54 protein-coding genes, 1 tRNA gene and 1 pseudogene (1 of these 56 cut by a window edge) are annotated in these 55,993 nt (G+C 63.1%); 28 read left to right on the forward strand and 28 right to left on the reverse strand.

What is annotated here, in order from left to right; all coding sequences use genetic code 11:
- The first annotated feature begins 563 nt into the window (after positions 1 to 563).
- Entirely contained in the window at positions 564 to 2,534 is a 1,971-nt protein-coding gene (locus tag FJ492_RS08965; protein ID WP_181166616.1) for a M23 family metallopeptidase, read from the forward strand.
- 1 nt (position 2,535) lies between these two features.
- Here the strand turns inward: FJ492_RS08965 and FJ492_RS08970 are convergent, their stop codons facing one another.
- On the reverse strand, positions 2,536 to 4,089 hold the full coding sequence (locus FJ492_RS08970; RefSeq protein WP_140769583.1) for an MFS transporter: 1,554 nt from the start codon (positions 4,087 to 4,089) through the stop codon (positions 2,536 to 2,538).
- Between the two features lie 151 nt (positions 4,090 to 4,240).
- Between FJ492_RS08970 and FJ492_RS08975 the strand changes: the two genes are divergently transcribed.
- Positions 4,241 to 4,873, forward strand: a complete 633-nt coding sequence (locus tag FJ492_RS08975; protein ID WP_140769585.1) for a TMEM175 family protein — start codon at positions 4,241 to 4,243, stop codon at positions 4,871 to 4,873.
- Positions 4,874 to 5,017: 144 nt separating this feature from the next.
- Here the strand turns inward: FJ492_RS08975 and FJ492_RS08980 are convergent, their stop codons facing one another.
- From FJ492_RS08980 to FJ492_RS09015, 8 genes are all read right to left on the reverse strand, one after another.
- On the reverse strand, positions 5,018 to 6,508 hold the full coding sequence (locus tag FJ492_RS08980; protein WP_140769587.1) for a L,D-transpeptidase family protein: 1,491 nt from the start codon (positions 6,506 to 6,508) through the stop codon (positions 5,018 to 5,020).
- A 150-nt stretch (positions 6,509 to 6,658) separates the two neighbouring features.
- Positions 6,659 to 7,024 (reverse strand): MmcQ/YjbR family DNA-binding protein, encoded by a 366-nt coding sequence (locus tag FJ492_RS08985; protein ID WP_027143419.1) that lies wholly within the window; start codon positions 7,022 to 7,024, stop codon positions 6,659 to 6,661.
- Between the two features lie 140 nt (positions 7,025 to 7,164).
- Positions 7,165 to 9,771 (reverse strand): ATP-dependent chaperone ClpB, encoded by a 2,607-nt coding sequence (gene clpB / locus FJ492_RS08990; RefSeq protein ID WP_140712194.1) that lies wholly within the window; start codon positions 9,769 to 9,771, stop codon positions 7,165 to 7,167.
- 219 nt (positions 9,772 to 9,990) lie between these two features.
- Positions 9,991 to 10,983 (reverse strand): DUF4167 domain-containing protein, encoded by a 993-nt coding sequence (locus FJ492_RS08995; protein ID WP_140747787.1) that lies wholly within the window; start codon positions 10,981 to 10,983, stop codon positions 9,991 to 9,993.
- Between the two features lie 302 nt (positions 10,984 to 11,285).
- Entirely contained in the window at positions 11,286 to 12,164 is an 879-nt protein-coding gene (gene prmC / locus FJ492_RS09000; RefSeq protein WP_140769589.1) for a peptide chain release factor N(5)-glutamine methyltransferase, read from the reverse strand.
- Entirely contained in the window at positions 12,157 to 13,236 is a 1,080-nt protein-coding gene (gene prfA / locus FJ492_RS09005) for a peptide chain release factor 1 (protein ID WP_140747793.1), read from the reverse strand. Before prfA ends, prmC begins: the two co-directional genes overlap by 8 nt.
- A 10-nt stretch (positions 13,237 to 13,246) precedes the next feature.
- Positions 13,247 to 15,517 carry a phosphoenolpyruvate--protein phosphotransferase gene (ptsP, locus tag FJ492_RS09010; protein ID WP_140769591.1) on the reverse strand — a complete coding sequence of 757 codons (2,271 nt, stop codon included), beginning with the start codon at positions 15,515 to 15,517 and terminating at the stop codon, positions 13,247 to 13,249.
- A gap of 81 nt (positions 15,518 to 15,598) precedes the next feature.
- Positions 15,599 to 16,852: an aspartate kinase gene (locus FJ492_RS09015; RefSeq protein ID WP_015315600.1), complete on the reverse strand. Its 1,254-nt coding sequence runs from the start codon at positions 16,850 to 16,852 to the stop codon at positions 15,599 to 15,601.
- A 242-nt stretch (positions 16,853 to 17,094) separates the two neighbouring features.
- On the opposite strand from FJ492_RS09015, the gene FJ492_RS09020 reads away from it, so the two are divergent.
- A complete protein-coding gene (locus FJ492_RS09020) occupies positions 17,095 to 18,933 on the forward strand; it encodes a CHASE3 domain-containing protein (RefSeq protein ID WP_140769593.1) in 1,839 nt (612 codons plus the stop codon).
- A gap of 18 nt (positions 18,934 to 18,951) precedes the next feature.
- Here FJ492_RS09020 and FJ492_RS09025 read toward each other — a convergent pair whose 3' ends face one another.
- Positions 18,952 to 19,521: a putative glycolipid-binding domain-containing protein gene (locus FJ492_RS09025; protein WP_140503187.1), complete on the reverse strand. Its 570-nt coding sequence runs from the start codon at positions 19,519 to 19,521 to the stop codon at positions 18,952 to 18,954.
- Between the two features lie 180 nt (positions 19,522 to 19,701).
- Between FJ492_RS09025 and ubiG the strand changes: the two genes are divergently transcribed.
- Entirely contained in the window at positions 19,702 to 20,454 is a 753-nt protein-coding gene (ubiG, locus tag FJ492_RS09030) for a bifunctional 2-polyprenyl-6-hydroxyphenol methylase/3-demethylubiquinol 3-O-methyltransferase UbiG (RefSeq protein WP_140503189.1), read from the forward strand.
- Between the two features lie 82 nt (positions 20,455 to 20,536).
- On the opposite strand, the gene FJ492_RS09035 is transcribed toward ubiG, so the two are convergent.
- Complete coding sequence (locus FJ492_RS09035; protein WP_140712204.1) at positions 20,537 to 21,427, reverse strand: DMT family transporter; 891 nt, start codon at positions 21,425 to 21,427, stop codon at positions 20,537 to 20,539.
- A 97-nt stretch (positions 21,428 to 21,524) separates the two neighbouring features.
- Between FJ492_RS09035 and FJ492_RS09040 the strand changes: the two genes are divergently transcribed.
- Complete coding sequence (locus FJ492_RS09040; protein WP_140503193.1) at positions 21,525 to 22,010, forward strand: MarR family transcriptional regulator; 486 nt, start codon at positions 21,525 to 21,527, stop codon at positions 22,008 to 22,010.
- Between the two features lie 7 nt (positions 22,011 to 22,017).
- Here FJ492_RS09040 and FJ492_RS09045 read toward each other — a convergent pair whose 3' ends face one another.
- Genes FJ492_RS09045 through FJ492_RS09060 form a run of 4 tightly spaced genes read right to left on the reverse strand, consistent with a single transcriptional unit; the run spans position 22,018 to position 24,418 of the window.
- Positions 22,018 to 22,443, reverse strand: coding sequence for a DUF1178 family protein (locus FJ492_RS09045; protein ID WP_140503195.1), 426 nt, complete (start codon positions 22,441 to 22,443; stop codon positions 22,018 to 22,020).
- Positions 22,440 to 23,300, reverse strand: a complete 861-nt coding sequence (locus FJ492_RS09050) for a carbon-nitrogen hydrolase family protein (RefSeq protein WP_140769595.1) — start codon at positions 23,298 to 23,300, stop codon at positions 22,440 to 22,442. The genes FJ492_RS09045 and FJ492_RS09050 overlap by 4 nt, the downstream gene beginning before the upstream one ends.
- Before the next feature lie 10 nt (positions 23,301 to 23,310).
- Complete coding sequence (grxC, locus tag FJ492_RS09055; protein ID WP_027143431.1) at positions 23,311 to 23,580, reverse strand: glutaredoxin 3; 270 nt, start codon at positions 23,578 to 23,580, stop codon at positions 23,311 to 23,313.
- A 25-nt stretch (positions 23,581 to 23,605) separates the two neighbouring features.
- Positions 23,606 to 24,418 carry a ComF family protein gene (locus FJ492_RS09060; RefSeq protein ID WP_140769597.1) on the reverse strand — a complete coding sequence of 271 codons (813 nt, stop codon included), beginning with the start codon at positions 24,416 to 24,418 and terminating at the stop codon, positions 23,606 to 23,608.
- 65 nt (positions 24,419 to 24,483) lie between these two features.
- Here FJ492_RS09060 and FJ492_RS09065 point away from each other — a divergent pair, with 65 nt between their 5' ends.
- Positions 24,484 to 25,356: a methyltransferase domain-containing protein gene (locus FJ492_RS09065; protein WP_140769599.1), complete on the forward strand. Its 873-nt coding sequence runs from the start codon at positions 24,484 to 24,486 to the stop codon at positions 25,354 to 25,356.
- 126 nt (positions 25,357 to 25,482) lie between these two features.
- Here FJ492_RS09065 and FJ492_RS09070 read toward each other — a convergent pair whose 3' ends face one another.
- The 5 genes from FJ492_RS09070 to argJ form a co-directional block, all read right to left on the reverse strand.
- Complete coding sequence (locus FJ492_RS09070) at positions 25,483 to 25,662, reverse strand: Flp family type IVb pilin (protein ID WP_140503203.1); 180 nt, start codon at positions 25,660 to 25,662, stop codon at positions 25,483 to 25,485.
- Positions 25,663 to 25,771: 109 nt separating this feature from the next.
- Positions 25,772 to 26,086, reverse strand: a complete 315-nt coding sequence (locus tag FJ492_RS09075; RefSeq protein WP_027143435.1) for a hypothetical protein — start codon at positions 26,084 to 26,086, stop codon at positions 25,772 to 25,774.
- A 117-nt stretch (positions 26,087 to 26,203) separates the two neighbouring features.
- Positions 26,204 to 26,626 carry a (deoxy)nucleoside triphosphate pyrophosphohydrolase gene (locus FJ492_RS09080; RefSeq protein WP_140503205.1) on the reverse strand — a complete coding sequence of 141 codons (423 nt, stop codon included), beginning with the start codon at positions 26,624 to 26,626 and terminating at the stop codon, positions 26,204 to 26,206.
- Positions 26,619 to 27,371, reverse strand: coding sequence for a GNAT family N-acetyltransferase (locus FJ492_RS09085; protein WP_140712349.1), 753 nt, complete (start codon positions 27,369 to 27,371; stop codon positions 26,619 to 26,621). The genes FJ492_RS09080 and FJ492_RS09085 overlap by 8 nt, the downstream gene beginning before the upstream one ends.
- Before the next feature lie 29 nt (positions 27,372 to 27,400).
- Positions 27,401 to 28,642, reverse strand: a complete 1,242-nt coding sequence (gene argJ, locus FJ492_RS09090; RefSeq protein ID WP_140503207.1) for a bifunctional glutamate N-acetyltransferase/amino-acid acetyltransferase ArgJ — start codon at positions 28,640 to 28,642, stop codon at positions 27,401 to 27,403.
- A 112-nt stretch (positions 28,643 to 28,754) separates the two neighbouring features.
- Here argJ and FJ492_RS09095 point away from each other — a divergent pair, with 112 nt between their 5' ends.
- Together FJ492_RS09095 and FJ492_RS09100 are read left to right on the forward strand one after the other, a co-directional pair.
- Positions 28,755 to 29,108, forward strand: coding sequence for a caspase family protein (locus FJ492_RS09095; protein ID WP_246675952.1), 354 nt, complete (start codon positions 28,755 to 28,757; stop codon positions 29,106 to 29,108).
- A 105-nt stretch (positions 29,109 to 29,213) separates the two neighbouring features.
- A complete protein-coding gene (locus FJ492_RS09100) occupies positions 29,214 to 29,813 on the forward strand; it encodes a TetR/AcrR family transcriptional regulator (protein WP_140769602.1) in 600 nt (199 codons plus the stop codon).
- Between the two features lie 75 nt (positions 29,814 to 29,888).
- On the opposite strand, the gene FJ492_RS09105 is transcribed toward FJ492_RS09100, so the two are convergent.
- Positions 29,889 to 30,815: a peptidylprolyl isomerase gene (locus tag FJ492_RS09105; RefSeq protein WP_140769604.1), complete on the reverse strand. Its 927-nt coding sequence runs from the start codon at positions 30,813 to 30,815 to the stop codon at positions 29,889 to 29,891.
- Between the two features lie 261 nt (positions 30,816 to 31,076).
- Between FJ492_RS09105 and secA the strand changes: the two genes are divergently transcribed.
- The 8 genes and pseudogenes from secA to FJ492_RS09145 all read left to right on the forward strand — a co-directional run bounded on the left by secA (position 31,077) and on the right by FJ492_RS09145 (position 39,849).
- Positions 31,077 to 33,809 carry a preprotein translocase subunit SecA gene (secA, locus tag FJ492_RS09110; protein WP_140769606.1) on the forward strand — a complete coding sequence of 911 codons (2,733 nt, stop codon included), beginning with the start codon at positions 31,077 to 31,079 and terminating at the stop codon, positions 33,807 to 33,809.
- Positions 33,810 to 34,237: 428 nt separating this feature from the next.
- Positions 34,238 to 34,500 (forward strand): annotated as a pseudogene (locus FJ492_RS09115) (polysaccharide biosynthesis C-terminal domain-containing protein); the annotation flags it as partial.
- On the forward strand, positions 34,500 to 35,780 hold the full coding sequence (locus FJ492_RS09120; RefSeq protein WP_140769608.1) for a GNAT family N-acetyltransferase: 1,281 nt from the start codon (positions 34,500 to 34,502) through the stop codon (positions 35,778 to 35,780). The pseudogene FJ492_RS09115 and the gene FJ492_RS09120, both read left to right, overlap by 1 nt.
- Positions 35,781 to 35,973: 193 nt before the next feature.
- Positions 35,974 to 37,080, forward strand: a complete 1,107-nt coding sequence (locus FJ492_RS09125; RefSeq protein WP_181166617.1) for a DegT/DnrJ/EryC1/StrS family aminotransferase — start codon at positions 35,974 to 35,976, stop codon at positions 37,078 to 37,080.
- A complete protein-coding gene (locus FJ492_RS09130; protein WP_210241529.1) occupies positions 37,077 to 38,015 on the forward strand; it encodes a glycosyltransferase family 2 protein in 939 nt (312 codons plus the stop codon). Before FJ492_RS09125 ends, FJ492_RS09130 begins: the two co-directional genes overlap by 4 nt.
- Entirely contained in the window at positions 38,012 to 38,962 is a 951-nt protein-coding gene (locus tag FJ492_RS09135; protein WP_140503221.1) for a WxcM-like domain-containing protein, read from the forward strand. The genes FJ492_RS09130 and FJ492_RS09135 overlap by 4 nt, the downstream gene beginning before the upstream one ends.
- A gap of 4 nt (positions 38,963 to 38,966) precedes the next feature.
- Positions 38,967 to 39,335 (forward strand): hypothetical protein, encoded by a 369-nt coding sequence (locus FJ492_RS09140; RefSeq protein ID WP_140503223.1) that lies wholly within the window; start codon positions 38,967 to 38,969, stop codon positions 39,333 to 39,335.
- A 310-nt stretch (positions 39,336 to 39,645) separates the two neighbouring features.
- A complete protein-coding gene (locus tag FJ492_RS09145) occupies positions 39,646 to 39,849 on the forward strand; it encodes a CsbD family protein (protein ID WP_027143449.1) in 204 nt (67 codons plus the stop codon).
- 1,300 nt (positions 39,850 to 41,149) lie between these two features.
- Here the strand turns inward: FJ492_RS09145 and FJ492_RS09155 are convergent.
- A complete protein-coding gene (locus FJ492_RS09155; RefSeq protein ID WP_140712226.1) occupies positions 41,150 to 41,692 on the reverse strand; it encodes a phosphatase PAP2 family protein in 543 nt (180 codons plus the stop codon).
- A 40-nt stretch (positions 41,693 to 41,732) separates the two neighbouring features.
- Between FJ492_RS09155 and FJ492_RS09160 the strand changes: the two genes are divergently transcribed.
- On the forward strand, positions 41,733 to 42,227 hold the full coding sequence (locus FJ492_RS09160) for a DUF2127 domain-containing protein (RefSeq protein WP_140503227.1): 495 nt from the start codon (positions 41,733 to 41,735) through the stop codon (positions 42,225 to 42,227).
- On the opposite strand, the gene FJ492_RS09165 is transcribed toward FJ492_RS09160, so the two are convergent.
- Positions 42,224 to 42,931 carry a phosphatase PAP2 family protein gene (locus FJ492_RS09165; protein ID WP_181166618.1) on the reverse strand — a complete coding sequence of 236 codons (708 nt, stop codon included), beginning with the start codon at positions 42,929 to 42,931 and terminating at the stop codon, positions 42,224 to 42,226. The two genes, FJ492_RS09160 and FJ492_RS09165, sit on opposite strands and share 4 nt — an antisense overlap.
- 191 nt (positions 42,932 to 43,122) lie before the next feature.
- A tRNA-Leu gene (locus FJ492_RS09170) sits at positions 43,123 to 43,207 on the reverse strand.
- A 278-nt stretch (positions 43,208 to 43,485) separates the two neighbouring features.
- Here FJ492_RS09170 and FJ492_RS09175 point away from each other — a divergent pair.
- Both FJ492_RS09175 and FJ492_RS09180 read left to right on the forward strand, forming a co-directional pair.
- Complete coding sequence (locus tag FJ492_RS09175) at positions 43,486 to 44,079, forward strand: YqaA family protein (RefSeq protein ID WP_027143451.1); 594 nt, start codon at positions 43,486 to 43,488, stop codon at positions 44,077 to 44,079.
- A gap of 83 nt (positions 44,080 to 44,162) precedes the next feature.
- A complete protein-coding gene (locus tag FJ492_RS09180) occupies positions 44,163 to 44,681 on the forward strand; it encodes a disulfide bond formation protein B (RefSeq protein ID WP_027143452.1) in 519 nt (172 codons plus the stop codon).
- A gap of 310 nt (positions 44,682 to 44,991) precedes the next feature.
- Here FJ492_RS09180 and FJ492_RS09185 read toward each other — a convergent pair whose 3' ends face one another.
- Complete coding sequence (locus FJ492_RS09185) at positions 44,992 to 45,549, reverse strand: HNH endonuclease (RefSeq protein WP_027143453.1); 558 nt, start codon at positions 45,547 to 45,549, stop codon at positions 44,992 to 44,994.
- A 189-nt stretch (positions 45,550 to 45,738) separates the two neighbouring features.
- Positions 45,739 to 46,380 carry a DNA-3-methyladenine glycosylase gene (locus tag FJ492_RS09190; protein WP_140503231.1) on the reverse strand — a complete coding sequence of 214 codons (642 nt, stop codon included), beginning with the start codon at positions 46,378 to 46,380 and terminating at the stop codon, positions 45,739 to 45,741.
- A gap of 75 nt (positions 46,381 to 46,455) precedes the next feature.
- Between FJ492_RS09190 and gluQRS the strand changes: the two genes are divergently transcribed.
- Positions 46,456 to 47,331 (forward strand): tRNA glutamyl-Q(34) synthetase GluQRS, encoded by an 876-nt coding sequence (gene gluQRS, locus FJ492_RS09195; protein WP_140769614.1) that lies wholly within the window; start codon positions 46,456 to 46,458, stop codon positions 47,329 to 47,331.
- A gap of 151 nt (positions 47,332 to 47,482) precedes the next feature.
- The gene (locus FJ492_RS09200) at positions 47,483 to 48,385 is read left to right on the forward strand and encodes an EamA family transporter (RefSeq protein ID WP_140769616.1); all 903 of its coding nucleotides are present in this window, start codon (positions 47,483 to 47,485) and stop codon (positions 48,383 to 48,385) included.
- Here the strand turns inward: FJ492_RS09200 and FJ492_RS09205 are convergent.
- A complete protein-coding gene (locus tag FJ492_RS09205; protein ID WP_140503237.1) occupies positions 48,355 to 49,206 on the reverse strand; it encodes a YihY/virulence factor BrkB family protein in 852 nt (283 codons plus the stop codon). The two genes, FJ492_RS09200 and FJ492_RS09205, sit on opposite strands and share 31 nt — an antisense overlap.
- Before the next feature lie 58 nt (positions 49,207 to 49,264).
- On the opposite strand from FJ492_RS09205, the gene FJ492_RS09210 reads away from it, so the two are divergent.
- The 7 genes from FJ492_RS09210 to FJ492_RS09240 all read left to right on the forward strand — a co-directional run bounded on the left by FJ492_RS09210 (position 49,265) and on the right by FJ492_RS09240 (position 54,804).
- Positions 49,265 to 50,131, forward strand: coding sequence for an SDR family oxidoreductase (locus tag FJ492_RS09210; RefSeq protein WP_140747852.1), 867 nt, complete (start codon positions 49,265 to 49,267; stop codon positions 50,129 to 50,131).
- A 25-nt stretch (positions 50,132 to 50,156) separates the two neighbouring features.
- Positions 50,157 to 50,348 carry a twin transmembrane helix small protein gene (locus tag FJ492_RS09215; RefSeq protein ID WP_015315567.1) on the forward strand — a complete coding sequence of 64 codons (192 nt, stop codon included), beginning with the start codon at positions 50,157 to 50,159 and terminating at the stop codon, positions 50,346 to 50,348.
- An 18-nt stretch (positions 50,349 to 50,366) separates the two neighbouring features.
- Positions 50,367 to 50,948 carry a cob(I)yrinic acid a,c-diamide adenosyltransferase gene (locus tag FJ492_RS09220; protein ID WP_140503241.1) on the forward strand — a complete coding sequence of 194 codons (582 nt, stop codon included), beginning with the start codon at positions 50,367 to 50,369 and terminating at the stop codon, positions 50,946 to 50,948.
- A 32-nt stretch (positions 50,949 to 50,980) separates the two neighbouring features.
- Positions 50,981 to 51,781, forward strand: coding sequence for a rhomboid family intramembrane serine protease (locus tag FJ492_RS09225; protein WP_140769618.1), 801 nt, complete (start codon positions 50,981 to 50,983; stop codon positions 51,779 to 51,781).
- Positions 51,782 to 52,016: 235 nt separating this feature from the next.
- The gene (locus tag FJ492_RS09230) at positions 52,017 to 52,766 is read left to right on the forward strand and encodes an electron transfer flavoprotein subunit beta/FixA family protein (protein ID WP_027143462.1); all 750 of its coding nucleotides are present in this window, start codon (positions 52,017 to 52,019) and stop codon (positions 52,764 to 52,766) included.
- Positions 52,767 to 52,786: 20 nt separating this feature from the next.
- Positions 52,787 to 53,716: an electron transfer flavoprotein subunit alpha/FixB family protein gene (locus tag FJ492_RS09235; RefSeq protein ID WP_140769620.1), complete on the forward strand. Its 930-nt coding sequence runs from the start codon at positions 52,787 to 52,789 to the stop codon at positions 53,714 to 53,716.
- Between the two features lie 209 nt (positions 53,717 to 53,925).
- Positions 53,926 to 54,804, forward strand: a complete 879-nt coding sequence (locus FJ492_RS09240) for a 3-hydroxybutyryl-CoA dehydrogenase (protein ID WP_140503248.1) — start codon at positions 53,926 to 53,928, stop codon at positions 54,802 to 54,804.
- Between the two features lie 9 nt (positions 54,805 to 54,813).
- On the opposite strand, the gene FJ492_RS09245 is transcribed toward FJ492_RS09240, so the two are convergent.
- A protein-coding gene (locus FJ492_RS09245) for a PAS domain S-box protein (protein ID WP_140769622.1) crosses the window boundary here: on the reverse strand, positions 54,814 to 55,993 show its 3' portion. Its footprint extends 800 nt past the window's final position; only the last 1,180 of its 1,980 coding nucleotides appear in the window; the start codon falls outside the window, past its right edge — the gene reads right to left on this strand; the stop codon is at positions 54,814 to 54,816.

A 55,993-nucleotide genomic window follows, 5' to 3' on the forward strand; every position in this document is an offset into this window, starting at 1 on the left:
CGCAGTGTCGTGGCCCGTTTCGCTCTTGGCTCCGGGGCCGTCCGAGTGTCGCTTACGCGGCTCTCTTGAATTTCGTCAGGGCAGTCTTAGAAGCAAACTTCTTCGTCGCCAGCGGCGCACCGCCCTCGTTCGTGAGGCGTATATAGTCGCCACCAACCAAAACTGTCAACACCGATCTCAGATGTTTTTGAACTTTTTACGACAGAAGTTTCGGGCGGGCCTTGTCGATAGCCGACTGCCGCAGGGGAACAGGGGATAACAGGAGGAGGAGGCCACGAAGGAGCCCTATTGCCGCCGCATTGCCGTTCGACACCAAGGCCAATAAAGAGGCGCGAGCACAGCCGTGCAATGGCCTCTTTACGAGCCTCGTAAGGAAGCGCGCGGCAAGCCCTATAGATGAAGGCACGCCGCCCGCTTTTCACAGTGCTCTATAAGAGAAGTGCACGAGGGGAATTCGACCGGGGCCTGAGGCTTCGTTGACTTAACCTGCCGTGACAGGCAAATGTCATGGCCACAACAAAAGCGACAAGCCGTTCCGCCCGGGGAAGAAGCAGCCTTTCTGGATGCCAGATACGGAAGATGTCATAGCCGAACTCGGCAATGAGCCGCCGCTTATCGCGGACGGCCGCAGCGGCCCGCCCGATCGGCGCGAGGTTTCTGCGCGCTGGCTGTCGGGAACATTTCTCACTGGCGTGACCTCGAGCGTGCTGATGGGCGTCGCGCTGTTTGCCGCCCTCGACGGGCGCCAGCAACTGGCGACACCACCCGAAATCGCGGAACTAATCGGACTTGCCAGCAATGGCGATTCCGGCGAAGTGGCCAAGACCACCAGGCTGGTGGCGCCGCGCCAGATTGCCAAGGCCAAGGACCGTCGTCGCATGGAAGTGTCGATGGTCACCAAGGTGGGCGACCGCGACGTCATCCACACCATGCCTTTCGTACAGATCAAGATGGCACTCGCCGCCGGCCACACGACCAGCCGGGCCTACCCGCCTTTCGACCCGATGCAAGTGTTCGGCGACGACGGCGACGATGCATCGGCGCAGCCGGCGACGGCCTCCGCCGCTTCCGGCCAGATCTACGGCGCCAAGGTCGAAAGCGAAATGAGCCTGAAGACGGTCGATTTCCCGATCGAGACGGCTACCTTCGACGAAAAGAGCGACCTGTCAGCCGACGAAGTTGAAAAGGTGGTACGCGAAGCCGGCACCGACCTCAGCGACGGCGCCGTGCAGGTGGCCTCACTCCATTATGTCGATCCGCAGCGATTCGGCGAAGCCTTTGCCGAGAGCATGGCCGGCTCCTATGACGTGAAGATCGTGCCGGAAAACGTTTCGGTGTCGCCGCGTGCGAACGCTGACGACCAGGCGCCGGCTTTCGCCGAGGAAATCATCCCCTTCACCAAGGACACCGACCTCACCGAGGCCTTTGCCGATTCGGGCTATACGGGCGACGATGCCACCGGAATGGCCGAAGCGATCGCCAAGCTGCTCAACGCCCCGGCGCTCAAGGCAGGAACCGTGCTGCGCGTCGGTCTCGAGGTTCACGGCGATGCCGCCAAGGTCGTGCGCACCAGTGTCTACGACAAGACCACGCATATCGTCACCATCGCGCTCGACGATCGCGGTCAGTACGTGCCGGCGCAGGAGCCGGAGCCCAATCCCGAATTGTTGACGGCATTCGACGATTCATCGGCGCCGGTGGTGGTGCGCGGCAATCTGCCCAACGTCTATGACGGCATCTACCGCACCGCCTATTCCTATGGCATGTCCAAGGCGATGACCCAGCGGCTGATCAAGCTGCTGGCGTCTGGCGTCGACTTCCAGTCGCGACTCAATCCGTCGGATCGCCTCGAAGTGTTGTTCTCGCAGCCTGATGGCGACGACCAGACGTCCGACAATTCCGAACTTCTCTATGTCTCGGCAACCTTTGGCGGCACGACGCGCAATTTCTACCGCTTCCAGATGCAGGACGGCAGCACCGACTATTTCGACCAGGATGGATTGAGCGCCCAGCAGTTTCTACTGCGCAACCCACTGCCCAACGGGAGATTCACCTCTGGCTTTGGTGCGCGCAAGCATCCTATCCTAGGCTATGTCCGCATGCACACAGGCACCGATTGGGCTGCCCCGATCGGATCGCCGATCATCGCCGCCGGCAATGGCGTCGTCGAGAAGGCGGGCTGGGCCGGCGGCTATGGCAAGCAGATCATCCTGCGCCATGCCAACGGCTACGAGACCTCCTACAATCACCAGAGCGCCTTTGCCAAAGGTATTGCGCCGGGCGTTCGGGTTCGCCAGGGCCAGGTCATTGGTTATCTCGGCCAGACCGGTCTCTCCACCGGTCCGCATCTGCACTACGAGTTGATCGTCAACGGCACCAAGGTCGATTCGATGCGCGTGCGTCTGCCGGTCGGCAAGGTGCTGAAGGGCGACGATCTCGTCGCCTTCAAGCGCGAGCGCGAGCGCATCGACGATCTGCTGAAACAGGAAGACGGCAATTCGCTGAAGGTCGCCAGCGCCAAGATCGAAGGCTGAGTCAGTCGCGCGAATTCTCCGTTTGCGCCGGCCAGGGCGACGCTTGCCCAGGCACCGTAATCCAGGCGACGATCGCCGACAGCAGGCAAAGGAGCGCCGTGACCACGGCAACCGCCGCAAAAGCCGAATCGCCGGCGGCAACCCTTATTGCATTGATATCCGCTGCAAGCCCGGCCGGCGGCGGCTCGCCGAAACCGGGGATTCCGGACGCGTGGCCCACGCCCAGCGCATGAACCCAAGCGGCGAGCGAGCCCATCGCCGCCACCGCGATCAGGCCGCCGACGCGCGAGACGGCGTTGTTGATGCCGGACGCGGCACCCGTATCCTTATCCTCGACCGAAGTCATGATCGCTGTCGACAGCGGCGACACGACCAGCGCCATGCCAAGCCCCATCACCGTCATAAGCGGAAAGGTGCCGGTCCAGAAATTGTGGAAGCCGGCATAGGTAAACAGCGCAAGGCCGGCAAAAGCGATGGCGACGACGAGACTGCCGGCGGCGATCGGAAAGCGGGGGCCGATCCGGTCCGACCACTGCCCGACCGGCCCTGACAGCAGCGCGATCAAAGCCGACAGCGGCAGGAAGATGAAACCGACCTCGGCCGAACTCAGCCCCCAGCCGGCGATCAAGAGCATCGGCAGGTAGAACAAATTGGCAGACAGCGCGAAATAGAGGAAGAAGGTCGCCAGGTTGGCGCCGGCGAAAGCCTTGACGCGAAACAGGCTGAGATCGATCATCGGCTCGCGCTGCCAGCGCTCGTAGAGGATGAAGACGACAAGCAGCATCACGCCGGCAACGATCGCCGGGCCCGACATCAGGCCGCCCCCCTCGGCGCTCATCGCCGTCAGCCCGTAGGCCAGCGATCCGAAGGCCAGTGTCGCGAGCCCAGCGCCGCCGAGATCCAGGCTGCGCTTTTCGGCTGGTTGGTCCGCCGGGATCTTGGCCAACAGCAGATAGATCGAAACCAGCCCGAGCGGCAGATTGATGGCGAAGATGGCGCGCCAGACGCCGTTGCCGAAGGTCGAAAGCACGAAACCGCCCAGCACCGGGCCAAGCGCCGTCGTCAGCGCCGAGGCCGCCGCCCAGATGCCGATCGCGCGGCCGCGTTCCTTCTTCGGATAGGCCTTGGCGATGATGGCGAGACTGCCTGGCACCATGATCGCGGCACCGATGCCCTGGAGAGCGCGAAACGCGATCAGCACGACAGCGTTCGGCGCCAGCGCACAGGCAAGCGAGGTGGCGACGAACAGGCCAATGCCGGCCACGAACGCACGGCGCAGCCCGAACCGGTCGCCCGCGGCACCGCCGGCGAGGATCAGCGCCGAGAGCGTCAGCGCGTAGGCATTGGAAATCCACTGCGCTTCCGCCAGGCTGGCGCCAAGATCGGCGCGCAACGCCGGCATGGCGATCGCCAGGACGGAACCGTCGATGAAGCCGAGCGCCGAAGCCAGTATCGCCGCGATCAGCACGTACCTGCGCTGCGACTGCGGACAGAACGTACCGTTCGCGGCCGGAGCGGTCAGCGGAACGGCGGCGGCTTCATTGGGCGAATGCATGCCACCTTAGTTAGACCGCCGACGCGCCGGCAACAACCAGCCAGAAGCTGTTGTCCTTGAAACCAGCCATATTGCTAGGGATCGCATCTGCCCCGATGCAAGCCGCCGCAGTCATGCTAGATTTCCCAAGAGCCGCAGGCGGGAGAAATCGATGAAGCGTCCACTCGAAGCATCGGTTGAGGGGCGCGGCCGTATCGTCGGTATCACCGATGGCGTGTTCGCCATCGCACTCACCCTGATCGTGCTCGAGATCAGGGTGCCGGTACATGAGGCCATCCATTCCGAACACGATCTTCTCGTCGCGGTCGCGGCACTGGCGCCCCGCTTTCTTACCTATGCCTTGAGTTTCCTGACCCTGACCATCTTCTGGTTCGGCCAGCAGCCGCAGCATGGTTTGATCGCCAAATCCGACAGACGGCTGGCTACGCTGAACCTCTGCTTTCTCGCCTTCATCGCGCTCTTGCCGTTCTCAACCGACCTTCTGGCCGACTTCCTCGAGTTCAGGACCGCGGTGCTGGTTTACTGGCTCAACCTGTTGATGCTCGGCATCGCGCTGTTCGCCAGCTGGCGTTATGCGGAGAAGAGCGGCTTTGTCGCGGAGGACGTCGACGCGCAAACGAAGCGCACCGTCTACCTGCGCATCGTCAAGGCGCAGATCCTGTGGGCTGTCGGTGCCGCACTTTGCCTGATCACCCCGCTGCTGAGCGTCGGCTTCATTCTGGTGATGCAGTTGATCTATGCGGCAACGCCGAATGTGAAGTGGGTGCGCAGGATCATTGGTTGAAATTTGGCGAAGCTGACTTGGGATGCGTTGAGATTCAGGTCAGGCCGAGTCGAAGATGGTTGATACCGAGAACCGGAGCGGAGCGTATTTTCGGGTACGTGGACACCGGAAGTGCGGCCGGCATCACCTGACTATCGACATAGCCTATTCGACGAACTCCACCGGCACGCCCGGCGCGACCAGTTTGGCGAGCTCCCGTGCATCCCAATTGGTCAACCGCACGCAGCCATGGCTTTCGGTCTTGCCGATCTTCGACGGCTCCGGCGTGCCGTGGATACCGTAGGTCGGCTTGTCCAGGGCGATCCACACCGATCCGACCGGACCATTGGGCCCAGGCGGAATGGTCAGGATCTTGTTGTTCTCGCCTTGCTTGAAGTTGATGTTGGGATTGTAAGTGTAGTTCGGATCGAGCGCGACACGCGACACGGCATGGATGCCGGTCGGGGACGGCGTGTCCGATGAGCCGATGGTAGCGGGATAGGCCGCGACCAGCTTGCCCGACGCGTCATAGGCGAAGACTTCCTTCTTGCCCTTGTCGGCAACGATGCGGGCAACCGGCGTCGAGACCAGTCTGCCGAAATTCGCGACCTTGACGATCGTCCCGGGACGATTGAAGTTGGCGTCCGGATTGAGCGCCTTGAGATAGTTCTCGTCCATGTGGAAGCGCTCGGCCAGCGCCTCGGTCACTGACGTATAGCCCATGCGGTCGAGCTGCGCCTTCTGGCTGTAGTCTTCCGGGATGGAGGCGACATAGGGACCGGCTGCGTCCTCCGCCGTGATGGTGTAGTTGGCGAACGCGTCGCCGCCGGATTGCGAGAGTGCTGACTGGATGCCGACCGCATCGGTCGATTTGAGGCTGCTGTCGTTGATCTGGTTGTAGGCCGCCAGCGCCTTGTCGACATTCGAACCAAAGCGCCCGTCGATGACGCCCGGCGAAGCCCCGCCCCGATCGAGGAGCACCTGCAGTGCTGCCACATCCTGGCGTGCGCCCAGCGAAAGCGACGGATCGAACGACGTCTTGCCGCCAGCATTTGGCGGCAGTGCCGCCTGGCCGGAGGGCGCCCCCTCTTCCGTCGGGATTGTCGGCTGGACGGGGTCTATCGACGCCTCGTTCAGCGGCTGGCGCTGAATCGTACGCGGCTCTGCCGGCGGCGGCGCGTCGGGATAATTGTCGTAACTGCCATCGTCCTGCGGCGCCGGCGGATAGGCATCGACGGAATTGTTATTGTCGGGATCATATTCATCGGCTGGCGGCGGAATGACCCGTCCTTCCTCTTCCAGCTGCTTGCGGCGGAAGCGGGCCATGTCCTGGGGATCGTCGAGATAGTAGCGGTCGTCGTCGGCGGGGACACGGCCTAGTTGACGCAGTCTTGTCTCGCGGCGTAGCGCGCGTCGGTCAAGCCGTGTCTGCGGCGGCTGGATGGCGATCACCTTGCCGGTATCCGCATCGACGATGACGCGATTGCCCCTGGCATCGTAATAAATATCGAGATTGCCGTCCTGGGCGAGCAGAATGCCGCCGCTCCCGGCCGCGCGGACAGGCTGGGCTGTGCCGTCACGCGTCGGCGCCGCGAACGCGTTGGAAAACACCAGTCCCGCAACAAGCGCCGAAAGGGTGAAGATAGTGCGCAGCATAGTGGCGAAACTCTCCGGTCCGTATGTGCCGCCGCCCGGCATTGTCCAGTTCGGCGAACCCCTTCGCCAGCAAACCAGTTACCCACCATATGGTTCCGATATGAACCGGGCATGAAGATGGCGGTTTTCCGGCGCCTCGAGGAATATTGGCTAGCCTGCGCCAAGCCCCAATTCCTTGCGCGCCTGCTTCGTCAGCTTCAGGGCAACCAGGCGGTGGCTCTCGCGCAGATAATCCTTCAGCGCACCATCATCCATGCTCTGGCTTGTCTGACGCTGGATCCACTTCATGCCGCGCGAGGCAAGATAGGGTGCGGGCCGCAGGCCCGGCTGCTCCTTGAGCACGTCATAGGCGATGTCGGAACATTTGAAGGTGACGAAGAGCTGCTGGCCCTGATCCCAGCCACCGATCGCAAACACCTTGGTCCCGACCTTCCAGACATGGGCGCCGCCCCATTGCACCACGTGGTTGGTTGCAGGCAGCGAGGCGCAGAAGCCGTTGTAATCGTCCAGCGTCAATCCTGCCCCCCACTTCTCATAGAAAACGCCGCGCATCCGGAACGGACGCGCGGCACTCCAAAGCGCGGCGCGCTTCAGATCTTTGTCTTGTGCATGTCGTTGTCCCAAAACCGTGGTCACTTTTGGGCGACATGCATCGATCAGGCCGCCACCTCGGCCGCCACGATCGTCGGCTTGGAGCGGAAATTCAGCCGGTCGGAACCGGCCGTGACCTTGACCGTCGAGCCGTCCAGGATCTCGCCGAGCAGGATCTTTTCCGCCAACGGATCCTGCAGTTCCTTCTGCATCACCCGCTTCAGTGGCCTCGCACCATAAGCGGGGTCGTAACCCTTGGCGGCCAGCCACTCGATCGCCTCGGGATCCAGCGACAGCGTGATCTTGCGATCGGTCAGCAGGCTCTCCAGCCGCTTGAGCTGGATCTCGACGATACGGTCCATGTCTTTGCGGCGCAGCCGGTGGAACAGGATCACCTCGTCGACGCGATTGAGGAACTCCGGCCGGAACGATGCCCTGACCACGCCCATCACTTCGTCTCGCACGGCATCGACATCCTGGTCCTCGCCGAGATTGACCAGATATTCGGCGCCGAGATTGGACGTCATGATGATCAGCGTGTTGCGGAAATCGACGGTGCGGCCCTGCCCGTCGGTGAGCCGGCCGTCATCGAGCACCTGCAACAGAACGTTGAACACATCGGGATGTGCCTTTTCGATCTCGTCGAACAGCACGACCTGATAGGGCCGGCGCCGCACCGCTTCGGTCAGCGCGCCGCCTTCCTCATAGCCGACATAGCCGGGAGGCGCGCCGATCAGCCGGGCGACGGAGTGCTTCTCCATATACTCGGACATGTCGAGGCGCGCCAGCGCCGTCTCATCGTCGAACAGGAAGTTGGCCAAAGCCTTGGTGAGCTCCGTTTTGCCGACGCCGGTCGGGCCAAGGAACATGAACGAGCCGATCGGCCGGTTCGGATCCTGCAGGCCCGCACGCGCGCGCCGCACCGCCTTGGAAACCGCCTGCACCGCCTCGCCCTGGCCGACGACACGCTTGCCGATCTCGTCTTCCATGCGCAACAGCTTGTCGCGCTCGCCCTGCAGCATCTTGTCGACCGGAATGCCGGTCCAGCGCGACACGATATGGGCGACGTGGTCGGGCGTGACCACTTCCTCGACCATGCCGGCCTTGCCGTCCTGGGCCTCGGCCTCCTTCAGCTTCTTTTCCAGTTCCGGGATCTTGCCGTAGGCAAGCTCCCCGGCGCGCTGGAACTCACCCTTGCGCTGGGCAATGGCAAGGTCGTTGCGCGCCTCGTCGAGCTGCTTCTTCAAGTCGGCGGCAAGCCCAAGCTTCTGCTTCTCGGCCTGCCACTTCGAAGTAATCTCGGTCGATTCCTCCTCCAGGCCGACAAGTTCCTTTTCCAGCCGGGCGAGCCGGTCCTTCGAGGCTTCGTCAGTCTCGACCTTCAGCGCTTCCCGCTCGATCTTGAGCTGCATGATGCGGCGGTCGATCTCGTCCAGCGCCTCAGGCTTGGAATCGACCTGCATCCTGAGCCGCGAGGCGGCTTCGTCGACGAGGTCGATCGCCTTGTCAGGCAGAAAGCGGTCGGCAATGTAGCGGTTGGACAGCGTCGCCGCCGCCACCAGCGCCGAATCGGAGATACGCACCTTGTGGTGCTGCTCATATTTCTCCTTCAGGCCGCGCAGGATCGAGACCGTGTCCTCCACCGTCGGCTCGTCGACGAAGACCGGCTGGAAGCGGCGGGCGAGTGCGGCATCCTTCTCGACATGCTTCCTGTATTCATCGAGCGTGGTGGCGCCGACGCAGTGCAGTTCGCCGCGCGCCAGGGCCGGTTTCAGAAGGTTCGACGCATCCATGGCGCCGTCCGCCTTGCCGGCACCGACCAGCGTGTGCATCTCGTCGATGAACAGGATGATGTTGCCACTTGCCGAGGTGACTTCGGAGAGCACGGCCTTCAGCCGCTCCTCGAACTCGCCGCGATATTTGGCGCCAGCGATCAATGCGCCCATGTCAAGCGCCATCAGCTGCTTGTCCTTCAGCGATTCCGGCACGTCGCCATTGACGATGCGCAGCGCCAGGCCTTCGGCGATCGCCGTCTTGCCGACGCCCGGCTCGCCGATCAGCACCGGGTTGTTCTTGGTGCGGCGCGACAGCACCTGGATGGTGCGGCGGATCTCGTCGTCGCGGCCGATGACCGGATCGAGCTTGCCCGCGCGTGCGTCAGCAGTGAGGTCGCGTGCATATTTCTTCAGCGCGTCATAGCCTTGTTCGGCACTCGCCGAATCGGCGGTGCGGCCCTTGCGGACGTCGTTGATGACCTGGTTCAGCGCCTGTGCGGTGACACCGGCCTTGGCCAGGATTTCGGCCGTCTTTGCCGATTTCTCCATGGCAAGCGCCTGCAGCAGCCGCTCGACGGTGACAAAGCTGTCGCCGGCCTTCTTGGCCAGGTCCTCGGCGGTCGAGAACACCTTGGCCAGCGGCTGCGCCAGATAGAGCTGGCCATTGCCTCCCTCCACCTTGGGCATCGCCTCGAGCGCCGTCTCGACGCCAAGCTTGACGTCGCGGACATTGCCGCCGGCACGCTCGATCAGCGACGCGGCCAGGCCCTCGTCATCGTCGACGAGGACTTTCAGAATGTGTTCGGGAGTGAATTGCTGGTGGTTCCGGGAGAGCGCCATCGTCTGCGCGGACTGGATAAAGCCGCGCACGCGCTCGGAGTATTTCTCGAGGTTCATATTTGTCTCCTTCCATCACCGGCCCGCTTTGCGGCACCGGATCAGATTGCGGTGACGGACCCGCCCATTCGAGCCGGATCCTGTTCAGGCCAGATATGGTGCACGGACCCTGGCCCCTCAAGACGTCGCGACATGGCAGGCACATAATATTCCACGTCAGCCCAAACGAAAACGGCGGAGATTTCTCTCCGCCGTCCAATGTATTGAAATGCCGTTCGCTCAATTGTCGATGTCGGAAACCACGGGTTCGGCACTGCCGCTGTCGACCGGAGCCGCCGCTGTTTCGCCCGCAGCCCCATTTTCGCTGCCGCTCTCGACCTGATCGGCATTGGTGCGCGGACGGCGCGGACGCCGTGGGCGGCGGGCAGCACCGCTCTCGGCGGCCGCCTCATTGAGTTCGGCCTGGGCGGCCAGACCTGCCGGTGAAAAATTCTCGAACCGTGAAGCCGGCTCGGCTGCCGCGACAGTCTCGGACGGCGAAGCGGGCTCTGCCTGAACTTCTGTCTGCCCCGAGGCCTCGTTGCGCTGCTGCTGGCCGCCTTGTTCGGCTGAAGAAGCATGATCGCGCTGGCCGCTCTGGCCGTAGCCGCCGTTAGGGCGGCGATCGCGATGACGCCCGCCATTGTTGTCGCGGCCGCTATTGTTGCGCCCGCCACTGTCGCGGTTGTCACGACCGCTTTCCCGGTTCAGCGTAACTTCCGCTGGCATGCCCTCGATCACTGGCTGAGGGCCGGCGCCATGGTTGACCACCGGAATTTGCGCATCGGAACCGGCATTGCCGCTGCTATTGCCTGCCCCGCTGTTGCCGGCCCCGCTGTTGACGGCCCCGCTGTTGACGGCATTGTCAAACTCGTCGCGATCCTCATCGCCGTCCTCGTCGAACTCGTCGCGCGACTGCTGGACGTTCTGGATCGGCATCTGCGCCTGCGCGGCGGCGATGATGCGGTTGTAGTGTTCGGCGTGCTGGAGATAGTTCTCCGCCATCACCCGGTCGCCGGAGCTGTGCGCGTCACGGGCAAGGGTGGCGTATTTTTCGGCGATCTGCTGAGCCGATCCACGGATTTTCACGTCCGGGCCGTTGCTCTCGTAATTGCGCGTTAGCGGATTCGGGCCCTTGCGGTTGTTGTTATTGCTATTGTTATTGTTGTTCCCACCGCCGCCGCCATTGTTGTTGCGACCGCGCATGCGCCTGTTCTGCTGTTGTGGCCTCATTCGACTCTCTTCATCTTGAAATTTTCGAAAAACTCTTCACGAACGGAGGCGCTCATGCAGCCGACCGTTTCGTCTCTTCACCGGCGTTCGCCCGCATCGATTGCGTTGGCGCCACGTGTCATCCTGTTCCGGTTACATCACTTGCCGGACGATTCCCGCACGAAGCTTGGGCGTCGTTTGCGCAAGAAGGCAGCTATTTCCAAGGAAACCGAATCGCTAAGAGCACTGCCTGCTTCGTCCCATCCGGTAAGGCGACCCTAGCTGCATTCCCCGGTATTGCCAAGCGCTTTTTTTGCACTGCGTCAAGACGTTGCCCGTTGAAAAACAAGAACCCTGTCGTTTCCGCCGAGATCGCCAAACACCTCGCCACCCGTGTAACCGGCCGCGCGAAATATATCGTTGACGTCGTTGCTTTGTGTGTGGCCGATCTCGACCGCAATCCTGCCTTCGGCTTCCAGAAACCTTGCCGCCTCGGCGGCGATGATCCTGTAGGAGTTCAGCCCATCCACGCCGCCATCCAAGGCAATACGCGGGTCGAAATCGCGGACTTCGTCCTGCAGATTTCCAATCTCTTGAGTTGGTATATAGGGAGGGTTTGCGGCAATTACATGGTACCGGCCGGAAACTTTTTCGAACCAGTCCGATTGAACCGTCGTGAACCGGCCGCCGAGCCCGAATTGCCCGGCATTGCGGGCTGCCATTGCCAGCGCGCCGGCGGAAATGTCGACACCGGTGGCGGTCGCGGCCGGCACGACGCTCAGCAGCGCCAGGGCGATCGCGCCGGTCCCGGTGCCGAGATCGAGGATGCGGCATGCCCCCTTCCGCGCGACCATTGCCTTGACGAAAGGCAGCACCGCCCCGACCAGCGTTTCGGTGTCCGGCCGCGGCTCCAGCGTCTCCGGCGACAGCGACAGGCGCAAACCGTAGAATTCGCGATAGCCGAGGATGCGATGCACCGGTTCGCCACCGGCTCGCCGTCTCAGGGCGCCGTCGATCGCGGCGATGGCGTCGCCGTCGATCTTGCGCCCGGGGTCGGCAATGGCCTGGGTGCGCGTCGTGCCGGAATAGTGCTCGACGATCAGCCGCGCATCGAGCGCGGGATCATCGATACCGGCTGCGGCAAGCCGGGTCCGCGCTTCCCGCAGCAGTGGCCCCAGCGCCTCGGGCAGATGGTCAGCCATCGAGGCCGATATCGGCCATCAGCTTCGACTGGTGATCGGCGATCAGCGCGTCGACGATTTCGTCGAGTTCACCCATCATCACCCGGTCGAGCTTGTAGAGCGTCAGGTTGATGCGATGGTCGGTGACGCGGCCTTGCGGAAAATTGTAGGTGCGGATGCGCTCCGAGCGGTCGCCCGAACCGACCTGCGACTTGCGCGATTCGGAACGCTCCTCGTCCGCCTTGCTGCGCTCCATGTCGTAGAGCCGGGCACGCAGGATCTGCATGGCCTTGGCCCGGTTCTGGTGCTGCGACTTCTCCGCCTGAACCACCATGATGCCGGTCGGCAAATGTGTGATGCGGACCGCGGAATCGGTGGTGTTGACGTGCTGGCCGCCGGAGCCGGAGGCGCGCATGGTGTCGATGCGGATGTCCTCGGCCCTGATGTCGATGTCGACCTCTTCCGCTTCCGGCAGCACGGCGACGGTGGCGGCGGACGTGTGGATGCGCCCGCTGGCCTCGGTTGCCGGCACACGCTGGACGCGATGCACCCCGGACTCGAATTTCAGATGGGCGAATACACCCTTGCCTGAAATCGTGGCGATGATTTCCTTGAAGCCGCCTGCATCGCCGTCGCTCGCCGATACCGTTTCGAACCGCCAGCCGCGTTCGGCGGCGTAGCGCTCATACATGCGAAACAGGTCGCCGGCGAAGAGTGCTGCCTCATCGCCACCGGTGCCGGCGCGAATTTCGAGGATGGCGTTCTTGTCGTCGGCGGCATCCCTGGGCAGGAGCAGAATCTGGATGTCCTTCTGCAGCGCCTCGATGCGCTCCTCGACGCCGGGCAGATCGGCTTCGGCGAGCGCCCGCATCTCGACGTCGGTGCCCTTGTCGGCGAGCATCGCTTCGAGATCGGCCTGCTCATGCTCGGCCGAGCGCAATTCCCTGACCTTGGCCACCATCTCCTGCAACTCGGCATATTCGGATGCCATCTTCACATAGGCATCCGGCGCCGGTCCGGCCGACATCTGCGCTTCGAGCATCTCGAAACGCTTGACGACTTGATCCATGCGATCGCGGGGCAAATTGACCATGATGAGGGTGCTACAACGGGATCGAGCGGTCGTCGGCGAAGGCCTGCAGCAGCGCCCGCATCGGCAGCCCTTGCGCCGGCGCCATCAGATTGTCGTCGAAGAAAGCCTCCAACTCCTCCAGCGGCAGCTCCGTCAGCATCGCCTTGACCGGACCGATCGAGGCTGGCGACATCGAGATCGAGCGGAAACCAAGCCCGATCAGCGCCATCGCCGAAATCGGCTTGCCGGCGAGTTCACCGCAAAGGGTGACGGGCGTATGATTGCGAACGCCGGCGTCGGCGATCTGCTTGAGCACGCGCAGGAACGGCGCCGACAACGTATCGAAGCGGTTGGCCAGTTGCGTGTTGCCGCGGTCGACCGCCATGACGAACTGGAACAGATCGTTCGACCCGACCGAGACGAAGTCGACCGCCTTCATCAATTCGTCGAGCTGGAACAGAAGCGACGGCACTTCCAGCATGGCGCCCAGTTTGAGACTGGTCGGCAGATGATGGGCGAAGCGTGAGAGGTGCCGCACCTCGCGGTCGATGATTTCGCGCGCCTGGGCGATTTCGCCAAGCTCGGTCACCATCGGCAGCATCAGCTTGAGCTCGCGCCCGCCGCTGGCCTTGAGCAAGGCGCGGATCTGGGTGCGCAGCAAGCCCGGCCGGTCGAGCGTCAGGCGGATCGCCCGCCAGCCGAGCGCCGGATTCTCTTCCTGGATCGCGCCCTTGAAGTAGGGCAGCACCTTGTCGCCACCAATGTCGATGGTGCGGAAGGTGACCGGCTTGCCGCGTGCGGCCTCGAGCACGTCGCGATAGAGCTTTTCCTGGGCTTCGGCGCGTGGAAAGGTCGAGGCGACCATGAACTGCAGTTCCGTGCGAAACAGGCCAATGCCGGCAGCGCCCGCCTCCAGCAACTGCGGCAGGTCGACGGCTAGCCCGGCATTCATCAGCAGGTCGACCTGGACACCGTCCCTGGTCGTCGATGGCTTCTTGCGCAGCTCGCGGTAGACCTCCTGCCGGCGCGCCCGGAACCGCACTTTTTCGGCATAGGCGGCTTCGAGATCGGATTGCGGCCGCAGATGGATCGCGCCTTCCTCGCCGTCGACGATGATGGCATCGCCGTTTTCCGCCATGGAAACGGCGCCCTTCATCTGGCCGGCGACGGGAATGCCCATGGCGCGCGCGACGATGACGACGTGACTGGTCGCCGCGCCATCCTCGAGCACCAGGCCACGCAGCTTGTCGCGGGGATAGTCCAGCAGTTCAGCGGCGCCCATCGAGCGGGCGACGATGATGGCGTCCTTCGGCAGCGAGGCCGCGACATCCTCGGGTCCGCGTCCCATCAGCTGGCGCAACAGCCGGTTGGCGAGATCGTCGAAATCGCTCATCCGCTCACGCAGGTAGGGATCGGTCATGTGCAGCATGCGGGCGCGCATGTCGCTCTGCACCTTTTCCACCGCCGCTTCCGCTGTCAGGCCGTTGCGGACCGCCTCTTCCAGCCGCCGGACCCAGCCGCGGTCGTTGGCGAACATGCGGTAGGCTTCCAGCACCTGGCGATGCTCGCCCTCGAAGGCGACATCGCGGCGCTCCAGCATGTCGTCGATCGAGAGCCTGAGCGAACCAAGCGAGGCTTCGAGCCGCCGCACCTCTTCCTCGCTGTCCTCGTTGAACAAATTGGTGACGACGATGCGCGGCTCGTGCAGCACGACATGGCCAAGCCCGACGCCGTCGTTGAACGACAGGCCGGTGAAGCTGACAGGCCGGCGCAGGTCGAGTTCGAGACCAGGCCGGGTCAGCCGCGCCAGATCGCCGGTGGCGATCATCTCGGCGATGACCATGGCCGTGGTTTCCAGCGCCTCGACCTCGTCGTCGCGGTAGTGGCGCATGGTCTTGTTCTGCACAACCAGGACGCCCAGCGTGCGCCCTGCCCTGAGCACCGGCACGCCGAGGAAGGAATTGTAGATCTCCTCCCCGGTCTCCGGCAGGTAGGCGAAGGCCGGGTGTTCCTGTGCGTTGGACAGGTTGAGCGGCCTGGCACTCGCCGCGATCGTGCCGACCAGGCCTTGCCCCAGCCGCAACTGCGCCAGGTGGACGGCGTTCGGGTTCAGACCTTCGGTGGCGTAGAGTTCGAGCACCGAATCGGCGCGCAGCACATAGAGCGAGCAGACTTCGGCGACCATGTTGGAGGCGATGTCGCGCACGATCCGGTCAAGCCGCTCCTGCGGCTCCAGCGGCTCCTGCATGAGCTCGCGGAGCCGTTTCAGCAAAACGCGCGGGCCGCTGGCCTGGTCACGCATCGCGGCTTCTTCTCCAATGAAACACTTGCCGGCGCAGTTTCCGCCGCGGCCGGCATGCACGCAACAACTGATTCAGTCTTGCTACTGCTTATCCAGACCGTAGACGGAATGCAAAGTGCGAACCGCAAGTTCCGTATACGGACCGTCGATCAGTATCGAAATCTTGATCTCGGAGGTGGTGATGGCGCGGATGTTGATTGCCTTGTCGGCCAGAGCCTTGAAGGCGGTGGCGGCAACACCCGCATGGCTCCTCATGCCGATGCCGATGACCGAAACCTTCGACATGCCGGCTTCCGACTGCACGACATCATAGCCGATCTCGGCTTTCAGCCGGTCGAGCACGGCCAGCGCCTTGTCGACATCGCCCGACGGCACGGTGAAGGTCATGTCGGTCAGCTTGCCGTCCTCGGAGATGTTCTGGACGATCATGTCGACATTGATGTTGGCTTCGGCCAGGGGACCGAAGATGCCGGCGGCGACGCCTGGCCGGTCGCCGACACGGCGCAGCGAAATCTGCGCTTCGTCCTTGGCGTAGGCAATTCCGGTGACGACCTGCTGTTCCACGATCTCTTCCTCGTCGCAAATGAGCGTTCCCGGAGGATTGAGCAAATCCCCCATTCCGGGCGCATCGGGATCGTCGAAGGACGATCGCACGAAGGTACGCACCCTGTGCACCATGGCAAGCTCGACCGAACGCACCTGCAGAACCTTGGCGCCGAGCGAGGCCATTTCAAGCATTTCCTCGAACGATATCTTGGCCAGCCGCCGCGCCTTGGGCTCGATGCGCGGATCGGTGGTGTAGACCCCGTCGACGTCGGTGTAGATGTCGCAGCGGTCAGCCTTGACCGCGGCGGCGATCGCCACGGCGCTGGTGTCGGAGCCGCCGCGGCCAAGTGTTGCGATGCGGTTGTCCGGCCCGATGCCCTGGAAACCGGCGATGACAGCCACCTGCCCCTCGCCGAAGCGCTTGACCAGGAAGGCACCGTCGATGTCGAGAATGCGCGCCGCGCCATGCGCGTTGTCGGTCTTGATTGGGATCTGCCAGCCTTGCCAGGAGCGCGCATGCACGCCCATGTTCTGCAAGGTGATGGCGAGCAGGCCAGCCGTGACCTGTTCGCCGGAAGCGACGACCGCGTCATATTCGCGTGCGTCGTGCATCGGCGAGGCTTCGCGCGTCCAACCGACCAGTTCATTGGTCTTGCCGGCCATCGCTGAAACCACCACCGCCACCTCGTGGCCGGCGTCGACTTCGCGTTTGACGTGACGCGCCACATTGCGGATGCGGGCGATGTCGGCGACGGAGGTTCCGCCGAATTTCATCACGATACGCGCCATGGAAGCGAAATGCCTTTGACTGGAGCCGGCCCGAGGCCGAAAACGGAAGAAAAGCGCCCGGCTGGCGCCGGCCGCTCAATGCGCGGCCTCCTTAACCAAATGAGCAAGGTTTCGCAAGGCTAACGGCGGATTGCGTAACAACACGACATATTGCCTTCCAGGCAGGTGCCGCTTACCAAATGCTGCCCGCGGGAATTCCTCTTGGTTCGGCATAACAGATGATTGCTCGTCTTCGGCGCGCCATGCGACTGCAACCGCTCCCGATTATCGCCGGCTTCGCCGCATTGGCGCTGATCGTCGGCGCCCGTGCCGTGCTCGTCGAGAGCCAGAGGGCCAATCGTGCCGCCGCGCGCGAGACAATCGAATACCAGGAGCAGCTTTCCGGGCTGCTTTCACTGGCGCAAGACGCAGAGAGTGGTCAGCGCGGCTACCTGCTGACAGGTGAAAAATCCTATCTGGAGCCTTATCGGAAGGCCATCGAGGCAATTCCTGGACAACTGGCGCGGATCGAGAGCGCGGCCGCTCCCGATGATCAGATCATCCAGCAGATCAGCCACATCAAGGCAGCGCTTTCGCAACAACAGGCCGAACTGGCCGAGACCATAGCTCTCTACGAACGAGGCGACGCGGCAAAGGCCCTGCAACTGGTCCGCGGCGGCCAGGGCAAGTCAGCCATGGACGAAATCCGCGCCAGCATGGATATGATCCGGCGTATCGGCGCCGCTGCGGTGGCCGCGCGCGACGAGCATACCGATCGGGTCGAGGCCTGGTTGCGCATCGGCTCGCTGGCTGCGTTGTTGGGGATTTTCCTGCTTGGTGTCTACACTATCCGTCAATCCCGCCGCCGCTTCCGCGAGGTGCTCGTCGCCCAGGAAGAGCTGATGCGCAAGAACATCGAGCTCGGCAATGAGATCCAGACGCGTGAAAATGCCGAATCCCAGATACGCCAGATGCAGAAGATGGAAGCCGTCGGGCAGTTGACCGGTGGGATCGCCCACGACTTCAACAACATGCTGGCGGTCATACTCAGCGCCATGAACCTTGCCCAGCGCAAGCTGAAGCGGGGCGAACACGACATTGAAAAGCTCGTCGAGGCCGCGACGGACGCGGCCAGCCGTGCGGCCAATCTGACCTCCCGCCTGCTTGCCTTCTCCCGTCTGCAGCCTCTGGCGCCGCAGGTTGTCGACACCAACCGGCTGTTGACCGGCATGTCCGATCTTCTGCGCCGTGCCCTGGGTGAAGGCATTCGCATCGAAACCGTGCTGGCGGGCGGCCTGTGGAAAATCCACGCCGATCCCAACCAGCTCGAGAACGCGATTCTCAATCTGGCCGTCAATGCCCGTGATGCCATGGACAATGACGGCAAGCTGACCATCGAGACCGTCAACAGCCACCTCGACGAGGCCTATGCATCGACGCACGCTGACGTCGCGCCTGGCCAATACGTGATGATCGCGGTTACCGACACCGGTGCGGGTATGTCGCCTGAGATCATCACCAGGGCCTTTGAGCCCTTCTTCACGACCAAGCCGGCCGATAAGGGCACGGGGCTTGGGCTGAGCCAGGTGTTCGGCTTCGTCAAACAGTCGGGCGGCCACGTCAAGATCTACTCCGAGCCCGGCGAAGGCACGACGATCAAGATCTATCTGCCCCGACTTTTCGGACCTGAGGAGCCGGCGGTTCCAGCCGGGCGCGACAAGGGCGCCGCCACGGTCACCGAGACGATCCTCGTCGTCGAGGACGACGCCCGCGTGCGGGCTTCCACGACGGACGTCATGCGCGAACTCGGCTACACCGTCATCCACGCGGCAGGCGGACAGGAGGCCCTTCAGAAGCTCGCCGCGATACCCGGCATCGCCCTGCTTTTCACCGACATCGTCATGCCGGTGATGAACGGCCGCAAGCTCGCCGAGGAAGCGCTCGCGCGCCAGCCCGGGCTGAAAGTCGTCTTCACCACCGGCTTCACAAGGAACGCCGTGGTCCACAACGGCGTGCTCGACCATGACGTGCACTTCCTGGCCAAGCCGTTCACCATCGATCAACTGGCAGCGAAGCTGCGTGACGTGCTGGACACGAAATAGGCGGCGCCGGAACTCGCATCATCCTGACGCAGTCACGCTTGTCCATAGGCCGGGGTAGTCGACAACAAAGCCGTGCGGCGAGACGCCGAGGATTTCGTCATAGCCGAATAAGGGCGCGGCGTAGGCGTAGCGCGTCTCATCAAGACGCCGATAGGTCTGTTCGGGACGCACCAGTTCCAGTCTGGGAAAGGTCAGGTAAGCAGCCGGAGCGGGCGTCGTTGCGCCGATGCCAAGATCGAACCGGCGGATCGCAAGCAGATTCGACGCGGGCGTGAAATCGAGGTCGATGTCGAGAAGACCGGTCACATCATGCTGCGGTTCGCCGTTCAGCATCCACCGGCCGTCGGAATCCCGTTCGATCGCGTTGTGCAGCCTGTTTCCGCCCAGAAAGCCGTTGACGCGCGCCGACTGAGTACGCCAACCGGTATCGCAGTCTACCCGATAGGCAAGGCAGCATGGCTTGTCGTCCTGGATGAAGATGGCCTGCCCCTCGAGGCTGTGACGGCTATCGGTCCGCGAAAGCAGGCATCCGTCATGCCCTTCGAGGTCAAGCCTCCGCCAAAGGATCGAAACCGGCGTCGCTGTCATCGCTCACTCCTCTGGCTCAAAACGATGCTTCTCATTCGTCCGCGAGCCGATCGTGTTTCATGGCGATGCTCGGCAGCTGACATGGCCTGACATGGAGCGCCGCGATGTCAGCAGGGGAAAATGTTGCCTTGACATTCGATGCCTCACGCCCGACTTCCTAGCGTCCGAGGAGACCAACCGATGCCTGAGCCCCGACGATCGACGATCGATGCCGGAGAAGTGGAACGCTTTTCCGCCCTTGCCGCCGAATGGTGGAACCCGAACGGCAAGTTTCGTCCGCTGCACAAATTCAACCCAATCCGGCTTTCCTATATCCGCGACCAGATCGCGGCGCGCTTCGGCCGCGACCCGCGCGCGGCGCGGCCGTTCGAGGGCCTGCGTATCCTCGACATCGGCTGCGGCGGCGGTCTTTTGTGCGAGCCGATGGCGCGGCTCGGTGCCGAGGTGGTCGGAGCGGACGCCTCCGAAACAAACATAGAAGTGGCGAAACTGCATGCCGCCGAAGGCAATGTGAACATCGACTATCGCGCCACGACGGCAGAAGATCTCGCCGAGGCCGGCGAGAAATTCGATGTCGTCCTCAACATGGAAGTGGTCGAACATGTCGCCGACATCGACCTGTTCGTCGCCAAATGCGGCGAGATGGTCAAGCCCGGCGGCATCATGTTCGTGGCCACCATCAACCGCACGCTGAAGGCGCTCGGCCTGGCCATCATCGGCGCCGAATATGTGTTGCGCTGGCTGCCGCGCGGTACCCATCAGTTCGGCAAGCTGGTGCGCCCGGAAGAGCTGGAAAAGGCGCTGGGCGGCGCCGGCCTGACCATCATCGACCGAACCGGCGTCACCTACAATCCGCTTGCCGACCGCTGGTCGCGTTCGAAGGACATGGACGTCAACTACATGGTGCTGGCGGAAAAGGGAGGATCGGTCTGAACAGCCAATCCTCAGCCTCAGCCGCCGCCGATACCCACAGCCCGAGCCCGGCGGCGACGCCGGCGAAATAAGCCCGAACCCCTCAGGCTTTCTGGCTCTGCGCCTTTGTGGTGATGAACACGCCGGCGGTGATGATGACGGCGCCGATCCAGGTCAGCAGCTGATAGTGTTCGCCAAGGAAGATCGTACCGGCAAACAGCCCGACGGCCGCCGCGACATAGCCGATCTGGCTGAGATAGACCGGACCGCCCACCGCCTGCAGCCGGAAGAAGAAAGCAAACATCGCCGATGCCGAGGCCATCTGCGCCACCACGGTGAGCTGCACGGTGCCGAGCTGGATGAAGGCCTTGTCGCCAAGCAAGATCAGGATGCCGACAAGCAGCATCGTCGCGGACGCCAGATGGCTGCCGACCGCGAGTTCGATAGGACCGGTTCCTTCCGGCCAGTCGATAGTGCGGTAGATGTTGCCGGCAGCGAGACTGACAGGAATGAGCAGGCCCAGGACGACCCAGAAGATTTCGGCCGGCTGGCCGGCCTCGCCGCGCGTCACCGCCACCATGATCGCGCCGACGAAGCCGACGGCGATGCCGATGATGCCCAGCATGTTGGGGCGCCGCACACCGAGCAGGATTGAAAACACCAGCGTGACGACCGGCGACAGCGTGAACATGATGCCGGTGTAGCCGGCGCCCAGATGCGGAATGGCCGAAAACATCAGGAGATTGGGGACGGCATAAGACACCGCGGCGGTGACGAAGAAATAGCGCAGTTTGTGCCCGGTGAGCCGGATGCGCTGGCCGCGCAGCAGCAATACGACGAGAAGCACACCGCCGGCGCCAAGCGATATGACGAAGGCCCAGACCATGGCTGGCACGCCGGCCGCCGTGGCGACCTTGCCGAAAGGCAGCGTCAGGCCAAGCAGGCCGCCGGTGACGACCAGCAGGCCGAGCGCCGAATCCCAGAGAAGCTTCATCGTCGAGTCCTGTCGCGTGCCGCCCTTGGCCGGCATTACATCTTCGGGTAAGATATCGGAAAGATTCTTAGCGTCAAGATACATTACGGTGAGATAGATGGACCGTGCAGGGAAAGCCATCGAGCAATGGCAGCGGGAACGACCGGACCTAGACGTGTCGCCGATGGCGGTGATCGGGCGCTTGAATGAGGTCTCCGCGCTGATCGCGCGCGAGCGCCTTGCGCCGCTCTTTGCCCGCTTCGGACTGCAGGCGGGAGAGTTCGATGTGCTAGCAACGCTGCGCCGCTCCGGCTCACCTTACGCGCTGAACCCGACAGCGCTTTACGAGGCGACGATGGTGACCTCCGGGGCCATGACCAACAGGCTGGATCGGCTCGAAACATCCGGATTGATCCAGCGCGGGCCACACCCCAACGACCGGCGCGGCATCGTCGTGCGGTTGACCGAAAAGGGGCTCGCCTTGATCGACGAAGCTGTTGCCGCCCACGTGGCCAATGAGCACCAGATCCTGTCCGGCCTGACACAGACCGAACGAGAAACACTTTCGCGTCTGCTGGAAAAACTGATCGGCAGCGTAAGCTAATTGCTAGCTAGTTCCGGTCGTCCGGAAACACCGGGATCGGCATGAAATCGACGCCGTCCTCGGCTAGGCCCTTGGCCTCTTCCAGCGTCGCCTCGCCATAGATGCCGCGGGCATCGGTTTCGCCGAAATGGATCTTGCGCGCTTCCTCGGCGAACTTGTCGCCGACATAGTCCGCATTCTCGCGCACCTTCTCGGCCATCGCCTTCAGTTGTGCCATGGCCTGCTTCTGCGCCTCGCCCATGGCAAGTGCTATGGTTTCCTGCTTGCGGGCCGTGGAAACGGCGGGCGCCATCAGGGCCTTCTCGACCTTGTGCGAGCCACAGCTGGGGCAATCGACAAAGCCGCGCTTCTTCTGCGTGTCGAAATCGTCATTGCTGCGAAACCAGCCCTCGAACTCGTGCTCGTTTTCGCAGATGAGGGAAAAGCGGATCAAGAGGCGGCACCCCTGAAACGCGGCGCCTCGCCGGCGTTGATGGTGAAATCCCGCGCATTTTTCAAATTGGGGATCTTCTTGCGCGCGGCAATCGACTGCGCCGGGTCGATCTCGGCAACGATCACGCCAGGTTCGTCATGCGCGGCTTCCGCGATGATGCGGCCCCACGGATCGACGATCAGCGAATGCCCATAGGTCTCGCGGCCGTCCTCGTGCAGACCGCCTTGCGCGGCGGCTACGACAAAGGCGCCGTTCTCGATGGCGCGTGCTCTGAGTAGCACATGCCAGTGCGCCTCGCCGGTCTGGCGGGTGAAGGCGGCCGGCACGGAAAGCAGGTCGGCGCCGGCCATCGCCTCGGCGCGGAACAGTTGCGGAAAACGCAGATCGTAGCAGACGGCAAAGCCGAGCTTGGCACCCCCGATCCCGGTGACGACGGCCTCTGTGCCGGGCTCGTAGGCGGCCGATTCACGCCAGCTCTCGCCATTGTCGAGATCGACGTCGAACATGTGGACCTTGTCGTAGGTGGCGAGCGTCGCGCCATCGGGTCCGAACAGGAGCGCGCGGTTGGCAAGCTTGCCGTCGGCGCGCAGGATGGCGGTCGAGCCGATATGCAGGTACAGGCCGAGTTCGCGCGCCAGCCTGCGCGCCGTCGAGACGATGATGTCCTTGTCCTCGGAGGTGAAGGAGGCGGCACGCGCCTGCTTGTCGCGGATCAGCGCGCCGGTCATCTCCGGCGTCTGGATATAGGTCGCGCCCTGGACTGCCGCCTCGCGCACCATCCGCTCCATATCGGCCGCATTGCGCTCGGGGCTCTCGCCTGAACGCATCTGCACTGCCGCTGCCTTGAAGACACCCATTGTCACCCCCTCAAATCGACGCGCCGTTGGCGAGCAGTTTGTCCAGCCGGCCTTCCGCCTCCAGTTCATGGAGGTCGTCGCAGCCGCCGACATGCGTGTCGCCGATGAAAATCTGCGGAAAGGTCGTGCGCCCGTGAGCCCGCGACATCATCTCCTGGCGCAGTTCCGGCGAGAAGGACGCGTCGTGCTCGGTATAAGCGACGCCTTTGCGCTCCAGCAGCCGCTTGGCCGCCGTGCAGTAGCCGCACATCATGCGCGTATAGATCGTGACATCGACCATGACGAATTCCGCTTCCGTTGCCGACTTATATAGTCGCGGACTCGTCCGCCCGGAAGTCCCCCGGCAACACGCGGGCAAAGGTCAACACGTCGACGGCGGCAGCGCCTCCCTTTTTCAGCGCCTTGGTGGCGGCACGCACGGTTGCGCCCGTGGTGTAGACATCGTCGATCAGAAGCACCCTGCGTCCGGCAATCTCGATCTCGGCCTCGGCGGGCACGCGAAAGGCGGCGCGCACGTTCTCCTCGCGCTCGTGCCGCTCCAGCCCGACCTGCTGGCGGGTGAGTTTCACGCGATGCATGGCGGAAGGCGCGAAAGATAGCCCGCTCAGCTCGCAAACCGCGCGCGCCAGTTCCGCCGATTGGTTGAACCGCCGCCTGAAAAAACGGCGCCAATGCAGCGGCACAGGCACCACCACATCCGCGTCGGCGATGAGGTCGGCGCCCACGCGGACCATCCAGCGCGCCATCCAGGGAGCGAGATCGGTGCGATCCTGGTATTTCAGCCCTTGCACCATCTGGCGGGCGACGCCGGAATAGGCGACCGCTGCCCGCGCCCGCTCGAAGGGCGGCGGATCGGCGATCGCCTCCGCCGACAGGAAACCCTCGCCCATGTGATGGGTGAACGGCGTGCCCATTACCGGGCACCAGGGCCGCTCCAAGAGCCGCAGCTTCGGCCAGCAGGCGCCGCACAGCACGCCGGGCTGCGAGACCTGCCGGCGGCAACCGGCGCAGACCGGCGGAAACAGGATACGCGCCGGCCAGCCAAGAGCCGACCGGGCTGCCGACCCGGCCAGCTTCCTGATCTCGTCGGACTTGATCTTGGGCATCGGATCGGCCACGTGGTTGGTTTCTCGTCGCCACCATACGAACCATATCAGGGCGCGGATATACAAGGACCCATCCCTTGCAACCTATAATGGATACCTCCCTGTGGCTGGCGCACAAGCGGCGTGCGCTCATCCATCCGGTTGACGGTGCCGACTTCCTCATGCATCGCGCCGCCGAGGACCTTGCCGACCGGCTGGGCGCCGTCGAGCGCAGGTTCGCCAAGGCGGCGGTGCTGTTTTGCCAGACCTCGGCCGCGGCCGACGTCCTTGCGAGGAGCGGCAAGGTAGCCGGCATCGCCCGTGTCGAGGCGGATGCGGCTTTCCTGAATGGCGCCGCCGGCCTGATTGCGCCGCTGGAGACCGTGCCGTTCGAGCCGCAAGGTCTCGATCTGGTGGTGTCGCTTTTGTCGCTGCAGACGATGAACGACATTCCGGGCATGCTGATCCAGATCCGCCGCGCCCTGCGGCCGGACGGACTTTTCCTTGGCGCCTTCGCAGGCGCCGGCACGCTTGCGGAACTGCGCGAAAGCCTGCTTGCCGCGGAAACCGAACTCTACGGTGGCGCCAGCCCGCGCGTCATCCCGTTCACCGATGTGCGCGATGCCGGCGCACTGCTGCAGCGCGCCGGTTTCGCACTGCCGGTCGCCGACGTCGAGACGGTGACCGTGCGCTATGCCGACCTGTTTGCGCTGATGGCCGATCTGCGTGCCATGGGCGAAACCACCGCGCTTACCGACCGCAGCCGTCGGCCGGGGTCACGAAGGCTGTTTGCCCGCGCCTCGGAAATCTACGCCGAACGCTTTTCCGACTCCGATGGTCGCATCAGGGCAAGCTTCTCCATTGTCTGGATGTCCGGCTGGGCGCCCGACGCGTCGCAGCAAAAGCCGCTGAAGCCCGGTTCCGCCAAGGTTTCGCTAAAGACGATATTAGAGAAGCCTGAAGGACACTGACCCGTTCGCGGGCATCAGCCCCAGAGCAATCCAGGGAAACTCGGGAAAACGCGTAGCGGTTTCCCTTGCGGAATTGCGTGAAAACAGGTTAGAGCAGTTCAGTGGTTCTATCAAACAATGACCGCCCTACTGGGCGAAGGCGTTGGCAAGTCTACTGGAATTGTCGCTGAACAACCAAGTGATCGCGTTGAAGACCTGACTGATGCCGCCGACGATCGTCAGCGACAGCACGGCAATGATCAGACCATATTCGATGGCCGTGGCCCCGTTTTCGTCCTTCAGAAAGCGTAGCAGCACTGTTTTCATCACGTTCATCCCTCTTGCCGCAACCCTACCGCCGACCTGTTAAGAAAGGTTAACGGCACAGGCTTAACAGGCGATGAAATCGCCGCCTTTCGGAAATGTCTTAACCTTGTCAGCAGTCGCCACTGCTTTTGCCATCGGAGCGGATAATGCAGACCCCGCCGGGCTCGGCCTGCAGCACGCTGCGGCGCACTGTATAGGTGCTGCGATGGCTGATCGAACCCGTAGCCGTCATGTCGAGGCCGGGGAAATCTTCGCGGGCCGATTGCGAGCGCGTCTGACTGTCGAGGAAGGGGGTCGCGATCAGCGCCAGCGCCACCGCGGCCGATCCGAACAGCAACGTGATCCGCAGGACGCCCATGCCGGCATCGGCGGCACGAAAACCGCGGTCGGGCCGGATCGTATCCCAATCCCTGTCCAGGCTCATTCTATCGCTCCCCAGCGCATGGCGGCGGCCGTACCAGAACGGCCATCCATCAATTTTTCATGATGAGATAAATCTTCCATTAATGCTGGCTGACATGGACCGTGGTCCAATCAGCTCTCAGAGGAGATCGATCAGGAACGGGATCAATGGCGCGTCGGCCGGCGGCATCGGATAGTCGCGCATCTGTTTCGGCCGCACCCATTTCAGCGCCTGGCCTTCCCTCGGCTGGGCGATGCCGCGGAAGCGGCGGCAGACAAACAGCGGCATCAGCAGATGGAAGTCGTCATAGGAGTGGCTGGCGAAGGTCAGCGGCGCCAGGCATGGGATCTCGGTTTCGATGCCGATCTCCTCATGCAGTTCACGGATGAGGCATTGTTCCGGCGTCTCTCCGGCTTCGACCTTGCCGCCGGGAAACTCCCAGAGGCCGGCAAGTTGCTTGCCTTGCGGCCGCTGTGCCAGCAGCACGCGACCGTCGGCATCGACCAGCGCGCAAGCGGCGACCAGGAGCATGCGCTTGCCGCTGGATATCACATCATTCATGTCCGGGCGGCCGGCGGTAATGATAGCGATAGACTTCCTCGAAGCCGAGCGCGCGGTAGAGCGCCAGCGCCGGCGTGTTACCCGCCTCGACCTGCAGCCAGGCTTCCCGCGCGCCGCGCAGCCTCGCCCATTTCAGCGCCGACAGGATCAGGTTGCGGCCGTGGCCCTTGTTGCGCGCCGCCTTGTCGGTGGCGACCTCGAACAGGCCGGCTAGATCGCCGTCATGCACGCAGATCAGCGTCGCCAGCGGCTCCGCCCCATCCTCGAGCGCAAACAGCCCGGCCTCGGGCTGGATAGCGCCGATGATCTCCGACAGGCCCGGCCGCAGCGATACGTCAGAGCCGCTGACCTTGAGCAATGCGCCGATGAAGCGGCTAATGTCCTTGAGCGGTATCTGGTCCATGGCCGCGTCGAGATGCGCGTCGGCCAACGGCAGCCGCATGACGAGCGATTCGTCGAACCGGCTCCAGCCCTCCTTGTCGAGATGGCTGGCAAGATCGGGCCCGGAGAGTGGCGACATGCGGAACGTCAACGGCCGGCCATAGGCATCGAAACGGCGGCTCGCCCGACCGATGCGGTCGGCGATGTGCTGGATGTCGCCGGGATCGAGCGGATTGACCGAGTTCAGCCGCTTGGCCGGATGGCCGGCGGTCAGGCGCACCACCCATGTGCCGTCATAATGGACGGCGGCCGCGGGCCAGGCGCGAAAGCCGGCCGCCTCGTAGCGGCGCACTGTCGCGAGCATGCTTGCAGGATGACGCGAAGCCAAGGCGATCAGCTCCGGTAGTCGCCGTTGATGGCGACATATTCCTTGGTGAGATCGCAGGTCCAAACCGTCGCCTTGCCACGGCCGATGCCGATATCGGCGCGGATGCGGATGTCGTCGCGTTTCATGTAGGCCGAGGTCGCTTCTTCCGAATAGCCGGGGTCGCGCTCGCCCTCATGCGCCAGCCGGTTGTCGCCGAACCAGATCGACAACCGGTCGCGATCCGCGGGCTCGCCGGCCTTGCCGACGGCCATGACGACGCGGCCCCAATTGGCGTCCTCGCCGGCGACCGCCGTCTTCACCAGCGGCGAATTGGCGATCGACAGCGCGATGCGCTTGGCTGAGCGGGCCGATTTGGCCCCGGTGACGGTGACCTCGACCTGCTTGCGGGCGCCCTCGCCGTCGCGCACCACCTGCAGCGCCAGCGACTTCAGCACCTTGCCGAGCGCCCGGCGGAACTGGCCAAGGCGGGCATCTCTGGGATCGGTGATTTCAGGCGCGCCGCGCTTTGCCGCCTTGCCGGTGGCGAACAACAGCAGCGTGTCGCTGGTCGAGGTGTCGCTGTCGACGGTCACCGCGTTGAACGTCTTGGCCGTGCCGCGCGACAACAGGTCCTGCAGGACCGGTGCCGCGATCGGCGCGTCGGTGGCGATGAAGGACAGCATCGTCGCCATGTCGGGCGCGATCATACCGGCGCCCTTCGAAATGCCGTTGATGGTGACATCGGCGTCGCCGAGCTTGACCGTCTGCGTCGCCACCTTCGGATAGGTATCGGTGGTCATGATGGCCCTTGCCGCCTCGGTCCACAGGTCCGGCTTGCCGTCGCTGACCAGCCCGGCGAGCAGATGGCTGAACTTGGTTGTGTCGAGCGGCTCGCCGATGACACCGGTCGAGGCGAGGAAAACCTCAGCTGCCGTGCAGCCGGCCGCCTTGGCCGCAGCTTCGCCCGTCATCGCGGTCGATTCGCGGCCTTTCTTGCCGGTGAAGGCGTTGGCGTTGCCCGAATTGACGACCAGCACCCGGGCCTTGCCGGTGCCAAGGTTCTGCCGGCAGAAATCGACCGGCGCCGAGGGACATTTCGACTTGGTGAACACGCCGGCGACCGCGGTACCGGCGTCGAACACCATGGCCAGGAGATCCGTACGGTTCTTGTACTTTATTCCCGCTTCGGCGGTGGCGATGCGCACCCCTTCGATTTCCGGCATTTTGGGGTATTTCTTTGGCGCGAGCGGCGAAATCGTCGTGGACATGGGACCTCGGGGGGGAAAATCGCAAGGGGAAGGCCGGTTTGCCCGATACGGCGCGCCGGTGCAAGCGCCGTTTTCGTCGCTCCCGCCAGGGCAAACACGTTCAGGATTAAGCTTGCGTTTCAAATCTGTTGGCGTCGCCAGGGTCCATGGCACTATGATCCTCCCTATGGGCAGGCTTGCGATCCTCGCTTGGGCATTTCTGGGACTTTTGCTGCTACGCGCCGACGCCGAGCCGGCACGGCGCGTGGCGCTCGTCGTCGGCAACGGCACCTATGCCGAGGCCGGCACGCTGGCCAATCCCGTCAACGACGCGCTAGACATCGCCGACAAGCTGCGTTCCATCGAGGTCATCGAAGGCAACGATCTCGGCAAGCGCGCGCTTGAACGCAGCATTGGCGAGTTCTCAGATGCGCTCGAAGGTGCCGGCGTCGGGCTTTTCTATTATGCCGGCCACGGCCTGATGTGAGACACCGCTTGATGACCGCGGCGCCCCTGCGTCACAAAACGGGTCGTTTCGTTTCATCGCCGGATCGCTTATCATTGCCAGAGAATTGAAACGAGGACGACAGGAATGGCCGAGGAGGCTGATACGGCGCGCAAATCGATCGGTGCGCGGCGCAATCCCGACAGTGCGGATGCCATACTGGAGGCCGCCGAGGCAGTCCTTGTCGAGGCCGGTTATGCCGGTTTCTCGATCGAAGCGGTGGCGCGGCGCGCACGCGCCGGCAAGCCGACCATCTACCGCTGGTGGCCAAGCAAGGCGGCACTGCTGCTCGAGGTCTATCAGCGCCAGAAGCGCGTCGACGTTCCCGATACCGGAGGACTGGAGGAGGATCTCGTCGGCTTTTTGATGAACCTGTTCTCGCACTGGCGCGAGACATCGTCGGGCAGCGTGTTCAGGTCCCTGATCGCCGAGGCGCAGTCGGATGAAACCGCCGCCGAAGCCCTTGCCGATTATGCTGGCGGACGCCGGGCCCACACCCGCCAGATCATCGAACGCGCCAACGCAAGGGGCGAGATCGCCAGCGACATCGATCCGGCCGTGGTCGCCGATCTCGTGGCTTCCTACGCCTGGCGGCATCTCCTGACCAACCGGCTCGGCGAACCCGAAGCGACGATCCGCAAGGTGGTTCGATATCTCCTGCAAGGCATAGCAGCGGCCGGCAGGTAGGCACCGCTGGCAAGTGCCAACGAAAAAGGGCGCGGCGCCTTTCGGCTGCCGCGCCCTTTTTCGAGCTGTTCGGGCTTACTTGGCGCTTTCCAGCGTATCGACGGCCTTCTTCAGCTTGGCGTCGGGGATCTCGACCTTGGCACCAGCGCGCAGCGACTTGACCATCGCGAAATACTTGTCCCTGATGACAGCCTGCTTGGCCTGGTCCTTGACCTCGTCGAAGGCCGGCGGCTGCTTGGCGCGCTTGTCCTCGAGCTTGATGACGTGCCAGCCGAACTGGGACTGGACCGGCTGCTCGGTGTACTTGCCGACATCGAGCGCGAACGCCGCCTTGTCGAACTCCGGCACCATCTGGCCAGGTCCGAACCAGCCGAGGTCGCCGCCATTGGATTTGCCCGAGGGATCGCTGGTGTGTTCGTTGGCGAGCTTCTGGAAGTCGGCGCCGCCGTCGAGCTGCTTGATGATCGCCTCGGCCTCTTCCTTCGTCTTCACGAGGATGTGACGGGCATGCACCTCGTTGACCGGCGGCGTGTTGGCGATTTCCTGGTCGTAGCGGGCGCGAACCTCGGCGTCGGTGACCTTGTCGACGACGCCCTTCTCGACCATTTCGCCATGCAGCGCGCGCTGCTGCAGGAAGGCCATGCGGCGCTGGAAGTCGGGATCCTTGTCGAGGCCTGTGGTGACCGCCTGGGCGGCCATGACGCGGATTTCGATGGCCGCCGAAAGTGCCGCGGCGCGGCGCTGCTCGGGTGGCAACTGCGCGAACTGCTGCGACAGTTCGCCCTCGGCAAGCACCAGATCGGCTTCGGTCAAGGGCTGGCCATTGACGGTGGCGATCACGGTATTCGGGTCGACCGGCGCCGCGGCCGGTGTGGCCGCATCCGCCGGGGCAGCCGGTGCGGGAGCGGCCTCCTGCGCCATCGATGGCGACAGGCAAAGAGCCGACAGGCCGAGGGCAAGGCCAAGGCTGGCAAGCGACGCACGGCTGAACAACAAGGACATAAGCATGACTCCGGTGAAGGATTGTAAGGAGGGCGGCTTCCAGATCAGCCAGATTGTGGCGGAATTTGGCGCGACCGGCAGGGCCAGCGCGGCGTTGACATCAGTTGAGCCCCCTCTTATCTGTCCATCGACTTGGCGTCCAGAACCGTTTTCCGGGCGCTTTTTGTGTTTGCCCGCATTCAGGCGGTGCGTTCACGTGGATGTGATGGGGCCGGCCGGCGCCTGTCTCAAGATTGAGAATTCTATCGAAAGGACCATTGGATGGTCAGTCTCGGCGGTCTCGCCCGTAAGGTTTTCGGTTCCTCCAACGACCGTCGGGTCAAATCGACCCGCCCCCGCGTCGAGGCGATCAACGCCATGGAAAACGAGATGCGGGCACTCTCCGATGCCGAGCTTGCCGGCCGCACGGAAAAGTTCCGCCAGGACATCGCCAACGGCGCCAGCCTTGACGACCTGTTGGTCCCTGCCTTCGCGACCGCCCGCGAGGCGGCGCGCCGCGTGCTCGGCATGCGCCCCTTCGACGTCCAGCTGGTTGGCGGCATGGTGCTGCACAATGGCGGCATCGCCGAGATGCGCACCGGCGAGGGGAAGACCCTGGTCGCGACGCTGCCGGTCTATCTCAACGCGCTTGCCGGAAATGGCGTCCATGTCGTCACTGTCAACGACTATCTCGCCACCCGCGACTCCGAATGGATGGGCCGCGTCTACAAATTCCTCGGCCTTTCGGTCGGCGTCATCGTCCACGGCCTGTCGGACGAGGAGCGCCGCGTCGCCTACGCCTCCGACGTCACTTACGCCACCAACAACGAGCTCGGCTTCGACTATCTGCGCGACAACATGAAGTATGAGCGCGCCCAGATGGTGCAGCGCGGTCACAACTACGCGATCGTCGACGAGGTCGATTCCATCCTGGTCGACGAAGCACGCACGCCGCTGATCATTTCCGGTCCGCTCGAGGACCGTTCGGAAATGTACAACACCATCGACACCTTCATCATCCAGCTGCAGCCGCAGGATTATGAAATCGACGAGAAGCAGAAGACCTCGATCTTCACCGAGGAAGGCACCGAGAAGCTGGAGAACATGCTGCGCGATGCCGATCTGCTCAAGGGCGAGTCGCTCTACGACGTCGAGAACGTCGCCATCGTCCATCACGTCAACAACGCGCTGAAGGCGCACCGGCTGTTCCAGCGCGACAAGGACTACATCGTGCGCAACGGCGAGATCGTCATCATCGACGAGTTCACCGGCCGCATGATGCCGGGCCGCCGCTATTCGGAAGGCCTGCACCAGGCGCTCGAAGCCAAGGAGCATGTGGCGATCCAGCCGGAGAACCAGACGCTCGCCTCCGTCACCTTCCAGAACTATTTCCGCCTCTACAAGAAGCTTTCCGGCATGACCGGCACAGCGCTGACCGAGGCCGAGGAATTCGGCAACATCTACGGTCTCGAAGTCACCGAGATCCCGACCAACCTGCCCGTTATCCGCAAGGACGAGGACGACGAGGTCTACCGGACGGTCGAAGAGAAGTACAAGGCGATCGTCAGGGAGATCCGCGAAGCCAGCGCCAAGGGCCAGCCGACGCTGGTGGGTACGACGTCGATCGAAAAGTCCGAGCAGTTGGCCGAGCGCCTGCGCAAGGAAGGCTTCACGGATTTCGAGGTGCTGAACGCCCGCCACCACGAGCGCGAGGCGGCGATCGTCGCCCAGGCCGGCAAGCCCGGCGCCATCACCATCGCCACCAACATGGCCGGCCGCGGTACTGATATCAAGCTTGGCGGCAATGCCGAGATGCGCATCGCCGACGAGCTGGGCGACATGCCGGAGGGTCCCGAGCGCGAGGCGCGTGAAAAGGAGATTTATGCCGACGTCGAGCGCCTGAAGGAAAAGGCGCTGGCCGCCGGCGGCCTTTACGTGCTCGCCACCGAGCGCCACGAGTCGCGCCGCATCGACAATCAGCTCAGAGGTCGTTCGGGCCGCCAGGGCGACCCCGGCCGCTCGAAATTCTTCCTGTCGCTGCAGGATGACCTGATGCGCATCTTCGGCTCCGAGCGCATGGACGGCATGCTGCAGAAGCTCGGCCTCAAGGAAGATGAGGCGATCATCCACCCGTGGATCAACAAGGCGCTGGAAAAGGCGCAGAAGAAGGTCGAGGCGCGCAACTTCGACATCCGCAAGAACCTGTTGAAATATGACGACGTCTCCAATGACCAGCGCAAGGTGGTGTTCGAACAGCGCATCGAGCTGATGGACGGCGAGGGCCTCTCGGAAACCATCGCCGAGATGCGCGAAGGCGTCATCGACGAGATCGTCGCCAAGGCGATACCCGAAAACGCTTACGCCGAGCAGTGGGACGTCGCGGGCCTGAAGGCCGAGGTCGCCGAATTCCTCAATCTCGACTTGCCGGTCGAGGACTGGGTGAAGGAAGAAGGCATCGCCGAGGACGACATCCGCGAGCGCATCTCTGCCGCCGCCGCCGACGCCGCCAAGGAGCGCGCCGACCGTTTCGGCCCCGAGGTGATGACCTATGTCGAGCGCTCGGTGGTGCTGCAGACGCTCGACCATCTGTGGCGCGAGCACATCGTCAATCTCGACCATCTGCGTTCGGTGGTCGGCTTCCGCGGCTACGCCCAGCGCGATCCGCTGCAGGAATACAAGAGCGAGGCGTTCGAGCTGTTCCAGGCGATGCTCGGCAATCTGCGCCAGGCCGTCACCGCGCAGCTGATGCGCGTCGAACTGGTCCACCAAGCCGCCGAAGCCCCACCGCCCGAAGCGCCCGACATGTTCGGCACGCATATCGACGGCACCACCGGCGAGAACGATTTCGATGGTGGTGAGACCGCCCTCCTCGTCCGTCCGGAGCAGAATGTCATCGTCGCTCCCGAAGATCGCGACCCGAACAACCAGGCCACCTGGGGCAAGGTCGGCCGCAACGAAGCCTGCCCCTGCGGCTCCGGCAAGAAATACAAGCACTGCCACGGCGCGTTCGCGTAAAAACGGCACTGCTTCCCTTCTCCCCGTCTCTATACGGGGAGAAGGTGGCCCGCAGGGCCGGATGAGGGGCGGCGGCGAGGCTTGCGATTTTGTCTGATGTCTCCACCGTGGAGGTGACTTCGCAACCGCGGCTCGCCTGTAGGAGGATTCCTCCAACCTTCCCGACGTAAATCTCCGAAGCCGGCGCCGCCCCTCATCCGCCTGCCGGCACCTTCTCCCCATATAGTGACGAGTAGAAGGATGCTCCCCACCCACGCTTTCTTAAGGTGTCTTCGCTACACCAAAGCCTGAAAAGAGGCGGAAAACGGAGAGAAATCGGGGTGCGCTTTTCCGCGGCCACGACTGTCGGGCGGTTCTTGCCGCAGCGTTTGGCGCTGGGGCCGCTGCTTGACCGCATCGACGCCGTGCTGTTCACCGCCGACGAGCGCGTCGCGGCGCGCGCGCCGTCGGTCCTTGCGAAAGCCTGCCCGCCATGAGCGGCAATCAGAATGTCTGCGCCGCCGTCCATGCCATGACACTGGCCTTCAACGTCGCGCTCAACGTGGTGCTGATCCCGTTTTTCGGCCTGCGGGGCGCGGCCCTGGCCACCGCCTTCGCCATGATCTTCGAGGCCGGCGCGCTGTCCTTCACGGTCTGGCGCAGGCTCGGCATCGTCATGGCGATCTTCGTGCCAGCCGAAGGAGCCGCCTGATGGCCGCCGTCCCCTTGCTCGAGGAAACCAGCGGCGGTTCCGCCGGCGCCATGGTGTCCGGCCTTGCCGGACTGGCGCGCGACGCCGATCCGGCCCATATCGAGATCCTCGCCAACAACCGGCCCGAGCGCAAACTCGCCATCTACCCGGCATCGGCCGGCTTCGACCTGGTCGAGGAACTGGACTATCTCTGCGCCCGCACGATCGAGCCGAACGTCTTCTTCAACCCGCGCTTTCTGGCGCCGGCCATGCCCCGGCTGGAAGACCGCGAGGTACGCCTTGCAGTGATCCGCGACGGTGACGAATACCGCAACCGGCTGCGCCTGCTGGTGCCGATCTCGGTGGAGCGGCCGATGGTGCCGCTGGGCGTGCCGGTCATGCGCACATGGTCGAGCCCGTTCGGTCCGCTCGGCACCCCGCTGATCGACCGCGACGATCCGGTCGGCGTGGTCGAGGATTTCTTCTCGATGCTGTCGCGCCCGCATTTGAAGTTGCCGAAAGTCCTGGTCCTGCCCGACATCAGGCTGGACGGTCCGGTGGCGAGCCTGATCGGCACCGTGGCCGAGACGCGCGGGCTGATGCTGGTCACCACGGGTCAGACCTCACGCCCGGTGCTGGAGAGCGAACTCGACGGCGACGACTATCTGAAGGCTTCGCTGCGCGCGCACCATTATCGCGAGTTTCGCCGCCTGAAGCGGCGCCTGGGCGATCTCGGCAAGCTCGAACATGTCGTGGCACGCGGCCCCGAGGAAATCCGCCACGCAATCGAGCACTTCCTGACGCTGGAAGCGTCCGGCTGGAAAGGCCGCGAGCGCACCGCCATGGCGATCGACCGCTTCCGCGCCGCCTTCGCCCGCGAGGCTGTGCATCGGCTCGCCGAACAGGACATGTGCCGCATTCATTCGCTGACGCTCGACGGCCGCACCATCGCTTGCCTGATCGTCTTCGTCGAAGCTGGCGTCGCCTACACCTGGAAGACAGCCTATGACGAGACGCTGGCCGTCTATTCGCCCGGCACGCTGCTGATGATCGAGGTCACCAGGCAGCATCTCGAAGATCCCAACATCATGATGACCGATTCCTGCGCGGTGCCCGATCACCCGGTGATGAGCCGGTTATGGAGCGAGCGCAAGCCGGTCGGCACGCTGGTGATCGGGTTGACGCGCGACGCCGACCGTCTCGCCCGCCAGGCCGCCTCCCAGTTGCACCTGTACCGCGAGACCCGCAACATGGCGCGACTGCTGCGCAACCGGATGAAGAGTTTGCTGAAAAGGCGGTAAGGGGTCCGTCGAGACGAGCCTGGCCGCGGTCAATCAGCCTGTCGCGCAGCCGGCGTATCGCGTTCAATGGAGGTCGCGGTTTTTTGACGACAGCATTAATTCAGCTTGCCAAGAGTTGTGTCCAGCGACCACTCTCGAAGTGAAAACAGATTCCGCCATTGAGTCGCCGATGACGAAACAAGATTCCGTCCCGATGAACGACCTCAAGCGACTGTATCAACGATACCAGGTCGAAATTGAACGTGAAGTAACAAGCACATTGCGCTCCGGATGGTGGCTCAATGGCGCGATGGGCAACAAATTTGCCGCCAACTTTGCAGGCTTCATCGGCGTCTCGGATTGCGTTCTTGTGGCCAACGGAACGGACGCTCTCGAACTGGCCTTGGCCGCGGTTGTCGCACGCAATGGCGCTCGGGGACGCGAAGTCATCATGGCTGCCAATGCCGGCGGCTACGCAAGTTGCGCCTGCTGGCACAACGACCTTGTGCCCCACTATGTCGACGTCGAGGCAGCCAGTCAGTTGATCAGCGTTTCATCGGTGCTGGCCGCGGCCGGCATCGATACCGCTGCCATCGTGGTCACGCATCTTTATGGTGGCGTCGTCGATGTCGGTGCCATCAAGAGCGCGCTCGCCGAGACCGGGCTCTCACATATTCCTATCGTGGAGGATTGTGCGCAGGCACATGGCGCACGTATCGGCGGGCGCGTGGCGGGTTCGCTCGCGGACGTGTCGACTTTCAGCTTCTACCCGACCAAGAATCTCGGCGCGGCGGGTGACGGAGGCGCCATTCTGACGTCGGAGCCGGCGATCGCCGAACATGTACGGCGGCTGCAGCAATATGGCTGGATTTCAAAATACCATGTCGGCGTACCCTATGGCCGGAATTCCCGCATGGATGAGGTCCAGGCGGCCGTTCTTGATGTCTTTCTGCGTGATCTGGGCGATAGAAACGAACGGCGCCGTGCTATTCTGGGCCGCTACAAGTCGGCCGCCGGGCGGCGGCTGCAGTTCGTGGAAGGCGGTGATGGCGCGGTCGCGCACCTTGCCGTCGCCCTATGCGACGAGCGCGATGCGTTCAGGATTTTCATGAAGGAGCGTGGCGTCGATACCGATATCCACTACCCCGTCCTTGACTGCGATCAGGTTGGCTGGGCAGGACTGCCGATGAAAGGAACCGAAAATCTGGTGGTCTCAAGGGCCAGCGTAAACCGTCTCTGCACCGTGCCATGCTATCCCGACATGACGAATGACGAGGTCGGCCAAGTCTGTCTGGCGCTCGCCCAATGGGAGGCAATGTGACGACACGCTCGATCGTTTTTCCGATCTACCGCAATCAGGCGAATGTCCCCTCCCTGATGCAGGCGGTCGCCAATTTTCATGCCAGATATGTGGGCGATATCGAATTCGTCTTCGTCATCGATGGGTCGCCGGATGAATCGGGGCCCCTGCTTCTCAATGCGCTGAAGACCTCCGGCTTCGACTACAAGATCATCTTTCACAGCCGGAATTTCGGCTCCTTCACCGCCATTCGAACCGGTCTCGAGCATGCTTCTGGCGATCATGTCGCCGCCATGGCCGCCGACCTCCAGGAGCCGCCGGAACTGATCGTGGAGTTCTTCTCGATCCTGGATAAGGATGGCGCAGACGTCGTATTTGGACGCAGGACCGGCCGCAATGATCCGCCGATCACACGGTTTTTGTCGAAAGCGTTCTGGGCGGCCTACCGCAGGCTCGTCCTGCCCAGTATGCCAAGCGGCGGGGTCGATATTTTTGCCTGCAACCGCCAGGTGCTGGAAGCGATCCTGTCCATCGAGGAGCCCAACTCCTCGCTTGTCGTGCAATTGTTCTGGGTTGGCTTCAGGCGGGAATTCGTGCCCTATCGCCGGCGCGAACGAGAGCACGGAACGAGTGCCTGGAGCATGGCCCGTCGGTTCAGATACATGATGGACAGCATCTTTTCGTTCTCCGACTTCCCGATAATTCTGACCCTTTGGGTGGGCTTTGCGGGCTGCCTGCTCAGCCTGATGTTTGCGGCCGTTACCGTCGCGGCGCGGTTGCTCGGCAACATTGACGCGGCGGGCTACACAACGCTGGTGCTGCTGATCGTGGGCTTCGGATCGGCCAGTCTGATGGTCCAGGGCATTCTCGGCTGCTATCTCTGGCGGGCGGTTGAAAACACCAAGTCACGGCCCCTCCGGGTGATCAGCCGCGTCGTCGAGGGGACATCGAAATGACCGGCAAGGCATTTTTTGTTCATGAGCAGGGCATCTGCGAAAGTCCGCATATCGGCCAGGGAACACGCATCTGGGCGTTTGCCCACGTTCTGCCGGGCGCCGCTATCGGTGCGGGCTGCAACATTTGTGATCATGTTTTCATCGAGAACGACGTGGTGATCGGTGATGACGTGACTATAAAAAGTGGCGTTCAATTGTGGGACGGCCTCCGCCTTGGGAACCGCGTGTTCGTTGGTCCAAACGCGACATTCACCAACGATCGTTTCCCGCGCTCGAAAGAGTATCCCGAGGCATTTCTTCTGACGACGGTGGAGGACGGGGCATCAATAGGCGCTAATGCGACCATCCTGCCAGGCATAGTCATCGGACGTCAGGCGATGATCGGCGCCGGCGCGGTGGTGACCAAAAACGTTCCCCCCAATGCCGTGGTGGTCGGAAATCCAGCCATCATCATCGGCTACCAGACCGGTCCGCAAATCCAGCCGACAGTGACGCAGACATTCCCCGATACGCCCGGCGAAAGAATGCCGCTTGGCATCGGCGGCGGCGAACTCTGGCGGCTGCCGCATTTTGGCGACCTGCGCGGCGAGATCGCACCGCTGGAGTTCGGTTCGAACCTGCCCTTCAAACCGGCACGCTCCTTTCTGGTCTACGGCGTGCCTTCCGACAAGGTCAGGGGCGAGCACGCGCATCGCGAATGCCATCAATTCCTTATCGCCGCCCACGGCCGGCTTTCGGTTGTCCTCGACAACGGCCATGACAGAAAAGAGGTTTCACTGGCCGAACCGTCGATCGGGCTCTACATGCCGCCAGGCATCTGGGGAATCCAGTACAAATTCCAGCCAGACACGGTCCTGCTGGTCATGGCTTCGCATCACTATGACGCCAGTGACTACATCAGGGATTATACGGATTTCCTCAGCGTAGTCAGACAGGACGGCCGCTGACCGAATGCGCGCAGACGCTGTCCGCTTCCTCGTCGCCGGTGGTCTCAACACAGCTTTGACCAGCCTCATCTATTTTGCCGGCCTCGTTGTCCTGCCTTCAGGTATTTCCTATACCATTGCCTGGCTGGCCGGTCTGTTGTTCGTCATGATGTTCTATCCCGAGCGTGTCTTTCCCGGAGGACGCACCGGTTTTGCCGATCGCCTGGCGATGGGGGGCTCGATCATTGTCGTCTTCCTGATCGGATTGGCGAGTCTTCACTTTCTGCGAAGCATCCAGCAGAAGACCGCGATCGCGTTCTTCCTGACCCTTGCCGTCACGACGATCCTCAACTTCCTGATTTCCCGATGGATACTTCGCCGACCATGCAGATAGGCAAACGCGCGACCAAGCCGGCGATCAACCTGTTCGCCATCTTTATTGATATGTATTTTTCGGAACTGACTTCCTTTCGCTGACCGGATTGGCGGGGGCGCGGGATGCCGCAACGGACCTGCCAAGTGCGACCTGGACGGGTTGGTCAAAACGCTGATCTTGCATCGCTGCCCACCTCCCGAAGCGCTCAATGCGACACCCGTAGCTGAATATAGGCGAGCTATTCCGGAACATTTTTGCAGAGCTGGATGTTGGATGTCATGACGGGGCGTGCTCGCCCTGCTTTCGACAGACCATCGAGGAGAGAACCATGGATTGGAACCGCATCGAAGGAAACTGGAAGCAATTCAAGGGCAAGGTGAAGGAACAGTGGGGCGATCTCACCGACGACGATCTTGACCAGATAGCCGGGAGGCGCGACCAGCTGGAGGGCAAGATTCAGGAACGCTACGGCATCGCGAAGGATCGCGTTCGCCAGGAGGTCGACGACTGGTATCGCCGCCAGAGTTGGTAGTTCGTTCAAACGTCCATTTCGTTGAGAGGCGCCGGCATGGGCCGGCGTCCTTTCGCCGTCCTGGACAGATGGATGCGGTGTCCTCAGCTTTGCCTTGCTGATCGAGAATTGGCTGACGCTGGCAAAACTCCGGCGACGCCTCCCGCTTTGAAAGCCTTCCGCGCGCAATGCTTCCTGAACTTCAAACGGCGTGTTGGTCGCGATGGTCAAAACAAACGGCCATGGTCCGACCAGTTGCGAATTTGACCACGGCCTCCACCAGGGCGTCATCGCTGCACGGCCAGTCCGGCGCCAGGCGTCGAACCTCCGCGATCACTTCCCGGGTGGAGACTATCGCAAATGCCTCCCACCCCGATAGCGTCATAGAAACAAGCTCTTCGCTTGTCAGGCGGGGTAATATCCGATGCCGCGTCATGTTCACCGCGTTTCCTCCCAACGATGAACGTTAAAGGTAGAGCCTAGCGCGAAGCCCTGAGGTCAGCGAGCTAAAATGTGGTCTGACCAAAATGGCTCACGCCCACGGTCTTGGGGTTGGATTTGTTGACTTCAAAGCGATCAAATGGTGCCCCTAGCCGGGGTATTTCCACCAAATCGAACTCGGTGGAAAAGCGCTGAAAAGTCTAATCGAGACAGCCTCTTAGGCTCTGCCGCCCTCACGAGATGATGAATAACTCATGTACCTCGACGACTACCCGATCTTGTACGATACCGGCATCGCTGAACCCCTTGTGCTGCAAGGGTTTGCGTCCAACGTCGCCGCAACCATTGTCTCCCCGAAATCACGAACTCAGCGTAGGCTGGGGATTTCCCCACTTAAAAGTCGTCGGCGGTAGTCGGCAACCGCTTCAGGATTTCCTTCTCGACGCCCGTAAGCTCCGACCGCGTTGGCCACGTAGGCGTCATTCGGGTTTGCCTCCAGCCATGCCAGAGCGGCGACCCGGTAGGGGTTGACCTCTCGCGCCCCGTAGGACGGTTTGTAGGGGCTCCCGTGGCGGGCGTAGTGATCCGCATGGGAGCGGCAGAAGCGCGTGTCTAAGCCGTCTCCTGTGCGCGCACCGGCCGGCCTGCTACACCCGACCACTCGGCACCGGGTGAACATCGCGCTGGGCTCCTGAGCGCGTTCCTTGACCTCGTCCTTGCGGCGTCGTCTCGCAGTCCAATTCGTCGTCACGTCTTCTCCAACATCGCCACCCCGCTCTAACGCGAAGGCGGGCGTCTATCAGGAAGAGCGCGCAGGCTCAAACAACAAATGATGGCCATCACAGCTGGAGGAAGCATCAACAGGCTCGGACCCTGGCTCTTACAGGATTTTGATCGCCAGATTGTTCAGCCGAGAGTTCTCACGGTAGGTCAAACGCACCACAACGGCTCCCACGATGCCAGTGATGGCACCGCCGAGCACGTCAGTGAGGTAGTGGGTGCCGATGAAAATTCTGGACCAGCAAACCAGACATGCCAAAACGCCAAGAGCAAGCGTTCGGCGCGGCAGGGCTTGCATCGCGAACGCCGCAACGATGGCCACGGTCGCGGTCGCGTGATCTGAGGGGAAGGACCAGTCCGCGCTAGGCGCGATCAACAAATGCGTCACGCCGGCATCATAGGGCCGTATCCGATGCACGAACAACAGGATGAACTGGTTGATCGCCAGACCGAGCAAGAACGCCAGACCCGCTGACAGGGCCGCGTGTCGAACGTGGTAGCGGTCGGCCTTGACCCACCATTGCAGGACCACGGCCATCACCATGAACGGAACGCCGATCTGGGAGACCCCGATCATTACCATGTCAAGCACGGGGTGAAGCCCGGCCGCCCCGTTGATCCAGTGAGTAAGAGTTGCATCCATTCGGTCTTGCTTCCGTTATTGAGGATCGCGAGGTGAATTTATGAGGGCAGTCGACGAACGACGCATCCATCAGATTTTTGAAGTCAGCGTCTGGCTCAAGGGCGCTCACGCCGTGATCGAGTGTCTCGGTGGTGTCCTGCTCTATTTCGTCACCACAGGCGCGATTGCGTCGTGGGTCAATGCCTTCACCCAAGACGAGTTGATCGAAGACCCGCACGATTTCATAGCGGGCCATCTGTCGCAGATGGCGAGCCATTTCTCGGTCGCCAGCAAGGAGTTCTACGCCTTCTACCTGCTCAGCCACGGCCTAATCAAGCTGCTCTTGGTCATCGGCCTACTGCGAGGCAAGCTGTGGTCGTATCCCGCTTCGCTCGTGGCGCTTGGAGCGTTTATGGTTTATCAAGTCTATCGCTGGTCCTACACGCACTCTGCCGGCCTCTTGGTTTTGACCGTCTTCGATGCCGTGGTGATGGTGCTGATCTGGCACGAATGGCGCGTGATGCGGCGGCACAGCCCAGCACAGTCACCGAGCTAACGACTTCGCCTTTGCTCAATCCACCTGATGGCAGACCAGCACAGAATTGCCCAGGCGGAACCGACACACCAGCCCGCGAGAACATCGGTGGGGTAGTGTACGCCGAGATACACGCGGCTCAATCCGACCATGACCGTCAAGAACAAGGCGAGCGAGACAAAGTAGGCTTTGGCACGGTGATCGGGGCTGGCTTTGGCGAGCAGGGCTCCGAGCGTGAGGAACGTGACCGCCGAAAGCATAGCGTGTCCGCTTGGAAAGCTCGCAGTGAAGACCCTTGCAGAATGAATAACCTCTGGCCTTGGCCGGTCGAACGCGATCTTGAGTAAGGTGCTGATTACCTCCCCGCCGACCACGGCTAGGGCTACCAACGCCGCGTACCATCGTTCCCGTGTGATCAGCAGATACCCCACTGCAGCTACCGACACGAAGGCCAGGAACGCGAAGCTGCCGAGGGAGGTGACATCACGTCCCATTTCTTCCAGCCAAGGGGGGCCAATCGGATTGCTCGGATCACCGGCGCTGCGGAACGCCAGAAGCACTGTCCGATCAAAACCCTTTGTGTCGCCCTCAATGACCTCCTCCGCGAGAAGGCCGAAGCCCAGGATGAGGCCGCCTGCCACAAACAAGGAGAGGATCAGCCACATGCCGTCGCTTTGGAAGCCCCGCAGAACACCGGTGGATGAGGAAGGAGCCTTGATGTCCATGCAACTCGGCCTGTTAGGAGGGCCACACTCGGCAGCCGACACACGTCAATTCTCGTTCATTCATCTGGTTCCATGGGGCATCCTCGTCGCCTGCGTGCTGGCTTCCATACCGTGTTCGCCCCTGACCGTTAGCGCCCGGAGAACGGCAAACCCTTGAACCTGTTTGATTTATTGACTTCCAAGCGCCCAAATGGTGCCCCTAGCCGGGATCGAACCAGCACTCCTTGCGGAACTCGATTTTGAGTCGAGCGCGTCTACCAATTCCGCCATAGGGGCTCAGGCCGGGCGGCCTGGATGGGCGCGGACTATACGGTCGGAGGCCTGTTCGTCAACTGGCCAATTCTCGGTATCGCATTGGATGCGACCAATCTTCGCCTTTCGATTTCGCGGCGGTGCTGCCATTGTGCAGCGCGGAAAATCTTTCTAGACAGGCGGCGCACCGAAGCGCGCCGTGTCTGGAGACATGCTGCGGCGCGCTTTGCGTCCTTGTTTTCATCCATGCCCTTGTCCCAGGGCGGCCGTGCGGTTTTGGGTCACTTGCGCTAGGAGAGCCGATGCTTCGCGGACTGTACGACTGGACCCTGTCGCTGGCGGCCCGCAAATCGGCCGAATGGTGGCTGGCCTTCATCGCTTTCGTCGAAAGCTCGGTATTCCTGGTGCCGGCCGACGTGCTCTATCTGCCGATGGCATTGTCGCGGCCGGATCGCGCCTATCGCTATGCCTTCATCGCCACCGTCGCCTCGGTGCTGGGCGGCATTGCCGGCTGGTTCATCGGCCACTACGCCTATGACGCGGTGGCGCGGCCCATCCTCGAATTCTACGGCAAGTATGACGAGTTCGAGCAGTTGCGCTCCTCTGCCGGCGTGAGCATCGAATTCATCGCCCTGATGCTGGTCACTTCGGGTGCCGCGCATCTGCCGCCCATCAAGGTCGTGACGATCCTGTCCGGCGCCCTTGGCGTCAATCTGGCGCTGTTCATCGTGCTGGCCATCATCGCGCGCGGCGGCCGCTTCGTGCTCCTGGCGTGGCTTTTGCGCCGCTATGGCGAGCCAATCCGCGAATTCATCGAAAAACGCCTGGGCCTGATCGCCGGCGCCGCCGCGGTTGCCCTGATTTTGCTCTATATCCTGATCAAATACGCTCTCTGACGTTTGTCGCTCAAACCGCGCAACGGTTTTGAGTGCGTGGCAAGCAGATCTGGCAGACGGCGAACACGATGGACGAGAGACCTATGACAGCGACCATGAATGCCGATACCGGACGCCAGCGGACACGCGCTGCCTTGTTTCTCGCGGTGGCGATGGCCGCGACCGTTGGTTCGGCGCTCGGTTTCCAGCACATCGGCGGCTACATACCCTGCCATCTCTGTCTGGAACAGCGCACCCCATATTACATCGGCGTGCCTTTGATGGTGCTGGCGGTGATCGCATCGATGCTGCGCGCACCGGCATGGCTGACGCGCGGCCTGCTGGCGATCGGCGGCCTCTTGATGCTCTACGGCCTTTATCTCGGCGTCTATCACTCCGGCGTCGAATGGGGCTGGTGGCAGGGTCCGGCCGATTGCACGGCGGGGGCCGGACCGGTCGACACCGGCGGCAAAGGCGTGCTCGACGCGCTCGACAAATTCGTGCCGCCCTCCTGCGACAAGGCCGCCTTGCGCATTCTCGGCCTGTCCCTGGCCGGCTGGAATGCCATCGCCAGCCTGATCCTCGCCGCCGTCGCCTTCCGCGGCGCTCTGTCTCGTGACTGACACAACAGCGCCGTCGCGAGATCATTCAAGAATTCGGCAGATTGAGTGACCCATTGTGGGTCGGAGGAGTGCCGGTCTGCTTGTGGGCGGCAGCATCGTTATCCGGCCGACCGCTCAGGATCAAACGTCCATGACACGATGCGGCGCTCGGTCGATATGCCTTCGCGGATTTTAGCGCACGAGGGAGCTCCGGCTGCTGCGCGACCCTCAAGCACCGATGGCGACGATGCGTGAAATCCTTTGTTGCCCCGTTGCCGCTCAGACCCAAAAAACGCTTCAGGCGCCCAGCCTGCCGAATTCTCGAACGGACTCAAGGCTCCAGTTCGACATCCCAGTAGAGATAATCCATCCAGCTTTCATGCAGATGGTTGGGCGGAAACAGCCGGCCGTTATTGTGCAGATCGTGCACGGTTGGCTGATACGGCTTCTGCAGAGGCCACATCTTTGCCTGCGACGGCATCATCCCGCCCTTCCTCAAATTGCAGGGCGAACAGGCGGCGACGACGTTCTCCCATGTCGTGGCACCGCCGCGATGGCGAGGGATGACATGGTCGAAGGTCAGGTCGTCGGGCGTGCTGCAATACTGGCACTGGAAACGATCGCGCAAGAAGACGTTGAAGCGGGTGAAGGCCGGATGCCTGGACGGCTTCACATAGGCCTTCAGGCTGACCACGCTCGGCAACTTCATCGAGAAGGTCGGTGAGGATACCGCATGCTCGTATTCGGCGACGATGTTCACCCGGTCGAGGAACACCGCCTTGATGGCATCCTGCCAGGACCAGAGCGACAAGGGGTAATAGCTGAGCGGACGGTAATCCGCATTCAGCACCAGCGCTGGAAGCCCATCCGGAGATACGGCAACCGTCACCTTGTTGACCTCCTTGGTTCGCACATGATCCCGAAAATCGAATTCGACTTTCGAAAAGGATCATGCGCTGCTTCAAAAGCCCGACCGTTCGGCGCGGATACTGTAAGCCCGACATGACAGGGATGTGAAGCGGATTGTCGCTCGCGCGCCGTGCCAAAAAACGTATGATTTTTATGCTTTTTTGCAAATTCAGGCCGGCGGTGCGGCGTCCCGGCCCCTGGTTTCGCGATAATAGGACCAGAAAAGCCGCGATGCGACACCTCGCCACGGGCTCCATGATTCGGCCAATGCGATCAGTGTTTTCTCCGCTGGACGCGGGTCGATGCCCAGCGCGCGGCCGACAGCGCTCTGCAGGGCGACATCGCGCGCCGGGAAAATATCGGGATGCCCGGCGGCAAACAACAGATACACTTCCGCCGTCCAGGGACCGATACCGGGCACAGCCGTCATCCTGGCGATTGCCTCCCCAGCGTCGAGCGAACAAAGGTGATGCAGGTCGAGCCCGTCGGCTACGGCCTGGGCGACCGCGACAAGGCCACGCTGCTTGGGCCGCGACAGGCCGGCCTCGCGAAACATGTCCTCGCCGGCGGCCAGGATCGCTTGCGGCGTCAGCGGATCGACCAGTTTCGTCAGCCGGCCGAAGATGGCATCGGCGCTGGCCCGCGACACCTGCTGCGAGACGATGATCGAGGCCAGGCTCCTGAAGCCGGGCTCCGAAAGCCTGAGCGGCACCTCGCCGGCCATGCCGCGCACTTTTTCCAGGCGCGGGTCGAGCGCGCAAAGTGCATCGAGCCCCTGCTCAACGTCGTCCACTGTCGCGATGCGCTGCATGATATCCTTGTCCGAAAATGTGCCGCAAAGTAGCAACGGCCAAAACCGCAGCACAACCCGATTGCCGCCTGAGACATGATGCTCCTGACATTCCGCTTCGCGCCCAGCCCCAACGGCGAACTGCATCTGGGCCACGCCTATTCGGCGCTGCTCAATCAGAAGCTGGCGATGCATATGGGCGGCCGCCTGCTGCTTCGTGTCGAAGACATCGACACCACGCGCTGCACGCCGGAGTTCGAGGCGGGCATGTTTGCCGACCTGAAATGGTTGGGCCTAGGCTGGGAAGAGCCGGTGCGCCGGCAATCCGAGCATTTCGCCGACTACGAAGCGGTGCTGGAACGGCTGATCCGCGAGGAACTGGTCTATCCCGCCTTCATGAGCCGTGGCGAGATCAGGGCTTTCATCGCCGGCAGCGAAAGGTGCGGACGCGAATGGCCGCGCGATCCCGACGGTGTGCCGCTCTATCCGCCGGCCGACAAGGCATTGCCGATGAAGGAACGCAAACGGCGCATCGCCGAGAATGCGCCTTTCGCCTGGCGGCTGGACGTCGGCGCCGCCATGGCGCGTGCCGGCAAGGACCTCACATGGGCCGAATTCACCGATGAGACGCTATCGGCGACGCGCCCGGTCGAAGCCCGTCCGCAGGACTGGGGCGACGTGATCGTGGCGCGCCGGGACATCGCGACCAGCTACCACCTCGCCGTCGTCATCGACGACGCGCTGCAAGGCGTCAGCCATGTCGTGCGCGGCCAGGACCTGTTTTCCGCGACCGGGGTGCAGCGTCTGCTCCAGGAGAGTCTGGGGTTACCACGGCCGGCCTATTTCCATCATCCGCTGATCCTCGGGCCGGACGGGCGAAAACTGTCGAAGAGCCTCAGGGATACCAGTCTGGTCGCCTTGCGCGAAGCCGGCGCTTCGCCGGACGATGTCAAAAGGATGGTCGGGTTTTGACCAGTACACCGTCAGGAGAAATGCTCTCCAGACGCGTGACCCGTTGAATTCCCGTGACGCATGGATCAATCGTTTCGTTTTGCGCGCCGGGTTGAACAGGACTAGAGCATCGTCACGGTTAATTCTCACCCAGCGCGGCGGTCCCCGGAAAATGTCCAGCCTCAAGCGGTTCATCCCCGCCACCTTCGTCGTCCTTTGGGCGACCGGCTTCATCGGCGCGCGTTACGCCATGCCTTGGGCGGAGCCATTCACCTTCCTCGCGGCGCGTTTCGTGCTGGCCGCCATCCTGCTGGCTGTCCTGATGCTGGTGCTTGGCTCGAAACCAGCCACCCGCACCGAGGCGCTGCATGCCACCGGCGCCGGCGTGCTGATGCATGGCGTCTACCTCGGCGCCGTCTTCTGGGCCATTCATAGGGGCATGCCGGCCGGTTTTTCGGCCCTGATCGTCGGCCTGCAGCCGCTGATCACCGCGATGCTCGCTGGCAAGTTTCTGGGCGAGGCCATCCTGCCGCGCCACTGGCTTGGCCTTGCTATCGGCCTTGTCGGCATCGTCATCGTGCTGTGGCCAAAACTCGGCGCGCTCGGCGGCGGCGTGACGGCGGCCACGCTGATCGCCTCCCTGGTCTCCGTGCTCGGCATGAGTGCCGGCACCATCTGGCAGAAGCGTTTTGCTTCCGGCGGCGACCTCGTGGCGGCCACCATGTGGCAATATGTCGGCGGCGCTTCGCTGATGATCCTGGCTTCGCTTGCCTTCGAAACACAAACCGTCGTCATCAATGGCGAATTGATCTTCGCCATGGCCTGGCTGCTGCTGGTGCTGTCGCTCGGCGCCATCTTCCTTCTGATGGTGATGATCCGCGACGGCGAGATGTCGAAAGTGGCGTCGTTGTTCTACCTCGTGCCGGCGGTGACGGCCATCATCGCCTGGGCCCTGTTCAACGAACAGCTCAACGCACTTCAGATCGCCGGCATGGCGATCACCACGTTCGGCGTTGGGCTGGCGACCGCCCGATCGGGCAAACTTCAACCGACCCGGGCGCGCGCCTCCAGATAGCGGCTGATCGCGGCGTTGAGCTCGCCGCCGAGGATGAAGATCGCCGAGACGATGTAGAGGAAAACCACCGCGATCATGATCGAGGCGAGACCGGCATAGGTCGTCACATAGGACGAGAAATGATCGAGATAGGTGGCAAACATCGTCGAGCCGATAAGCCATGCGGCCAGTGTGAAGATGATGCCGGGTATCAGCGATACGAAACGGCGCTTGCCGGCCGGCAGCCAGTAGTGGACGGCAAAAAGTCCGCCGATGATGACCGTTGAGGCAATGACGTAACGCCACAGCGTGCTCGTGCCCGTATAGGGTTTGATCCACTGGAAATGGGCTTCCGCCAGCCGCGCCAGCAGGGGCGCGAACACCAGGAGCACGCTGATAGCCAGGAACCCGGCGGTCGCGATCAGCACGAAGAAGATGCTCTGCACCCGGCGATAGATGATGCCGCGCGTCTCGGTGACCCGATAGGCGCGGTTGAGCGACGTGCGCAGCGCCTCGATGCCGTTGGAGGCAAAATAGGCGGCAAGCAGCACGCCATAAGTCAACAGGTCGGTGCGCCTGACAGTCAGCACGTTCAGCACCTCGCGCGCGATCGGCTTGGCGATTTGCTCCGGCCATGTGTCGAAGACCAGATGCACGGCTGTGTCGGCAAAGGCCTGGGCGCCGAGGAAGCTGGCCAGCGTCGTGGCGAAGATCAGGAACGGAAACAGCGCCATCAGCGAGGTGATCGCCAGATGGCTGGCCATCGCCCAGCCGTCATCGGTGTTGAAATGGCCGAGCGCGTCGTAGAGCACGCGGCGCAGGGCGACAATATTCCGCAGCAAGAAAGCGCGCTCCCTTCGATTGTCTCGACGCCGCGAATATGGGAAGGGAATGCGACAAATGGCAACCCTTCGTCAAACCTCGAATTCTCCAGCGGCAGAGTTGCGCACCATCATCGTCACCGGTGCCTCTTCCGGCATAGGCGCCTATTGCGCCCGTGCGTTGAAGGCCGAGGGCTGGCGGGTGTTCGCGACGGCGCGCAAGCCGCAAGACATCGCCGCGCTCGAAGCGGACGGCATCGAGGCCTTCTATCTCGATTACACTGAACCGGCATCGATCGCCGCCCTGGTGGCGGCAGTGCTCGACCGCACCAGCGGCAGGCTCGACGCGCTGTTCAACAACGGCGCCTACGCGCAGGCAGGCGCCGTCGAGGATCTGCCCGTTGCGGCGCTCAAGGAGCAGTTCGAGGCCAATTTCTTCGGCTGGCACGACCTGACCCGCCGTCTGGTTCCGGTGATGCGCCGCCAGGGCCACGGCCGCCTCGTCCATTGCTCGTCGATCCTGGGTCTCGTGCCGGTGCGCTTCCGCGGCGCCTATTCGGCGTCCAAACATGCCTTGGAGGCCTTGATGCTCTGCCAGCGCCAGGAACTGGCCGGCAGCGGCATCCATGTCTCGCTGATCGAGCCGGGGCCGGTGAAATCCAAGATCGCCAGCAATGGCCTGCCCTGGTTCCTCAGGAATATCGATCACGAGAATTCCGTGCATCGCGCCGACTATGCCGCGCAGCTGGAACGCATGCGCGCCGGCGGCAGCCAATCGGCACTGAAGCCCGGGCCGGAAGTGGTCCACAAGGTGCTTTGCCATGCACTTCTGTCGCGGCGCCCGCGCCCGCACTATGTGGTAACAATATCGGCCAAGATCGGGGCCATGCTCAAACGCATCCTGCCTGCCTCGATGCTCCACCGCCTGCTCGCCAAGCGCGCCTGAACAAGCAAAGAACTGGAAACACAAAATGGCTACTGCCTTCAACATCCTTGCCATTCTGGTCATGGCCGCCGTGGTGGTCGTGCTGATCAGGGGCCTCATCAACATGATGCGCGGCGGCTCCGGTGTGACCTCCAACAAGTTGATGCAGGCGCGCGTTCTGCTGCAGGCCGTGGCGCTGGCGCTGATCCTGCTGGCCGTGTATTTCACCCGCAAGTGAGGGCCTTCGGGAGGCGATGTGGTCAAGCTCAACAAGATCTACACCCGCACCGGCGATGACGGCACCACCGGGCTCGGCACTGGTGAGCGGCGGCTGAAATCCGATCTCAGGGTGGATGCGTATGGTACGGTCGACGAAGCCAATGCCTGCATCGGCATGGCTCGCGTGCATACCGCACAGAGCTATCAGGCGATCGACGCCATGCTTGCCCGCATTCAGAACGACCTTTTCGACCTCGGCGCCGATCTCGCCGTGCCTGATGACGGCAAGCCGCTTGGCTACGAGCCGCTGCGCATCGTTGCCGCCCAGACCAGCCGTGTCGAGCGCGACATTGACCTCCTCAACAAAGACCTTCGGCCGCTGAAATCCTTCGTGCTGAACGGCGGCACGCCGGCGGCGGCCGCCCTCCATCTTGCCCGCACCGTGGCCAGGCGAGCCGAGCGGCTGATGGTCGCCCTGGCTCAGGACCCGGCCGAACACGTCAACCGCGACGGGCTGAAATACATCAACCGCGTCTCGGATTTCCTGTTTGTCGCCGCCCGGGCGGTCAATGACAATGGAAATGCCGACGTGCTATGGGTTCCCGGCAGGAACCGCTGAACGGACTGAAAGGCGGGAGGAGGCCGACGACAATGTTCATCCCGCTTTACGACACCAACAGGCTGCGCCACATCAGGCTGCAATATGTGACGATCGGGCTGATTGTCGCCAACGCCGTGGTCTATTGCGCCGCGGCGCTCGGTGGCGAGAACTTCACCAATGCCGCCGTGCTTGGCCTCGGCTTCATCCCCTCCGTCGTTCACGACACGGCCGAGCTTGACCCTCGCTTTATCATCATCCCCGAGAGCCTGAGCTACCTCACCTACTCCTTCCTGCATGCCGACATTTTCCACCTCGGCGGCAACATGCTGTTCCTTTGGGTGTTCGGCGACAATGTCGAGGACGCGCTCGGCCACATCCGCTACCTGATCTTCTATCTCCTCTGCGCCATCGCCGGAGCCGCTTTCCAGGGGCTCATCGCCTGGGATTCGCAAGTGCCGCTGATCGGCGCCTCGGGCGCCATTGCCGGCGTGGTCGTCGCCTACCTGATCCTCTACCCCAGGGTGAAGGTGTGGGTGCTTGCCTTTGCCCGCATCCCCTTGCGTATTCCAGCCTTCATTCCGCTCATCCTGTGGGTGCTGTTCCAGGTCGTCATGTTCGCGGCCGGTGGAGAGGATCAAATCTCCTGGGCCTGCCACATCGGCGGCATCATTGCCGGCGCGGTCCTGGTGCTGGTCCTGCGCAGTCGCGGCGTGCCGCTGTTTGCCCCCGCTGACGAGGACGCCGTGGTTCCGACCCCCGAACAGCCGCCGGCCGTTGGCGAACCAGCGACACCCCAAACGTCCGTCACTGCGGCGCGCTGGGGCCGCGGAAACCCTTCTGGCCCGAACTGAACCGATTTGAGCAGCTTCCAGCGTATTGACGACAAGGGTTGCCACAATTACGGAAACGTCTCCGTCGCAGCCCAAGGCGGTTAAGGAGCAGCCGCAAGGCGGGCAAAGACCAGAATTTCCATCCGGCCAGAATTCCGTCTGGCCGGAATTCAGTCCGGAATGTCGGCTTTCGACAACTCAGAAAGGGCGCAGGCTGCTATAGCGCGCCCAACTAGCGTGAAGAGGTGACAGGCAAATGAAGATCCTTGTGCCCGTGAAGCGGGTTGTGGACGCGAATGTGAAGGTTCGCGTGAAGGCCGACGGTTCGGCGGTGGAACTCGCTAACGTCAAGATGGCGATGAACCCGTTCGACGAGATCGCCGTCGAGGAAGCGATCCGGATCAAGGAAGCCGGCAAGGCCGAAGAGATCATCGTCGTGTCGATCGGCCCGCAGCAGGCGCAGGAAACACTGCGCACCGCGCTCGCCATGGGCGCCGACCGCGCCATCCTGGTCAAGACCGACGAACAGACCGAGCCGCTCGGCGTCGCCAAGGTGCTGAAGGGCGTGGTCGAGGCGGAGAAGCCAGGCCTTGTCATTCTCGGCAAGCAGGCGATCGACGATGATTCCAACCAGACCGGCCAGATGCTGGCCGCCCTGCTTGGCTGGGCGCAGGGCACCTTCGCATCCAAGGTCGTGCTCGAGGGCGACCATGCCAAGGTGACGCGCGAAGTCGACGGCGGCTTGCAGACGGTGGAGTTGAAGATGCCGGTGATCGTCACCGCCGACCTTCGCCTCAACCAGCCGCGCTATGCCTCGCTGCCCAACATCATGAAGGCCAAGAAGAAGCCGCTCGACGAGAAGTCGCCCGCCGACTACGGCGCCGACGTCACGCCGCGCCTCAAGGTCATCAAGACCGAGGAGCCGGGCGGCCGCAAGGCGGGCGTCAAGGTCAAGAGCGTCGCCGAACTGGTCGACAAGCTCAAGAACGAAGCCGGCGTGCTGTAAGGCTGGGAAGGGATAAAAAGATGGCAATTCTCCTCATCGCAGAACACGACAACGCAACGCTTTCCGACCAGACCGCCAAGGCACTTTCGGCTGCGCTGCAGATCGGCTCGGACGTTCATGTGCTGGTGGCCGGCAAAGGCGCCAAGGCTGCTGCCGACGCAGCCGCGAAACTGAAGGGCGTGAGCAAGGTGCTGCTCGCCGAAGCCGACGAGCTCGCCGAGCGCCTGGCTGAGCCGACGGCGGCACTGGTCGTCTCGCTGGCTGGCGCCTACGACACGATCATCGCGCCGGCGACGTCCGCGGGCAAGAACGTCGCGCCGCGCGTCGCGGCCCTGCTCGATGTCGCGCAGGTCTCCGAGATCATCGAAGTGGTCTCGCCGGATACCTTCAAGCGGCCGATCTATGCCGGCAACGCAATCCAGACGGTGCAGTCGAGCGACGCCAAGAAGGTGATCACCGTGCGCACCGCCTCCTTCCAGGCGGCACCCGAGGGTGGCTCGGCTTCGGTCGAGACGGTTCATGCGGCTGCCAACCCCGACCTGTCCACCTTCGTCGAGAACAAGCTGTCGGAGACCGACCGTCCGGAGCTGACCTCGGCCAAGATCATCATCTCGGGCGGCCGTGCGCTCGGTTCCTCGGAAAAATTCCAGGAAGTCATCCTGCCGGTCGCCGACAAGCTCGGCGCCGCCGTCGGTGCTTCCCGCGCCGCCGTCGACGCCGGCTATGCGCCGAACGACTGGCAGGTCGGCCAGACCGGCAAGGTCGTCGCCCCCGATCTCTACATTGCGGTCGGCATCTCCGGCGCCATCCAGCACCTCGCCGGCATGAAGGACAGCAAGGTCATCGTCGCCATCAACAAGGACGAGGAAGCGCCGATCTTCCAGGTTGCCGACTACGGCCTCGTCGGCGACCTCTTCGTCATCCTGCCGGAGTTGCAGAAGGCACTTTGACGCTTCCGCGCAACCGTATTAAATTGCCAGGGGTGGGGTAGACGAAGTCGCCCCACCCTTTTAGTTTGCACCGCACAATAAGCAGGCCACAAAGGCTGAGAGCAATTCCAGCGGCAGTGCGCAGGTTTTTTGCGCCGGGAATTGCGGGAAAACAAAGAGATGGGGCGGTTCGCGATTCTGGCGAGAAACGCTCCGGACGGGATCGGGTAATGAGCAAGATCGAGACGATCGGCATCATTGGTGCGGGCCAGATGGGCGGCGGCATAGCGCACGTCTCCGCGCTTTCGGGTTACAAGGTTCTGATCTACGATATATCGCCCGACCGTATCGAGAAGGGCATCGCCACCATCAGCGGCAACATGGCCCGTCAGGTGGGGTCCGGCAAGCTCGACGAGAAGCTCCGTAATGAGGCCATGGCACGCATCGCGTCGGCGCCGACGATGGCCGATCTTGCCGGCGCCGATCTGGTGATCGAGGCGGCGACCGAGGACGAAACCGTCAAGCGCAAGATCTATGCGCAGCTCTGCCCGCAGCTTAATCCCGAAGCGATTCTGGCGACCAACACCTCGTCGATCTCGATCACGCGGCTAGCAGCGCAGACCGACCGGCCGGAGCGGTTCATCGGCATACACTTCATGAACCCTGTTCCGCTGATGAAGCTGGTCGAACTGGTGCGCGGCATCGCCACCGAGGACCAGACCTTCGAGGCGGCGAAGACCTATGTGAAGCAGCTCGACAAGACGATCACGGTCTCGGAGGATTTCCCGGCCTTTATCGTCAATCGCATCCTTCTGCCGATGATCAACGAGGCGATCTACACCCTCTATGAGGGCGTCGGCTCGGTCGATGCCATCGACACCGCCATGAGACTCGGCGCCAACCATCCGATGGGACCGCTGCAGCTTGCCGATTTCATCGGCCTCGATACCTGCCTGTCGATCATGCAGGTGCTGCATGACGGCCTGTCGGATTCGAAGTACCGTCCCTGCCCGCTGCTGGTCAAATATGTCGAGGCCGGCTGGCTCGGCCGCAAGACCGGACGCGGCTTCTACGACTATCGCGGCGAGCACCCCGTTCCGACGCGCTGACGCGTCCGGTCACGAGGCCGCGGCGAGCGGCTTGGGTGGTTCTGACCTGTCGTCGGCGGTTTTGCCGTCGGGTGCCACGCAAACGCATCCGCGCCCGGCCGCCTTGGCCGCATAGCAGGCGGTATCGGCCCTCGCGATGATCTCGTCGACTTCGCCGCAATTGGCGCAGATCGCCGTCAGCCCGATGCTGGCGCCGATCGCGTGCGGCCGGCCTTCCCAGGTGAAGTTGAGGCCGGCTATCGCATCGATGATGGAACGCGCCGCGAGCCGCGCGTCAGCGGCAGAACCGGACTTCAGGATAACAGCGAATTCGTCGCCACCCAGACGCGCGACGATGTCTTCAGAACCAAGCACGCCGCGCACTGCCTCCGCGACCCGCTTCAGCAGGGCGTCTCCGGCAGCGTGACCGCCCGTGTCGTTGACCAGCTTGAAATGGTCAAGGTCGATGAACATGAACTGATGGCGGTCCCCGGCCATCGTGCCGTCCTTGCGCGCCTGATCGACCAATCCCTCCATTGCGCGGATGAAGCTCGAGCGGTTGGCGAGCCCGGTGAGCGCATCGTGCGCGGCGGCATGGGCAAGCTGGCGCTGCAGGGCGCGCGCATCGGTGAAGTCCTGGAAGACGATCACCAGCCCGCCGAATTCGTTGCGCTCGTTGATGATCGGCGACACAACCTGGCGGATGCTGCAGCGTGTGTCGTCGCGCCGGATGAGGACCGCGCGGCTGTTCTGGTCGGAGCGCGCCTCTTCGCCTGTCACGGGCCGCGTCATGCCGATCCTGTGGCCGGTCTCCTCGTCGACTGCCCAATAGACGTGGCTCAGCGTCTTGCCGAGTGCCTCGTCGCCGGAAACGCCGGTCAGCTTTTCGGCCACCGGGTTCATGAAGGTGACGCGGTTCGCGGCATCGGTGCAGATGACCGCATCGCCGATCGATTGCAGCGTCACCCTCAGCCGTTCCTTCTCGTCGGCCAGCATCGCCGCCGAGACGATGAGCCGTTCTTCGGCCTGCTTGCGCCGGGTGATGTCGGTCAAGCTGCCGATCGCTCTGATCAGCTGTCCGTCCGCATCGCGCTCGATGGCCTTGCCGCGGTCGAGAATCCAAACCCAGCGGCCATCCTTGTGGCGCATCCTGAACTCGGCCTCGAAAAATTCCGTCTGGCCATCGAGATGGGCGCGATCAGCCTCCGCG

It is taken from the genome of Mesorhizobium sp. B2-5-4 (assembly GCF_006441095.1).
Classification (GTDB): domain Bacteria; phylum Pseudomonadota; class Alphaproteobacteria; order Rhizobiales; family Rhizobiaceae; genus Mesorhizobium; species Mesorhizobium salmacidum.

Excerpts from the sequence above, each read along its gene's own strand:
- FJ492_RS09080 (WP_140503205.1), bottom strand. The coding sequence starts at position 26,626 with ATGAATGATGTGATATCCAGCGGCAAGCGCATGCTCCTGGTCGCCGCT.
- FJ492_RS09175 (WP_027143451.1), top strand. The coding sequence starts at position 43,486 with ATGCTTCGCGGACTGTACGACTGGACCCTGTCGCTGGCGGCCCGCAAA.
- FJ492_RS09105 (WP_140769604.1), bottom strand. The coding sequence starts at position 30,815 with ATGTCCTTGTTGTTCAGCCGTGCGTCGCTTGCCAGCCTTGGCCTTGCC.
- clpB (WP_140712194.1), bottom strand. The coding sequence starts at position 9,771 with ATGAACCTCGAGAAATACTCCGAGCGCGTGCGCGGCTTTATCCAGTCC.
- ubiG (WP_140503189.1), top strand. The coding sequence starts at position 19,702 with ATGCCTGAGCCCCGACGATCGACGATCGATGCCGGAGAAGTGGAACGC.
- FJ492_RS09230 (WP_027143462.1), top strand. The coding sequence starts at position 52,017 with ATGAAGATCCTTGTGCCCGTGAAGCGGGTTGTGGACGCGAATGTGAAG.
- FJ492_RS09020 (WP_140769593.1), top strand. The coding sequence starts at position 17,095 with ATGCGACTGCAACCGCTCCCGATTATCGCCGGCTTCGCCGCATTGGCG.
- argJ (WP_140503207.1), bottom strand. The coding sequence starts at position 28,642 with ATGTCCACGACGATTTCGCCGCTCGCGCCAAAGAAATACCCCAAAATG.
- FJ492_RS09050 (WP_140769595.1), bottom strand. The coding sequence starts at position 23,300 with ATGGGTGTCTTCAAGGCAGCGGCAGTGCAGATGCGTTCAGGCGAGAGC.
- FJ492_RS09015 (WP_015315600.1), bottom strand. The coding sequence starts at position 16,852 with ATGGCGCGTATCGTGATGAAATTCGGCGGAACCTCCGTCGCCGACATC.
- FJ492_RS09140 (WP_140503223.1), top strand. The coding sequence starts at position 38,967 with ATGCGCGCAGACGCTGTCCGCTTCCTCGTCGCCGGTGGTCTCAACACA.
- FJ492_RS09085 (WP_140712349.1), bottom strand. The coding sequence starts at position 27,371 with ATGCTCGCGACAGTGCGCCGCTACGAGGCGGCCGGCTTTCGCGCCTGG.
- FJ492_RS09155 (WP_140712226.1), bottom strand. The coding sequence starts at position 41,692 with ATGGATGCAACTCTTACTCACTGGATCAACGGGGCGGCCGGGCTTCAC.
- FJ492_RS09135 (WP_140503221.1), top strand. The coding sequence starts at position 38,012 with ATGACCGGCAAGGCATTTTTTGTTCATGAGCAGGGCATCTGCGAAAGT.
- FJ492_RS08970 (WP_140769583.1), bottom strand. The coding sequence starts at position 4,089 with ATGCATTCGCCCAATGAAGCCGCCGCCGTTCCGCTGACCGCTCCGGCC.
- FJ492_RS08980 (WP_140769587.1), bottom strand. The coding sequence starts at position 6,508 with ATGCTGCGCACTATCTTCACCCTTTCGGCGCTTGTTGCGGGACTGGTG.
- secA (WP_140769606.1), top strand. The coding sequence starts at position 31,077 with ATGGTCAGTCTCGGCGGTCTCGCCCGTAAGGTTTTCGGTTCCTCCAAC.
- FJ492_RS09180 (WP_027143452.1), top strand. The coding sequence starts at position 44,163 with ATGACAGCGACCATGAATGCCGATACCGGACGCCAGCGGACACGCGCT.
- FJ492_RS09165 (WP_181166618.1), bottom strand. The coding sequence starts at position 42,931 with ATGGACATCAAGGCTCCTTCCTCATCCACCGGTGTTCTGCGGGGCTTC.
- FJ492_RS09070 (WP_140503203.1), bottom strand. The coding sequence starts at position 25,662 with ATGAAAACAGTGCTGCTACGCTTTCTGAAGGACGAAAACGGGGCCACG.
- FJ492_RS09215 (WP_015315567.1), top strand. The coding sequence starts at position 50,157 with ATGGCTACTGCCTTCAACATCCTTGCCATTCTGGTCATGGCCGCCGTG.
- FJ492_RS09035 (WP_140712204.1), bottom strand. The coding sequence starts at position 21,427 with ATGAAGCTTCTCTGGGATTCGGCGCTCGGCCTGCTGGTCGTCACCGGC.
- FJ492_RS09145 (WP_027143449.1), top strand. The coding sequence starts at position 39,646 with ATGGATTGGAACCGCATCGAAGGAAACTGGAAGCAATTCAAGGGCAAG.
- FJ492_RS08995 (WP_140747787.1), bottom strand. The coding sequence starts at position 10,983 with ATGAGGCCACAACAGCAGAACAGGCGCATGCGCGGTCGCAACAACAAT.
- FJ492_RS08965 (WP_181166616.1), top strand. The coding sequence starts at position 564 with ATGCCAGATACGGAAGATGTCATAGCCGAACTCGGCAATGAGCCGCCG.
- FJ492_RS09235 (WP_140769620.1), top strand. The coding sequence starts at position 52,787 with ATGGCAATTCTCCTCATCGCAGAACACGACAACGCAACGCTTTCCGAC.
- prfA (WP_140747793.1), bottom strand. The coding sequence starts at position 13,236 with ATGGTCAATTTGCCCCGCGATCGCATGGATCAAGTCGTCAAGCGTTTC.
- FJ492_RS09125 (WP_181166617.1), top strand. The coding sequence starts at position 35,974 with ATGAACGACCTCAAGCGACTGTATCAACGATACCAGGTCGAAATTGAA.
- grxC (WP_027143431.1), bottom strand. The coding sequence starts at position 23,580 with ATGGTCGATGTCACGATCTATACGCGCATGATGTGCGGCTACTGCACG.
- FJ492_RS09040 (WP_140503193.1), top strand. The coding sequence starts at position 21,525 with ATGGACCGTGCAGGGAAAGCCATCGAGCAATGGCAGCGGGAACGACCG.
- FJ492_RS08975 (WP_140769585.1), top strand. The coding sequence starts at position 4,241 with ATGAAGCGTCCACTCGAAGCATCGGTTGAGGGGCGCGGCCGTATCGTC.
- prmC (WP_140769589.1), bottom strand. The coding sequence starts at position 12,164 with ATGGCTGACCATCTGCCCGAGGCGCTGGGGCCACTGCTGCGGGAAGCG.
- gluQRS (WP_140769614.1), top strand. The coding sequence starts at position 46,456 with ATGATGCTCCTGACATTCCGCTTCGCGCCCAGCCCCAACGGCGAACTG.
- FJ492_RS09240 (WP_140503248.1), top strand. The coding sequence starts at position 53,926 with ATGAGCAAGATCGAGACGATCGGCATCATTGGTGCGGGCCAGATGGGC.
- FJ492_RS09100 (WP_140769602.1), top strand. The coding sequence starts at position 29,214 with ATGGCCGAGGAGGCTGATACGGCGCGCAAATCGATCGGTGCGCGGCGC.
- FJ492_RS09200 (WP_140769616.1), top strand. The coding sequence starts at position 47,483 with ATGTCCAGCCTCAAGCGGTTCATCCCCGCCACCTTCGTCGTCCTTTGG.
- FJ492_RS09210 (WP_140747852.1), top strand. The coding sequence starts at position 49,265 with ATGGCAACCCTTCGTCAAACCTCGAATTCTCCAGCGGCAGAGTTGCGC.
- FJ492_RS09190 (WP_140503231.1), bottom strand. The coding sequence starts at position 46,380 with ATGCAGCGCATCGCGACAGTGGACGACGTTGAGCAGGGGCTCGATGCA.
- ptsP (WP_140769591.1), bottom strand. The coding sequence starts at position 15,517 with ATGCGTGACCAGGCCAGCGGCCCGCGCGTTTTGCTGAAACGGCTCCGC.
- FJ492_RS09025 (WP_140503187.1), bottom strand. The coding sequence starts at position 19,521 with ATGACAGCGACGCCGGTTTCGATCCTTTGGCGGAGGCTTGACCTCGAA.
- FJ492_RS09075 (WP_027143435.1), bottom strand. The coding sequence starts at position 26,086 with ATGAGCCTGGACAGGGATTGGGATACGATCCGGCCCGACCGCGGTTTT.
- FJ492_RS09225 (WP_140769618.1), top strand. The coding sequence starts at position 50,981 with ATGTTCATCCCGCTTTACGACACCAACAGGCTGCGCCACATCAGGCTG.
- FJ492_RS09160 (WP_140503227.1), top strand. The coding sequence starts at position 41,733 with ATGAGGGCAGTCGACGAACGACGCATCCATCAGATTTTTGAAGTCAGC.
- FJ492_RS09120 (WP_140769608.1), top strand. The coding sequence starts at position 34,500 with ATGGCCGCCGTCCCCTTGCTCGAGGAAACCAGCGGCGGTTCCGCCGGC.